We start from the raw sequence: 57,671 nt of genomic DNA on the forward strand, positions 1-57,671 counted from the left end.
CCAGCGCCGTCAAAATAGGCGCCGTTCATCAGCGTGGCGTTCCTGCCGCCCACCGAGTCCACGGCGGTGGTCTGGCCGCTGGGTTCGTTGAAACTCCAACGGTTCTTCAACGTGGCGCCACAGAGGGCCCACTGCATCCCCAGCACCAACGTGCCGGCCAGGAGGAATTTACAGGTTTTGCGCATAGGTTCAGGTCTTCTGTTGGTGGGTTTGACGGTTGACTGTCTCACAGCCCGACACCACCGGCGGAACAAGACGGCAAACCGGCCGCCCTCATCACCGGCGGTCTCTATCCGAAATCGCTCGGCTCTTTCTTGCAAGGTCCACGCATCCCAAATTGTGGAATCCACAAGGGCCCTCGGGCCGGTTACCACCAGAAGTACGGGCCCGACAATGTGCGCACGCGCATTTCGTTGAAATTCCGCCAGCGACCGCTGCCATCGAGCATCCCCACGTTGCCGCCACTGGGAATGGGACCGTTGAGGTGCGGCGACCGATGGGCCTTGCTCCAGCCCCCACGGATTTGGGTGTAATTATTGATGTTGCGGTTCATCTCGTTGTTCATTTGCGAGATGGTGGCGCACGCCAGCAACACCCGTTCGGACGGCGGCGGCGCCGGCATGGTCAACGCGCCCAGGGTGATGGGCTCCGGCGTGATCTTCTTGTTCACGTTGGTCGGGTTCAAAATGGGTTGTCCACCTGAACCGGTTCCGTCAAAGGTGTACGCGTAGCCGGCGACCCGGAAGCCCGTGCCCTGCGCGTTCACTGCAAAGTTCCACAACTCGTCGTCGTTCTGCTCGGGAAAACCCGGGTCATACCACAGCGGCCGAATCACCCCTTCCGGCCCCAACCGGTCCGTGACCGCCTGGGGGATGTCCCACAGCCAGTTGCCGATGTTCCGCCAGCTGGGCAGCCGGTCATTGTTGTCGCCCGCGTACATGAACAGGGCCGTGCTCTGCTGCTTGATGTTGTTCAAGCAGTGAATGCGCTTGGCCCGCTCCTTGGCGCGGGAAAGCGCGGGCAACAACATCCCGGCCAGGATGGCAATGATGGCAATCACCACCAGCAACTCGATGAGGGTGAACGCACGAAATCCGGTACGACGCACCTTGCGCGAAACCGGCTTGTTCGAATCCAGTCTGCTCATAGGAATCTCAGGTTCGGGTGCGGCCCGTCCGTTTGGGACACCGCCTGCCGTACCAAACCCTAATCGTGAGCGGTCCCGGAAACAACGCCATTTTGCGCAAAGATTTCGCCATTTTGCGAACCACCCGTCACAAATGTCGCTTGCCCGCCGCGCGACCATCCGCGGGTCGCTTGCCGTCAATGGATGCAACATGCTGATCAACAACTGATTGTGGCGCCGGGCGGAGGGCCGACTGACATGCGGCCGGACAGCTGCGGACCCGCACCCTCTGACGCCGTGGAAAGCCAACAGACGTCTCACCCGGAGCGACCCCCGATTTGCTCGGCGGCGAGGTAACGCTCACCGGGTTCCACACGCGGGGTTCGCTCCAGTCGCAAATCCCCGGCGCCAGGCCGATCTGCTTGGGAGCCTCGTGACCTTGGAGCGATTCTTCTTCCGCCCTGTCCCTGTTCCCGCACCACCACCTGCAGGCCCGACGGTGACTCGGGCAGGTGCGAAGCGGGCACGATCCCGGGCCTGCCAGCGGGTCTGCTCACGGGATTTGCGGCTCCACCGGGGAGCCCGGCGTCCTTGGTGAGAGGGGCACGGTCCGACTTGTGCGCCGTGCCGGACCACGCGGCTGCCGATTGGCCCCTGCGAGCGTGCGGGCTGGTTCCGGCCGATCCCTGATACGCTGGGAGGGATGGCGGGACGTTCACGACGGTCTGCGCCCGTAGAGCTTCCGCCAGGCCAGCGGACTCATTTGCTTGGCCGCGCGGAAGTAGCGGGCCACGTGTTGCACGTCGCTGAAACCGAGTCGCTGCGCAATCTCGGCCACCGGCAGGTCGGTTTCCACCAGCATCCGGGCGATCTGATCGGCGCGGACGCGGCGGATCTCGTGCAGGATGGAACGCCCCAGAAACCTGCGAAACCTTTTCTCGAGGGCGCGCCTGGAAATGCCCGCCGCCCGGGCCACGTCGTCCACGAGGAACGGTTCCCGTGCATGATCCCGGATGAATTGCAGTCCCCGGGCCAGGACCGGATCGTCCACGGCCAGAATATCCGTGGAACGCCGGGGCACGACGTGGCTGGCGCGGACCAGGATTCTGCCCGTCTCGCCCCGGCCCCGCCGCATGAGCCGGTCGAGGATCTCCGCCGCTTCGTAACCGGCCTGTTCGAAGTTGATGTGTACACTGGAAAGCGGCGGGTCGCTCAACCCGCAAACCACCTCATCATTGTCGGCCCCGATGACCGCCACGTCGTCGGGCACCGAGAGCCCCGCCAATTTGCAGGCGGCCACGACTTCGTGGCCCAGGTCGTCGTTGCAGGCCATCAACCCGATCGGCCGCGGGAGGGTCCGGAGCCACCGCGCGATGGCGGGGCGCTGGTCCTGCCAGGGCGCACCCGTCACCTCCGCCCGGACACGGAACACCGTTGCCTCGAATCCCGCCTCGGCAATCCGGCGTTGAAAAGAAACCCAGCGGCTTTCCGACCACGTGCAGTCTTTATAACCACAAAAGGCAAAGTGCCGGACACCGCAGGCCAACAGATGCTCGGCTGCCAGCCGGCCGATCACCTCGCCGTCGGTTACCACGCTGATGACCCCGTCCATTTCACCGTGCCGGTGGCAAACCACGACGGTGGGCAGGCCGCGGGCCAGCACCTGTTCAACCTCGCCGGTGTCCCGCATGATGACACCGTCGGCGTCCAACGCCACGCCCGAGGGCGAGGGGTTTTCCAAACCGCGCGCCTCCCAGTAAAAGGACCAGGGCCCGTGATGGTGCGCGTAGCGGGCAATGCCACACAGCAGGGCCCGGCCGGCTGCCCGGGACGACTCAATCAACAACGCCACCCGCGGAATCGCCACCTTGGGTGAAGCGCGTTTGCGCGGGCGCACCCCCGACGAGGTCTCCAAATGGGGAAGCGCCTCGGCAGCGGTGTGCAGCACGTCCGGTTCGACGGACCGAGTCGAGGCACGCCGGCGTGAGCCGGTCGGAGTCGGTTGAGTCCCGGTCGGCATCATCAGTCTCCGCCTCTTACATCCTCCCCGGCCGGGCAACCGTCAAGTCCGGCTTCGACCCGATGACCCCCGGGGCGGCTGCTTGACCCGGCGCTCCATCTGACCGGCCGCAAACCTTCTACGGCACGCTCCGCGGCTGTCGGAAGTTTCGACCACCTCTGCCCCGATCCGGCCGGATGGAGGCGGCCCCGGTGCAGCCGATCCAACTGCTTGCAGGCCGAACAAAAACGTGTCGCCTGTCGCCGGCAGCCGTCCTATCCTGCCGGCCATGCGTGAACCGGTGTCCTCGTGCGCTCGATTGGGCAATCCTTCCGGCCACCGTCCTTTCCTGAGCCGCCGCGAGTTTCTGCGGCGCATGTCCCTTGCGGGAGCAGCCCTGGGTTTCCCGGCGATCGTGCCCGCCCGGGCCCTGGGCCGGGGCGGCGCCGTGGCACCCAGCGAGCGCATCCTCATGGGCGTCATCGGCGTGGGCGCCCGCGGCACGCACGTATTGCGATGGATGTTGCCGGAGAAGGACGTCCAATTCGTGGCGATCTGTGATGCCCGCCGGCAGGCACGGGAAAATGCCAAACGGATCGTGGACCAGCACTACGGCAACCGGGATTGCCGCACCTACCGCGACCTCCGCGAGTTCCTGGCCGAGCGAACCGACCTGGACGCGGTCCTCATCGCCACCGGCGACCGCTGGCACGCCCTCGCAGCCATCTGGGCCATGCAGGCAGGCAAGGACGTGTACGTGGAGAAACCGTCGTGCCTGACCCTGGCCGAGGGGCGGGCCGTTCTCGAGGCGGCGCAACGGTACGGTCGGGTCTACCAAACGGGCACCCAGCGGCTCAGCGAGGCCAATTTCGTCTTCTGCCAGGAGGCCGCCCGCCAGGGTCTGCTGGGTCGCGTCCACACCGTGTACGTCCAGATCGCGCCCTGGGACAATGCCCTCATGCGTCACGACTGGCTGCCGGGTCAACCCGAACCACCGGCCGACGAGGTGGATTGGGACCTCTGGCTCGGACCGTGTCCCTGGCGCCCCTACAACGCCTCCTATGTCGCCGGCGGTTGGCGCGGCTACTACGATTTCCACACGGGTTGCATCGGCGAATGGGGCGCGCACACCATTGCCCAGGCGTTGATGGGACTGGATCGGGCTCACACGACCCCCGTACGCTACCACCACGTCAACAACGACACCGGCGAGGGCATGGTCGCCGAGTTCACCGACGGCACACGACTCATCCTCACCAAGGGCGAAGAACTCTGGCACGGCGCCTGTGGCGTGCGCTTCGTCGGAACGGAAGGCTGGGCCTCCTGCGCGGACGGTTACTCCCGGCCGGAGGTCTCCTCCCCGCGGCTGCTGGGCGAATATCGTCGGGTGGTGGAGGAATACCTGGTGCGTACCGGCCGGCCCATGAGCCATGTTCGCGATTTCTTCGATTGCGTGAAATCCCGACGGCCGGCCGTGGCAAACGCCTCGGTCATGCACCACTCGATGAGCACGGTCCACGCCTGCAACATCTGCATGTGGGTGGGTCGCGACCTCGTCTATGATCCGGCACGGGAAGAGTTCCCCGATGACGAAGAAGCCAATCGGCTGCGCTCGCGCGCCATGCGGGCCCCATACACCATCTGAAGGATTCCCCGGAATATGCATCTGCGATTCGCCACTCTCCTGGGCACACTCCTCGGCGCCCTCCTCACGGCAGGTTGCCTCAGTCGGCCCGTCCCCGCGCCCCGGACGCACAACGAACCCAACCCGAGGGAGGCCGAACTTTGCGCACGCATCCTGTCCGCAGACACAGACGTCACAACCAAGGCCGATGCCTGCCGGGAACTGGCCCGTATCGGCACGCCCCGGTGCCTGCCCGCTCTGGCCCCACTGCTCACCAACGCCGGGCTTTCGCACATGGCCCTCTACGCGCTCGAACCGATGCCCGGCCCGGAAGTGGACGAGCTGCTGCGCGCCTCGCTGGCCCACGCACAGGGACGAGTCCTGGCCGGCCTGCTCACCACCCTCGGTGTGCGACGCGACCCCGCTGCCGTGCCGCAGATCGCCACCCGGCTTACCCATGCCGACGCGGCGGTCCGTCGGGCCGCCGCCCTGGCCCTTGGCGAAATCGCCACCGCAGATGCTGTCCAAGCCCTTTGGAATGCATGGGATGGCGCGTCGTCCGACCAACGCCAGGTGCTCGGTGAAGCGCTCCTGCGTGCCGCGGACCGACTCCGGGCAGCCGGCCGGGATCGTGACGCGCTGCGAATCTACGACGGGCTGCGCGCCTCCGGCCTTGCCCCGGACCCCATCCGGACCGCAGCCCTGCAGGGCGCGATCCTGGGTCGTGGCCCACGTGACCTCCGACTCCTGCGGGAAACCCTGCAGGCGGGTGATCTCACCGGCTTTCATGCAGCACTGCAGGCCGCGTACCGCGAGTCCCACCCGGCCGTCACCAGAGTCCTCGCCGGTGAGGTCGCCTTGCTGCCGCCCGAACGCCAGACCTTGTTGCTGTCGGCACTGGCCGAGCGACACGACCCATCGGCACTGCCAGCCATCCTGCAGGCCACCAACCATCCCGACCCGGCCGTGCAGATGGCCGCCGTCCGTGCACTGGGCCGGTTGGGCGATTCACGTGCTGCAGACGCCCTGGCGGCCTGGGTCCTCCATCCGGATCCGGACCTTCGCGAAGCGGCACGTGCCTCCCTGGCTTTTCTTCCCGGCAAGCGCGTCGAGCATGCGATCTTCGGTCTGTTGGACGACGAGGATCCAAACCTGAAACTGGCCGGCATGGACGTGGTTCGGCGCCGGCACCTGGCCGCTGCCCTGCCGCGATTGCAACGGCTCGTGCGCACGCAGCCATCCGAAGTGCGCGTGGCCGCCCTGCGCCTCATCGGCGGGCTGGGTAACCGGATGCAGTGGAACTGGCTCTTGAGCGAGCTGCGCCGACTGGAACAACCACAGGAACTGGAGGCCGCCCGGCAGGCCTTGCTCGACCTCACCGGCAAAATCGGCGCAGGCCCGACTGAAACGGAAGCCGTCCTCAGCGCCCTGGTGAACACCGGCCCCGTTCAGGCACCGGTCTTGTACAGCCTGCTGGCCCGGCTCGGAGGCGACAAGGCGCTCCGACAAACCCTCAACACCGCCCGCAGCGGCCCGCCCGAGCTGCGCACCACCGCCCTGAAAGCTCTGCTGGAATGGCGCCGGCCCGAGGTCGTGGAGGCCCTGCTCGCGCTGGTGGACACGTCGCCCGACGCCGCAACTCGTGAGAGCGCCCTGCGCCGCTTCCTCGAATGGGCAGCCGATCCCGAGCTGACCGCCGAGCAACGCCTCGTGATGTGCCGGCAGGCGGCCCGTTACGTCCAGGATCCGGCCACGGCCCGCCTCTATCTGGCAGCCGTCGGCGGCCTTTCCACTCCGGAGGTCGTCACCATGATCAAGCCGTTCCTCGAACCGGAACCCACGCGCGAAGAGGCCTGCGCGGCCCTGATAACCGTGGCCGAACGTCTTCACAAGCAGCGGCCCGACCAAGCCCTGCCGGAACCGATGCAGCTGGCCCTGCAACGGGCCGTATCCCTCACCAGGAACGAGGAGCTCAAGCGCCGCGCGCAGTCCGTGCTCCCGTCAGGGAATTGAAGCCTGCTGCAGATCTCCCGAGGCGAGCAGCCCCAGCGGCCCGCCGGTACCCCTCTGCATCCGAGCCGCTCACCGCTTCGGCACCGGCGGCAAGCCCACCCCGTGCAGGAACGCATCTCAGCTGCCCAGACCGAACACGGTGGCGATGGCCGCCCATGAAACATGAGTCAACCCGGCCAAAAGACGCCGCACGATGGGAATTTGCAGCACCACGATCAGAATGATGAACCCATACTGTGCCAGCCGGTGGTAGGTCTCATGCGACATGCCGGTCAACTGGCGCATGACGTACGACCCGTCCAGCGGAGGAATGGGGATCAGATTGAAGAAACACAGCAACAGGCTCAGGTAAGCCATCTGGGCCAGGAGACCGACCGCACCGGGGACATTGACCAGTTCAAACACCCGCGCCAGACCCAACAACACGATGGCCAGCAACACGTTCATGGCCGGTCCGGCCATGGCCACCAGGATCTGATCCCGATTCGGGTTCCGAAGGTTGTACGGGTTCACGGGCACCGGCTTGGCCCACCCCACCAAAAACCGGCCCGCACCCGGCAAAAAAATCATCAATAGCGGCAGCAGTACCGTGCCAATCGGGTCAATGTGCACGAGCGGATTCAGCGAACAGCGCCCCTGCAGCTTCGCAGTGTCGTCCCCGCACCGCAGCGCCATCCACGCATGGCCGTATTCATGGAAGGTCAGCAGGACCAACAGACCAATGTAAAAAATCAGCCCGTCAATGAGTTGATTCGCATCCATGCCGCCGGCAAGGCTAGGCCAGCGCGCACGGCCCGTCGAGCCCCGGACGTGCCGCCCGTTCCGGACCTCAACGCACCGTCCGTACCGATCCCCATCAGGCAATCTCAGCGGACGCCCCGGCCCGCGTGCTCGGCGCCCAAGAGCCGGAGGTCTCGCTCGGTGCCACTCGAGAGCTCAGGGGGCGGTCCCGGCCTGTACGCCCTCATGCGCCCCGCCGGGCAGCAACCCCTACCCGGCCCGAGGAGTCGTCCCGCAAACCGGGTCCCGGTTCCCCCACACCGGCTTCCCTTTTCACGAACCATCGGAATGCACCGGCACGCCGGCGTCGGAAGCCCCGGACGATTGAAGAATCCAGATCTCCGCGTCACCCATGCTCTCCCACATCCGATACCTCCGGTGCAGCCACTCTGCAAAGTTCGGGTCGGCCGGTTCACGCCGCCGGTGAAGCAGCAACAGCTCCGTACCGGTGGATTCCAGGATGTGCGCCAACCGCGACAGGTTGAGTTGACCACTCCACAAACGCTTGGGAGACATCACCAGCAGCTCGGGCGGTGGATAAACCCCGGCCTGAACCAACTCGGCAAGATACTCCACCGAACCATAACACCAGCGGATCCGCGGAGCCTGTTCGCGAAGCATCTGCACCACGAACGGCTGGGCCGGCGTGAACCCGGGTCCCATGAACATGAGTGTCCGCAACGTGCCCGTGAGTCCGAACCCCAGCCACAAAGCTCCCACCGTGGCCGGGACCAGAATGCACGACCAGACCGGGGGTGAGAAGCGTCCACCGTGACTGCCCGCGAATCGGGCCTCCGTCCGGGCACCGGGGCCGCATGCCCCAAGGCAGGCAAGCGTGCGCTCCAAAAACCCGCCACCCAGAAGGGACGCAGGCACCAGAAAGTGGTACTGGTAGTAGTACCACCAGGGCCGGGCCACACAGACAAACGCAAACGCGCCGGCCAGCCAACCCAGGGCGAACGTCTCAACCGGTGACGCCCCCGTGCGCAGGGCCCATGCCAGCCCCGCAAGCCCTGCCAACAGCCACGGCAGGTTTTCCACCTGCAACAGGATCTCCAACGGTGTGGGTGGCTCGAAGTCCGATTCGATCCTGTGACGCGCCTCCCAGTGAGAAGTAAGGAGCCAGTCCCAGCGAAACGACGGGGAGGCCCAAACCAAGCCCGCAAACCCCGCACCGAAACCCGTCATCCATGCCGGCAACAACCTCAGAGCCCCCCGCCACCCGTACCGTCGAAGCACCAGAAACACCATGCCCGGCACCGTGATCGCAGCGGTAAACTTGATATGCAACGCGGCGGCCATCACCAGTCCGCTCAGCGCGGCTCGGAGAGGTCCCGGCCCCGCCACGCCACCGCACAGGAGGGCGGCCGCCACCACCGCCCAGGCCATGCTCGCCGGCTCCAGCATCGTGCTCAGCATCAGCCGCAGGCCCGTGTCGGTGCCGGCCACCAGCAAAAACCCCGTCGTGAGCCCCAACGCACCCGGAACGCCGCGTCCCATCCAGCCCACCGCCGCCCACATCGCCGCCACGGACGCAATGGTAAACAGCCGCGGCATCCAGGCTCCCGGGGCAACGGAGCGGCACAACCAGGCATTGAGCAGCGTGTGCAACCAGGGCTGATCGTTCCAGACACGCGCCCCCAGCTCCGGATGACGAACGAAAAAGCCGATCTTCAGCAGTTCCCACGGATCATCGTACCCGACGTAAATCGCCTTCCCCAGGTCGCGCCACCAGAAGCAGGCCAACAACACCGTCAGGACCAGCGCACCCGCCGCCAAGGCCCTTGAGTCACGGCTCGGATTCATGCAGTCGGTTCAAGGCCAGATGACTCAGGAAACCGATCAGAAAAAGCCAGCTCCCCAGGACAAGTCGCCACTCCCACGAATGCTCCCGGACATGACCGCTCCCATGCATCAGACCGGCCAGGCAGGGGCACGGGAGCCCGGTCGGTGGATCCCAGACCGTCCAGAGGACGAACGCCCCACCCAGCGCAACGAGCGCGGCACTCCCGATGCGAGGGGACAGAAACCACACCGCCGCGCCTGCGGCCAGTTCCACCGCGCCCTGCAGGGCCGCCCAGATCCGCCACACCACCAGAGGTGCTCCCGACCCCGGCCCGAACCCATCTGAAAGCCCTGCAGCCACGCTCCACTTCGCCAGACCCAGCACCACCAGCACCAGACCACCCAGGCGCACAACGGCGCGCACCGTCCTGCATGAGAGATGCCCGCTGCCCACCGCGTTACCGCTCACGGGTCGCTCCTCTCGCATCGCCATTCCTCACACCAGACCGGCCGGCACCTTCAGTTTCCCATCCCGATCCCTCTACGCGCCTCCTCCTCCTACCCTGTGTGTGGGAGACACCGGACTTTGGTCGTGCCTCGCCAGAGACGTTGGGACCTTGCCCATCGCCGGCCCCTTGCGCTCAACTTGCCCCACGCCGTCGCCGCAGCCCCAACCACAGTGCCGCTCCCCCTGCAAGCACCACGCCCGACATGAACAGCTTGAACCAAACGTTCGTCTGCGGCTGCCGCAACGGTTCGTAGGGCACGACGGGCAGCCGATGAAGCCGCCCCTGCCGGCTGACCATGTAACGAACGTCATTTGAATAAAGGGTCACCATCTCGTAGGGCGTGTTCGCGCGGCGGAACATCTCAGGGTAGTAACCCCGCGGGGCTGCCGGATCCAGGCCCGTCTCGAATTCATCCACACAGTTCGTATGCCACAACCGACCCCGGCCCTCGCTGTTTTCCTCCACCACATAGAGCCACGGCGGAAACGGGCGATCGTCCCTGTACGTGTAACGCACCTTCCAAGTCTCGTATCTGCCCTTCGCGTTCCGGGCCGCATAAACGAGCTCCGTGGGGCGTTGCCGCGAGTCCCAAGCCACGATTCGCCCGTGACCTCCCCCGAACAACAGGTAATCCACCTCCTCCACCAGAAACTCCTCCGGACTGATCCATTGCAGCCGACCGGGGCCGAGGGCGTCCAAACCGAACCGCAGATCGTAAATCGCTTGCGTGTCCTGAACCCTGGCCATATGCCAGTCGTTCGGTGCCTCCTCCCGCGACAGCCGAGCCACGATGGACAGGCGCGTGTGTCCATTGTTCAACGACCACGAATATTCCGGATTTGTCCCTACCACCGGCTCAGCCCCGGGCACCGGCCGCTCAAATTCTACGTGTTTCCATCCCTTGGTTCGGTACAGCGCGTGCGACCCCTCTCCAAAGCGGCGGTACCACCCCATCGGTTGCCATGCCAATTCGAGATGTTCCAGAACCGGCCTCGGCTCCACCGCACGCTCCCGGCCCTGATCGTCCACAACGAGAATCCGATGCCGGCTGAACGACCGGCGATAAACCATCCGTCGTACCGGCTCGGGATTCTCCAGGAACCGCCGAAAGATCTCGGCCGGGTCGTCCCCGATCCGCGCCTCGGAGCCCCCGGCGGCCGGAACGAGCGCCGCGGACCCCCAACCCGCCACTCCCAACCCCGCCAGCAGCAACACCGCGCAAGCGACGCCGGCTCTTTCGACAACGACTCCCTTCCCACCGCGGCCCCGCCCTCTCGAACGCCGGCGCTCATGGATGGCAACAGCTTTCGCCGGCACCCGGTGCATCACGCCTTCGATCCCTCAGGGGTAGTGAGCCGATCCCCGGCACAGCGGGCTCTCCAGGATGACCCCTGTGAACGCACTACGTTCTTGCCCGTCATCACACTCATAGCGGCACCACTGATAGTTGTCATTGATGAGACGCGTAAATCCCCAACTGCCGGCCGGAGCCGCGATGTACCACATGTAATAGTCACTGCCGTACAAGAGATACACACATCGCACACCGTTGATCCACACAGGTGCCGGACATGGCCTGGGGGCCGACAGATAACACGCAATCGCCAGGTTGAGACCCAGCGCCCAGCACAGCAGGGTAAACCACCCTCGCTTCGCAAAACCGCGGAGCACTCCGCGTGAATTCACAGGCATACTCAGGGTCTTCATGGCGCCAATAAAACAGAAAAAAAAAAAGTCAAGTGTTGGATCGGCGCCGGCAAAACTGGCTGAGAGTTGCTGCCTCCGGGGAAAACGCGACCTGTGCCCGTGATCCGCGCCCCGGACTCGCTCCAGCAGCGCGGTTTCAGCCCCATCCATGGATTGCCCGTCCACCCTGCACCACCCGGGCCTGTTCCGCGCCCCGCCCTCCGGGGCCGCAACTCCCTGCGCCACCCACAGGCCACGGCCCATTGCTGCGACCGCCGTCCCGACCCAGCTGCCCGTGGGTCGATAGCCGCTGCAGTACTCCCACTCGGCCCCGACATTGCGCTCACGGGCTCTTCGATGGAGCCAGCCGACCGACGGGCCCCGATTGTGCCCGGGTCGGTCGTGGCGACCCGCAATCTGCGCCGCGGCCGGGCAGGATCCCCGGACAGGCCGCGCCCGGGGCACCGGGCCCTTGGCCGGAATGCAGACCGGGCGTATGGTTGCGGTGGGAAGCCATGAAACTGATGCACGGCCTGCACCTGGCCCACTGCAGCAACCTCTACCGCGGGGATACGTGGGCCGAAACACTGGGCCGGCTGGAACAGTACTGGCTGCCCGTCCGGGCCCGGCTCTGTCCCGACCGCCCCATGGGAATCAGCCTCCGCCTCAGCGGACGCGCCGCGCGTGAACTGAGCGACCCGGCCGAGGTCCGCGCCTTCCGCCGTTGGCTGGATCAGCACGGCGCCTACGTCTTCAGTATCCACAGTTTCCCCTGCGGACATTTCCGTGACCGACTGGCCCCGCCCCGGGTCTTCCTGCCCGACTGGACCTCCCCGGAAAGGACCGCCTACACAAACCTGCTCTGTGATCTGCTGGTCCAATTGCTGCCCCCGGGCGTGGAGGGAACCATCAGCACCCTGCCCGGCGGCGTCAAAGGCACGTTCTATTCCCCCGAGGAGCTCGCCCTCATCCGGGCCCACCTCTGGCAGTGCATCGAACATCTGGATCGCACCCTGGAACGCACCGGCCGTTTGATCCGGCTCTGCCTCGAGCCCACTCCCTACTGCCTGCTCGAAACCAGTGGCGAGGTTTTGGAGTTCTTTTCCCGGTTCCGGCGTGAACACATGAACGATTCCCGGATCATCGAATTCCTCACCGTCGCCTACGACGCCGCTCATTTCGCCGTCGAATTCGAAGACCCGGCCGTCGCCCTGGCCTGCTTCAAGGAAGCCCACATCAAGATCGGCAAGGTTCAGTTTGGCGTGGTCCCCCGCATCTGCCCCTGCCCGGAAATCTGCGAGTTCCTCGACCCGATCCGGGAAACCGACTATCAACATCACGTCGTGGCCTTCCTGTCGGACGGTCAACGGGTGATCTTTCGCACCCTGGCCGAGGCCAGACAGGCGGTTCACGCTGGTCTGCCCGCGGTGGAATGCCGCATCCACTTGCACGCCCCGCTGCACGGCCGCGACGGGGAATGGTTCCTTCTCACCCACGACCACGTGGAGACACTCCTGGACGAGCTGGCGGGAGACCCTGACCTTTGCCACCACCTGGAAATCGAGGTCCAGACCTGGGACATCCTTCCGTTGGACCAGCGCATGGTCTCTCTGGCCGACCAGATGGCCGCCGATTACGCATGGCTCCTGACCCGCATGAATCAGCGCGGGATCCGCGTGGCGGCGTAGCGGGGCACGCGTTTCCTCCGACCACCGGGCGGGATCGCCTCGGTCCGCCACCTGCATCCGCCCACGGGCGGGGCCGCCCGTGATCGTCTCGGGCCCGGTGGTTCGTGGAAACGCCCCGGTCAGTTGGAGCGGACCTCGTCTCCCGTGCGGACCTCCCCGGCGGTCACGTCCGCCACAATGTGATCTTCACGTTGCGGGCCGCTCACCTTCAGCTCGCCCACCTTCAACCCCTCCCTGTAAACCGCCAGTGACTGGCCCGGCACCGGCAGGCGACCACCCGGAAACTGCAACACCACAAAGTTGCCGACCTCGTTGACGGAGACGATCCGCCCCGTCAACCGCGTGTCCGGCGTCAGCACCGGCCGGGCGGTTGCCGCGGAGCGGGGCCCGTCCCGATGGGCACACGAGACCGTTACCCCGATCAACAGGGCCCATAACCCGGCGCTCCACAAGCGTCGCATGAGGCCAGTCAACGCCGGTCCCCGCCGGCTCGTCAATCCTGTTGCAACCGGGAGCCGCGACCGGCGTCGGGCAAAATGGTCCCCAAAAGCGGGCACCCCTCACCCCGAGGAAAGCGCCTGCTGCTCGGGATCGCGACCGACCTTGACGACCCGGTCGGCCACGCAGGTCGTGACCAGATCAGCCGCGACGTTGAGCGTTGTCCGCGCCATGTCGAGCAGCCGGTCCACACCCAGAACCAGCATCACCCCCTCGGGCGGGAGGCGGAACTGCGCCAGCAATCCCATGATCACCGGCAGCGAGGCCCCGGGCACGCTCGCCACCGCCACCGCACCCAGCACCGCCAGCACCAACAGCGTGAGTTGGTCCGCCCAGGTCAACGAAACGCCGTGCACCTGCGCCACCAGCAGAACCACGCAGCCCTCGTAGAGCGCCGTCCCGCTCATGTTCATCGTCGCCCCCAGCGGCAGGACGAAACCCGCCGTGCCCGGGTGCACGCCCAGCCTGTCACGCGCCACCGCCAGACTCGTGGGCAGCGTGGCGGCACTCGAACTGGTGCAAAACGCCGTGACCAGCGCCAGCCGCACGGCACGGAAAAAAGCCAGCGGACTCCGCCCGCCGGCCAACCGCACCAGCAGGCCCAGGACCCCCACCAGATGCACCGTCATCGCGCCCAACACCGCAATCACAAACCCCGCCAGCATCTTCAGCAGTTCGGGACCCACGCGAAGCACCGCCGCCCCGATCAACGCCGCCACCGCCACCGGCGCCAGCCGCATCGCCATCTCCACCATCCGGAACAACACCTGGCCGGTCACCGCCATCCAGGAGCGCACCCGCTCCGCCGCCCGGTCGGGCAGGGAACGTGCGGCAAAGCCGAACAACACGCCAAAGGTGATCAACGGCAGAATCTGAAAGTCCACCACCGCACCCACCCAGTTCCGCGGCATCAGCAGATCCACCAGCATGCCCGGGGTCAGCTCCGGCCGGCGCGGCGCGGCGCTCCATGCCGCCGTTCCGGTCTGACCCGCATACAGCCGCTCCACCGCATCCGCCGGCAGGCCGCGACCCGGTGCCCACAGGTTCATGATCAACAGCCCCAGCGCCACCGCCATCGCCATGTTCAACAAGAACAGTCCAAACGTCGTGGCGGTGAGCCGTCCCCAGCTCCGACCCCGCCCCAACTCCAACACGCCGCTCACCACCGACACCCCCACCAGCGGAACCACCACCAGCAACAACAACCGCAAAAATACCTGCCCGACCGGTTCCAGCACATGCCGGCTGATACCTTCCAACCAGGGCCACCACCCGGGTTGCCAGCCGCCCAGCCCCCGCATCGCCAGCCCCATGACCACGCCAGTGGCCAGGCCCCACATAATCTGCCGGGCCCGATCCCCCCGGAGATCGGCCGTCCTCTGCTCGCCGGACGCATGCGCCAGGCTCATCGCTGCCCCGCTCCTTTGCCTCAGGCCGGCTCAGCCGCCGGGACGGTCCCCCGTGCGGGTCTCCTGCTCCGGGCGGGCGCCGCGCCACAGCACCCGCCGGCCCTGCAACACCAGCTCCCCCCGCACCAGCGCCGCCAGACAACGCGGATACAACTCGTGCTCCGCCTGGTGAATCCGCTCCAGCAACGTCTCAGGCGTGTCGTCGTCCAAGACCGGCACCACCTGCTGGCCGATGATCGGGCCCGAGTCCACCCCCGCGTCCACGAAATGCACGGTGCACCCGGTCACCTTCACGCCGTATTCCCAGGCCTGACGCCACGCCGCCAGCCCGGGAAACGACGGCAGCAGCGACGGATGAATGTTCACAATGCGCCCCTCAAACGCCCGGAGAAAAACCGACTTCAGCACGCGCATGAACCCGGCCAGCACCACATACTCCACGCCCGCCTCCTGAAGCGCCCGCACATAGGCTCGCTCGGCTTCTTCGTCCAGTTTGGTTCGAAACGGCCCCGGAGGGATGTACCGCGCGGGGATGCCTCGTTCCCGGGCCCGCACGAGAATCCCCGCATGCTCCACGTCGCTCAGGACCAGCACCACCCGGGCCGGTATCCGCCCGGCGGCACACGCCTCCGCAATCGCCACGAAATTGCTTCCGGCCCCGGACCCCAGGACACCCAGCCGCGCTACAGACGTCGGTTGCACGGACCGGTTGTAACCACGGGCCGCATCCGGAGCAAGAGCCGGCCCGGACACCGGCCGCGCGCGACCCCGCGGAGTGCACGCCGCCGGCCCCTTCGATTCTCGTTGCCTTGCCGGCTCGACCTCGTGTGAAGTGTGGAGCCATGAAGCGGTTCGCCACGATCACGGTCATCGGTCGCGACAAAACCGGGGTCATCGCGCGCATCACCAACTTTCTCTTCCACCAGGGCGCCAACATCGAAGCCCTGGAGGAACAGGTCACACGCGGTCAGTTCAGCATGACGCTGCAGGCCTCCTGGCACGCGCGGAAGCTGGACGAGCAGGCCGTGCGCACCGGCCTGGACCAACTCGCGCGCGAACTGGAGATGGAGATCACCCTCCGGTTCACCGAGCCCCACCGCACCCAGCGCATGGCCGTCATGGTCACACGAGAACCCCACTGCCTGGAAGCCGTTCTCCGCGCCTGGAAAAGCGGCAAACTGCGGCGGGCCGACCCCGTGGTCGTCGTGGGAAACCGGCCCGATCTCCAACCTCTCGTCCGCCCCTACGGCCTGCCCTTCGTCCACGTCCCCTGGGACGACCGCAACCGCGCCGAAGAGGAGACGCTCCGGATCCTGGACGAGCACCAGACCGATTTCGTCGTCCTGGCCCGCTTCATGAAGATCCTCTCCCCGAACTTCGTCTGGCGTTACAAGAACAAGATCATCAACATCCATCCCTCCCTGTTGCCCAGTTTCCCCGGTCCCCAGGCGTACCGGCAGGCCTACGAGCGCGGCGTGAAAATCGTGGGGGTCTCGGCCCACTTCGTCACCATGCACCTCGACGAAGGTCCCATCATCGCCCAGAGCGCATTCCCCGTGAAACCCGGGATGACCCTCGCACAAATCATCGAACAGGGCCGCAAACACGAGGCGCGCACCCTGCTGCGCGCCATCCAACTCTTCCTCTCCAAGCGACTGGACGTTTACTGGGGCATCGTGAAGGAGGTGTGAACGCCGGACCGGTCCCCCTTCGGGCACCGGCCGGGAGAAACACCGCATGGCGCCGGGCCCGGTCAGCGTTCCCCGCTCCACTCGAACGCGCCCAGGTCGAGTCGCCCGTGACACGGGCGCGGTCGCCATCCCCACGGCGGCACGAATTCGGGCAAACGCAGGCCACCCAGCCGGCTCTCCAACTCGCCGCACATCGCCCCGGCGTCGGTGATCCCCGGCACGGGCGCGCGCAACCGGTAGTCCGCTTCCACCGGGCCGCGCCACGGCAGGCTGCGGCCGGGCTCGCCGACACGCGTGGCCCGCAACCCCGCGGGAAGGACGGCGCCGTAACCGGCGTCCACCCAGTTGTCGCAACCTCTCACCCTCCCTTCCGCAGGGCCGCCCGGCACCTCCACCAGGAGCCGGCGGCCGGACGCAGCACCGCCACCCGCAAAGAGGTTGCCTTCCATCCACACCGAAGCCCTCGGACAGGAGACCGCCACCACCGGTGCGGCGTGCGGCGTGATCACCGTGTTGTACAGCATCCACAACCGACCCATGCGGTCTGCCCGACCGTCCCGGCCGAAATGCACCACCCCGCGGTTCCCGCGTGTGACCTGCGCCTTGACGATGACACAACCGGCCACCCACACATCACTTCCGGGGCGATCGGTCCATCCCGCCGCATCCACCAGGTCCAGCTCCCGCTCCGCCGCCCCGATCAACAGGCTGCCCCACACCCGGGTCCGATGCGCGCGGCTCTTGAGGTTGTGACCGGTTCGCGCACGCGCGATTCGGCAGCCCAGCACGAGAGCCTCTTCGCCAGCGAGGTAAAGGTTGTGCGCGTATCCCGCGTGGGCGTCGCTGCCGTTGTCTCGAATCTCGCAGCTCTCCAGGCGCAATCCGCGCGCGCCATCAGGCAAATCTCCCCCGTCGGACATCACCCCCATGTCATTGTCCCGGATCACACAATCCCGGATCACCACCCCGCGCGCACCGCTCACCCGCACACCTGCGGCGTTGCCATCGGCATTGCGGGCACCCCACAACTCGAACCCTTCCAGCACACAGCCGTCGGCCCCCGGATCGAACTGCACCACCGCACGCGGGTGCCCACCCCGCCCGGACAGATCGGCCCCCTCACCGCTGAGCGGGACGTGCAGGCCCGCTCCGGCCGCCCCGCGCAAGACCACGCCCGGCTGCCGGACCCTCAGCGCAACCATCCGATACGGCTCGTTGCGCGGGCGCGGATGCACCACCACCACGTCGCCGGCCCGTGCCGCTGCCAGGGCCCGGGCCGGATCCTCCCAGGGTCTCCCGGGACCCACATGAAGCTCGGCCCCCGCCACCGCGGAAACGGCCCCCAGAAGCCCTGCCGCCAACCATCGCCGGGACAAGAACGGGCCTTTCGAGACCTGATGAGCGGCCGCAGCGGCATGGTGCATCCGATGGCCACCCTCCTGCTGCCCTTCAACCTGCGGGGATGCCTTTCTTCCGGACATGTCTGGCCATGCTGGGATGGCGCACCCTTGACGTGCAAGCTCCGCGAGCCCGCCCGGGGGGAACCCACGCGCCGCCCCGGCCGGGAAAGAGACACACCCCGACGCGTCGGGAGGCCGTGCAGTCACGCGGTCAAAACCGAAATTTTTCTGTTGCGCAGCGAGGGGAGGCAACCCAAAGTAATGGCGTCGTAGGTCTCGAGGGCCGCAGCGATGGTTGAGTTCCATCGCTCTTCGGCAAGGTAGATTCCCAGAGGCGCTTTTCCAAGGCGCGGCACCCCGGGGAGGCGGTGCCCAGTTTTCCCGGACCTGTGACACCATCAGACTCGGTATGAGCAACCATAACAACGGGAACACACCCAGTTACGGCTCCGGCTACCTGGAGATCTCGGAGAAGGGCTTCGGGTTCCTGCGTTCGCCGCAGCATCATTTCCAGCCCAAGCCCACCGACATCTTTGTGACGCCGGACACCATCAAACGTCATTTCCTGCGCGAGGGATGTTTGGTGGCCGGGCCGCTGCAGCCGCCGCATCGCGGCAGCAGTCCGCAGCTGAAGGCGGTCGAAAAGGTCAACGACATGCCCTTTTCCGATTACCTCAAGCTGGTCCGGTTCGAGAACCTCACCACCATTGACCCCATCGAGAAGTTCAAGCTCGAGACCACGCCGGACATGATCGAGACGCGCGTCATTGATCTGGTGACGCCCATCGGCAAGGGCACGCGCGGCCTCATCGTGGCCCCGCCGCGCAGCGGCAAAACCACCATCCTGAAACAGATCGCCAACGCCATCACCACCAATCATCCGGAGGTCTATGTCATCGTGCTGTTGATTGACGAACGGCCCGAGGAGGTCACGGATTTCCAGCGGTCGGTGAAGGCCGAGGTGGTCGCTTCCTCCAACGATCAAGATCTCGAAACCCACGTGCGGCTTTCCCGGTTCATGATCGAGCGCTGCCGGCGCATGGTGGAATGCGGCAAGGACGTCTTTGTGCTGCTGGACTCCCTGACCCGCGTGGCTCGGGCCTACAACAGCGTGCACGGGGGCAGCGGCCGAACCATGACCGGTGGCGTGGACGCCCGCGCGCTGGAGGTGCCCCGCAAAATGTTCGCCTCCGCGCGCAAAATCGAAGGCGGCGGATCCCTCACCATCATCGCCACCGCACTGGTGGAGACCGGGTCCCGGATGGACGAGTTGATCTTCCAGGAATTCAAAGGCACCGGAAACATGGAACTCGTCCTGGACCGCAAGCTGGCCGATCGCCGGATCTTCCCGGCCATCGACATCCCGCGCAGCGGCACGCGCAAGGAGGAAAAACTCTTCCCCAAACATCAAATCGAGGCCGTGCGCAAGCTGCGGCGCATGATGGTGGATCTGAACCCGGTCGAGGCCATGGAGACGCTCATCGCGGCGTTGCGCAAACACAAGACCAACGACGAACTGCTGGCCAAACTGTTGTAAAGCGGTGCCCCCACCGGATCCGCTCCGGCCAAGGACCGCCTCCTGTGCCCTGTCCGCCTCCCCAGCCGGCCAGGGGGAACCATTCAATGGGCGGCCCGCGCCCGGGCAAAATCCGGTCGGGTCCGGAGCCCGAAACCGCGCCCCGCCCGCCTCGCGCAACCTGCATCGAACGCCTGACCGGCAGAGACAGGCTTGGTCCGTGACAAAAACGCGTCGCCGTCCCACAGCCTCTGTTCCCGGCACAGGACGACGGTTCTCTACGCCCGCCGACCACCGTCTTCTGCCACCCTACCCTCGGGTGTCCTCGGCCTGGACCCCGCTCGGTCGCTTCGACCCGGGGACACAAAGGCACCCGACCCGGCATACCACGTCACCTCGAAAAGTAACGCGCAGCTTGACAGGAGCTGCAGGACGCCGAGCGGCCCCGCCGCTGCCCGTTCGGAAGATCCGCAAACCAGCCACCACCGCGGAAGGCTTGCGGCCAAAATGCCGGCGCCCCGGACCTCCGCCGCCGTCCAAGCCGCAGGGTCAGCACACCCTTTGCGCCGACAAAGCGCAACGGACGCGATCCACGATCCGCCCGCGCGACGCATCCGGTCGCCGGTCAAATCCCCGGCCGCTTGGGAATCTCTGTGAATGGCGAGGGCATGTTGGGCCCCCGGAGCCGCGGGGACGAAGGCGGCGGGGTCGGGGTGAGAGACGATCGCAGAGGGCTCGACGGCGCTGTGGCCAGGCCGGGTATGGACGGCGAAGGCAGGGTGCTGTTCAACGAAGATCCGCGAGCCGGCCCTTCTCCGCCAACCCCGGGGCCCGACCATGCCGGTCGTTGCGCGGCACCCGCCAAGCCACTCACCCCCAGGGGATCCGGCGGAGGTTTCAACCACACCGGTGCCGTCCCCGTGGAGCGCGAGGTGCCCGTGCCACTTTCCGCGCGCGAGCGGAGTGCGGCATCCAAGCCGCCCGGCGGCGTTGCGACCACCGCTTCCAAGCCGGACCGGAACTGCTGGAGGCGCTGTTCGCGCGCGTCTTTCTGGCGTTCCTGCCAGGCGCGCTGGGCAAGCTCTTCCGGACTCTCCCACACGGAATCGGTCAGGCCGGGCAGTTGCCGGATCAGACTCCGTTCCTCGCCGTCCCGTTTCAGCGCCGTTTCCAGCTGGTCCAATCGCTCCCGGGCCGCCCGGGACTCGGGCGTCTCCCACTCAGGGCGTGTGTGCATGTCCGGACGGCCTCCCGCATCCTCGGCAGGTGTCGGTTCCTCCCCGGCCCCGGGCTCACCCCGCAACCTCTCCGCATAACGCGCCCATAATTCCCATTCGTCCGTGGTGGGCGGTGCCGGTTCGGCTTGGTCCGTCTCCAGCGGGTTTTCCCGGAGCCGTCGCTCCCCTTCGAGCGAGGGGATGTCTCCGAGCGGATCCGAGCCGGGTTGGGTCCAGTCCCGTTGTCTCTGCAGGAGTTCCCGAATCCGGGCACTCTGCACGCGCGGTCCGGGAGGAGGCGGCAAGACCGTTGCCCGGCGCAGTGGATCCCTCATGAGATCCAGCGTAGACGGCCGGTACTGGAGTTGTTCCCTGAGCTGGCTGTGGGGCTGATCGCCTTGGGACAATTGGTTGGCGTTGGTCCGCAAAAGATCGCTGCGGGGGTCGGAAAACTCGATGGGCGGTCCCCGGCGGACGGGCTGCGCGCTCAGGCGCTCGGTGGCCGAACCGCAAACACACAGGCCCACCATCATCCAAAAACCGAGTCTTCCCGACCCTCTGGCACCCGGAACGCGCATCGGCTACAGATTACGCCCGGCACCGGATTCCGTCAAAGCCCCAGGACCGGGCACCCGGCGCCCCGCCCCATCACCGCGCAGAGCTGAAGGCTCGCGCCTCGGTCGGGTGACGGGCGGCCGTTCCTGCACGGTCGGCCCGGCCCCTGGATTCGGGCTCGTTCTGCATCGCCTCTGTTCACTCGGACCCGCATACTTGCGGGCATGCCGGTCATCGAGGTTCGGTCCCTGAGCAAGACCTTCCGGATTCACAAGAAGGAACCCGGATTCTGGGGGGCGGTTCGCGGCCTGTTTTACCGGCGCTACGAGACGGTGGAGGCGGTGCGGCAGGTCTCCTTCGACATCGAGGCCGGCGAATTCGTCGGCTTTCTCGGTCCCAACGGCGCGGGCAAGACCACCACACTCAAGATGCTGGCCGGGCTACTTCATCCCAGCGGCGGGAGTGCGCGCGTGCTGGGTTACGTACCTTGGGAACGGCCGGACGGTTACCGCCGGCAGTTCGCCCTGCTGCTGGGCCAGAAAAACCAGCTCTGGTGGGATCTGCCTGCCCGTGAGACCTACGAATTGAACGCCGCCATCTACGGCCTGGAACGACGACTGTGGCAACGTCGGATGGAGGAACTGACCGAGCGGCTGGGCGTGCGGGACAAGCTGGACGTGGTGGTTCGGGAACTCTCCCTGGGCGAACGGATGAAACTGGAACTGATCGCCGTGCTGCTGCACCAGCCGCGCGTGCTGTTCCTGGACGAGCCGACGCTCGGCCTGGACGTCGTTTCGCAGAAAGCCGTGCGCGACTTCCTCCGCGAGTACAATCGCACCGCCGGCACCACCATACTCCTGACCAGCCACGACATGGCGGACATCGAGGAACTCTGCCCGCGTGTCATCATCATTGACCACGGTCAGATCATCTTCGACGGGCCCCTGGCCGAGGTGATCGAACGCTACGCGGATTTCAAACTCCTGACCATCCGGTGCGATCCGGACGCGCCCCCGCCCGATCCGCGGGACCTGACGCCGTGGGGCGAACCTGTGGAGATCGGGCCCGCATTCGTGCGGCTCCGGGTGCGGCGCGATCGCGTCATCCCGGCCTGCAAGGCCCTGCTGGACCGCCTGCCCATCCGGGACCTGGACATCCGCGAGGTCCCCATCGAGGAGGTCATCCGCAATCTTTTCACCCGGCGTGTCCCGCCGGCGCCGGCCCCGCCCGGCTGAGGCCCCGCGGCACCGGCCGTCAACCGCGCGGGATTCGCGCCGTCATGTACCGCGCCACGGCCTCGGCCCGCGAGCGGACATGCAGCTTCTCGTAGATGTGCTTGAGATGGCTGCGGACCGTCTCGATGCTCACGCCCAGTTGATCGGCGATTTCCTTGTTGGTGAATCCGCGCGACAGCAGCAGGAGAATCTCCTCTTCACGGGCGCTCAACCGGACCGTGTCAGCCGGACTGCGCGGCTTCTGACGAAACGACTCCACCACCAGGCGCGCAATCACACTCGACATGGGTGCGCCCCCGTGCACCACGTCCCACAACGCCGACCGCAGCGCTTCCGGTTCGGTCCGTTTCAGGAGGTACCCGTCCGCGCCGGCCTCCAGGGCCAGAAAAACCATTTCATCGTCGTCCGACGCCGTCAGAATGACGATCTTCGCCTCGGGCAGCAGCGCCCGCAGGCGCGCCGTGCATTCGATCCCGGACATCCGCGGCAAAAAGATGTCCATCAGGATCACGTCCGGGCGCAGCTCCGGCAGCACCCGCAGGGCTTCCTCGCCCGTCGCACACGTGACGACACAGTCGAAGTCCGGAAACGACGAGACCAGGCGCGCCCAACTTTCGCGCACCTCCCGCTGGTCCTCCACCAGGGCCACCCGCAACGGCGCGGAATGCCGATTCGTGCTTGCCGTCATTTCAACCAGACCTTGACACGACGTCCCCTGTCCCTCTCAGCCGCTCCGCTGCCGGGACGGACGGACAGGATTCCGCCCCGGGCGAGTGGGCCGGGCGCGTCGCGGCCCGGCGGACACCGAGCCGACCGCCCCTGCGCGGCGGATGCAGCGGCACCCGCAACACCACGGTGCAACCCCGGCCCGGGGCTGAAACAACCTCGCAACCACCCCCCACCTCGCCCATCCGTTGCCTCAGGTTCGACAGCCCGTTCCGGTCGGCCGGCACGGCCGCCGGATCGAACCCGCGGCCGTCGTCGGCAATCCGCACCTCGACCTGGTCGCCCACCCAGCGGATGCCGAGCCGCACCTCGGCCGCACCACTGTATTTCACCGCGTTGTTCAGGGCCTCTTTCACCGCCAGAAAGAGATTGCGCCGGGTGGGCAGCGCGAACGTGGCCGCAGGCAATTCCGGCGCCACCTCCAGACGACAACGCATGCCGGCCTGGCCCAGAAAGGTCTCCGCGTATTTGCAGGTGTGACTGACGAAGTCGCGCACCGTGTCGCGCCGGGAATTGATCGCCCACACCACCTCGTCCAACGCCGCCGCCAGGGCCCGCGCGCGCCCGCACAACCGCTGCAGCGATTCGGCCACGCCCGGGACCGCCGCATGTTCCTTGCGCGCCACCTCCGCCAGCAGGACCAATTGCGTCAGCCCGGCCCCCAGCTCATCGTGGATGTCCCGCGCAATCCGCATCCGCTCCCGATGCAACAGATCCTCCGCGTGCCGGTGCCACGCCAGCCGCGCCATCAGACGCAGGCTCATGCCCACCGCCGCCAGGCACAAACCCAGCAGACCCAGCTGAAACCAACCCTGCTTCCAAAACGGCAGGCTGACCGGCTGCAACGGCGGCACCTCCACCACCGCCAACGGGCGGGTCGTCCAGGGAGCCGCTCCGAACGCACCCACCACCACCGCCCGCCGCCAGTCCGGCGACGGCCGGCGCCGCTTTTCCCAACCCCGCGGCTCGCCGGGAACCACCCACCAGTTGGTGTCCGTACCCAGCTCCATCACCCGGCCGTCCAAAAAGGTCACGCGCAGCCCGCCCAATACACCCGCTTCCAATCGGTCGTTGAACGCCTCCACGGCCAGCACGTGCCGGCCGGGTCGCAACAACCAGGTCAGGTCGTATTCGGTCAGGCTCCGCCAGTCGCTGCCACGACCCACTTCTCGCCCGTCCACGAAAAGCCGAAAACCGTTGTCCGCCGTGATGCGCAGTCGCGCCCGGGCCACCACGGATCCCTCGGGAAGATCCAACGCCCGCCAGAACCGGCAGGTCTGTTTGTCGGTGCAGTTCGTGTCCCAGATCCATGCCCCCACCCCCCATTCCGGATCCAGGACACCGCCCTCCGCTGCAGCCAGGACGCGGGCTGGCCGGCCCCACGTCAGGGTGACCACGCCGGTCCAGAGGATCAGATGACACACCGCATGCCTCACGGCTTGCCGGGCCCGACGTCCCAAGCGAAACGGCCCATTCCCAAAGGCACCGTCCTGCCCGGACCCGCACGACCTTCGCTCGGCCCCACTTCGACGCCACCCTTTGCTCAGACGCCATCCGGTCCGACTCATCCGCACCTCGGACTCGAAGGGTACACGAGTCCGTTTCCGGGCCAATCCAGATTCCGAACCGAAGGCCGGTCGGGACCGCCCTTTCCCAGCTCCGAACCCGCGGATCCCGCGGCGGCGTCCCGCATCCACGGCCGGACAAACCCTCGCCGGCAGCGGATTGCCTCCCGACCCGAGCCTGTTGCGCCTGATTTGCAACCAGGGATACGGCCCTCCATTCTGAAGTTGGATCGCTCATGATTCGCGACGCCACAGAACGGTTCTGCCAGAAGGTACGGCAGAGTCTGGAAGACGGCACGTTCGTGCGGCTGGTCGTGCGCCCGGCGGCGGCCGAGGGCGCGGACGACCCGCCCCGGCGGATTCTGATCCGCTGCATCGAGCTTCACGGGCAACCGCATCTTTCGTTCACGGCCCACCACACGCGCCGGGCACGCACTTGGAACCTGCCCCTGACGCCCGCCCTCGACTGGCTCCGCACCGAATTGAACCGGAAACCGGCCGGCGCATTCCTGGCCACCACGCGACGCGACTGGCAGTGGCAACCCACCGCCCAGGGGGCGCGTCTGATCGGGCACCCGCCCGCAGAAACCCAGCCGCCTCCGCGCACACACGACCGGCCCCGCCCCTCGCGGCTGGATGCCTCGGCCCATGACTGGCTCCGTGCCCTGGGTCTGGTGGACCAAACGGGCCGCCCCAGACCGTCGGCCGCGGACAAATACCACCAAATTGAGCGGTTCCTCGAAATCGTGGAACACCAACTTCGCGGCTGTCACTGGGTTGCCCAACCGTCCCGGGTGAATCCACCTGCTCCGCACGCCGTTGCCGATCCCACTCAGCCGACGCTGACCGTGGTGGACGCCGGTTCGGGCAAGGGCTACCTGACCTTTGCCCTGTGGCACCTGCTCAGCCGTTGCATGGGACTGCCCGTCCGGTTGCTGGGCATCGAGGCCCGGCCGGATCTGGTTCAAGCCGCCCGCGCCGTGGCCGGACAAACCGGCGCGACCGGCCTCGAATTCGTCCATGGTGACATTGCGAGGGTGGAGCTGCCCCGCTTCGACATCCTCCTGGCCCTGCACGCCTGCAACACCGCAACCGACGCGGCCCTGCTGCGCGGGATCCAAAACGGAGCCCGGCTGCTGTTGGTTGCACCCTGCTGCCATCAACAACTCCGGCCTCAACTCCGGCCGCCACCGCTCTGGCAGCCGGTCCTCCGACACGGCCTGCTGGCCGACCGGTTTGCCACCTGGTTGACGGACGCCCTCCGCGTGCTGTTCCTCGAGTGGGCCGGTTACCGGGTGCGCGTGGTGGAGTTCGTCGAATCCGGGCACACACCGATGAACCTCCTCCTCGCAGCCACGCGGGTCCGCCCCCCGTTTGCCGATCCCGCGCGCCGCTCAAGGATCGTCCAGTTGAAGGAATCCTTCGGGATCCGAGGGCATGCCCTCGATCCGCTGTTGACGGAGTCCGGATCCGAACCATGCCTCCACCCCAGCCCATGATCCCCGAGCCCCACGTGGACTGGCAGGCCCTCCAACGGTTGCGATCGGTTTTCCTGGAAGCGCGGCCGCCCGTGAGCGACTACTGGCGATCGGAAACGGACCTGGCCAGTTACGACGCCACCTTTGCCCAGCGAATCGGGTGGAAATGGGACTTTGTGTTGGATGAACTGCGCCGGCGAGGCTGGGAACCTCCGGCGGGCGAAATCCTCGACTGGGGCTGCGGCACAGGGGTGGCCGCGCGGGCCTTCCTCGACCATCACGGCCTGCAGCGCGTCACAAGGCTCTGGTATTGGGACCGGTCCGCGCTCGCCCGCGGTTTCGCCGTCCGGCGTGCCCGCGAGAAATACCCCGCGCTGGAGGTGCAGGCAGGTCTGCCGGAGGCGCCCGCGGTCCTGCTGCTCAGTCACGTGTTGGGCGAGTTGACTCCCGGGCAGACGGAGTCCCTGCTGGACCTGGTCCAGCGCGCCACCGCCACCATCTGGGTCGAACCCGGCACCTACGAAGCCAGTCTGACCCTCATTGCCATTCGCGAACGATTGCGCACCCGTCTTCACGTCGTGGCCCCCTGCCTGCATCGCGAACGCTGCGGCATCCTCAGCCCGGGCAACGAACCCCATTGGTGCCATCACTTCGCCCCTTCGCCACCGGAGGTTTACAGCGACCCGTTCTGGGGAAAATTCGCTCATGAAATGAACATTGACCTGCGCAGCCTGGCACTCAGTTTCCTGGTCCTGGACCGGCGCCCGGTGCCGGCCCCACCGCCGGGAAGCGTCCGGGTCCTGGGCCGACCCCGCGTGTACAAACCCGAGGCGCTCCTGCTGGCCTGCGATCCCACGGGCGTGCGGGATTACCGGCTGAGCCGCCGCACCCTGCCGGAAACCTTCCAAAGGCTCAAGAAAGGCCAGTGGGACATCCTCCAAGTCTGGCAGCGAACCGGCGACGAGGTTACCCGGGTCGAACCGTTCCCCGCTCCCGGCCAGCCGCCCGGCAAACCGTCCCGAACCTCCGAGACCACACACGGCCACCAAACCTGACCACCCCCACGCTCGACGGACCGCGCCGGGCGCACACCGGACCATCGGCCGCACCGGTCACGGAGCCAGCCGGACCCGGTAGTAGGCACGTGCCGGCGGCGGATTCGTGTCCGTCCAGACAAACGGCGGCACCGGGGCAAGGTTGGTGACCACGGGCTGCCAGACCGCCTCCAACAAATCTTCCGCACGCTCGATCACGTAATCGGGGCCCTCGTCACCCGTGACTTCAAAGCGCAGCCCTTCCACGCTCCAGCCCCGCACATGCAGCTCGGGCAGCCTCGGAAGCGTGACCGTGATATGGAAGCTCTGCGTGGCACCCCGCGCGGGCGTGCCGTCGTCCATCACCGACCAGCGAACCTCGTAAGTCTGTCCGGCATCGGCCATTCCGGGACGCCACCGGAAGGTGGCCCTGCTCGCATCCCAGGTCGCTCCCCGTGGTGCGCTCAAAAGGGTAAAGACCAGATTCTGCAGCGGCAGGTCCGGATCGGTGGCCTGCGCCGTGATTGCCACCGTCTGGCCGGCCCGCACGGTGCGATCCGCCTGCGCCACCAACACGGGCGGCTCGTTCACCTCCGACACGGTGAGGGTCACCGATTGCGTTGCGCTCGCCGGCGGCTCTCCATCGTCCGTCACCCGTACCGTCACGAAGTAAGTGCCCGGTCCCTGCACCTCAGACGGCGTCCAACTCAGCCGCCCGGAAACCGGATCCACTGTCAGACCGGCCGGCGCACCGGCATCCAGCGAGAAAACCAACCCCTGCGGCGGTTGATCAGGATCGGTGGCACGAATTTGGTAACTCCATGGCTGATTCTCGGGCAGGGTCATGGCCGGGAGAGGATCCAGCACCGGTGGATCGTTCACCTCCCGGACGATGATCCGGAAGGATCGGGCGTCGCTGAGGGATGGCGAGCCGTTGTCGGTCACGCGTACGGTCACCACGTACACGCCCGGGCCCTGCGTCTCGGACGGGATCCAGTTGAACACACCGTTCGTGGAGACGGTGGCGCCTTCGGGCGCACCGGAATCCAGGCTGAACGACAGGGTTTGACCGGGGAGGTCCGGATCCGTCGCGGTGACCGTAAAGGTGAGCAGGCGACCTTCGTCAGCGGTCCGGTCGGGCAGCGGATCCAATACCGGCGGGCGATTCGTCTCGTTTGCCCGATTCGGCGCGCGCGGGGTGGGAACCGCCAGTCGCATGATCGAACCCCCGCCATCCGGGATGCGCCCCTCCGACACGTCGGTCTCCTGCGGGCCGAATGTCACCGCGTCCACCAGCGTGCCGTCCGGTCCATGAAGGCCGATGGCCTCGCCCGACCGACTGAGCGCAAAGTTCACGTGCAGGTCCGGCCGGTCGTTCCGGTTCTGACCCGATTCGTTGTCCGCCCACACCAACAGATGGCCCCGCGGCGGGATGACGTACTGTCCATTGTCCGGAATCCGGTATTTGAAACGGTTGGTCAGGTCATCCGTCAGGTAATAACCGCCCAGATCCACCGGCACGTCCCCGGCATTGTAGAGCTCGAACCAGTCCTCGTACTGTCCGTCGGCCGGATCGGCCAGGGTGACGGCATTGTCAGCCATCCACTCGTTGATGAAAACAGGCACCGGCAGACTCGCCGGATTGTTGGAAGCACCGGGCGTGGGAATGGTGAAAACGCGGCGGCCGCTGATCCGCCCGTCCGGATAACTTCCGTAACTGCGGCCCAGACTGGCAAGATCATAACGAAGGTAGTCCAGCACCTGGGTGCGCGTCCCGCTCACCTGCACCACCGCCACCAGACCGCTTCCCGGGCCGATGCGGAAACTGGTGTGCCACTCGTTCGGCGTTGACTCGCCGGGTTCCCCATCCAGCCACACCCGCACAAACGCTCCGGGCGAAAGAACCGCGCTCCCGGGAAAGGCCCAGAAGGTGGGCTGCGCCAGGTTGGTCGTCAGGTAAAACCCGGCCAGACTCACCGGGTTGCTCCCGCCGTTGAAGAGCTCCAACCAGGGATCGTAATCACCCGCAGTATCCGCCACGGCATTCGTCACGGCCGGATCGTTCCACGGCAAAATCTCGTTGAGCCATACCGTCGGGAACGGCGGGAGAGTCGCCTCCACGGAATTCGGACCGCCGGGCGTGGCCAATGCCCGGCCCCCGCCCGTGCCCGAGGGCACCACCTCCAATCGCATGGCCCAGACGACGTCGCTGCTGGAGGGGCTCGTCTGATGCACCTCGACGGCCAGAACGTTGGTTCCACGAACCAGCGCGGTGGCCGGCACGACGAAAGGCCCTTCGATGACCGCCTCCCCCACGACGCGGGCGGCGAGAGTCGAGTACGTCGGCACGCCCTCCGGCATGCCGAGCCGGAAGATCTCCTGGCCGTTGAGGTACACCACCGCGCCATCGTCGAGCAGTGTGTCCAGCCTGAGTTCGACACCGGTGAGAGGTCCGTCGTAGGTGAAGGATGTCCGGAAATAGAAAGCCGTGCGGCCGCTGTCGTTGGCCAGAGGCGTGCGGATCGGTTCCGGCAGGCAGTTGCACTCCTCGTCGGCCAGCACCGCGGCCCCCACCGGCCACGCACGGTCGTCATAGGCCGGCTGCCTCCAGTTCACACCGTCCAGGTTGTCGGTCTGGTTGTAGCGCCACGAGGCATTCCAATCCACGACCCTCACCGGGGCGGGCAGGTTCGTATCCGGCCCCACGGCCGCCCAGTTGGCCACGCGGTCGTTGTCCTGCCAGCAATCCACCAGTTGCAGCGAGGGACCCTGCCCGTCGGCCGCCACCGGCCACGGCGGATCGTCGTCGTACGTGACCTCGTCAATGACCTCGTCCTGTTCGGGGGTGGCGCCGGGTCGGATCAGCGCGATGCGTTCGCCCCCACGGTCGAAGCTCCCTGCAAAGACACCCCCGATCGGGATGTGCAGTCCGTAGGTGCGGGCGAACATCTCCGGATCGCGCACCAGAACAAGGTAGGCGCCCGGTTCAAGGATCGTCCCCGGCGGCAACGTCGCGTCCAGCCCGCTGACGCGCCAGCCGGACAGATCGTACGCCGTGTTGGTGGAGAGATTGCGCAGCTCCAGAAACTCCGCTCCGGGGATCGCCGGGTTGTACATGATCTCGTGAACGATCACCCGCCCTTGCGGGGGCTCGACCGTGCCGGTGAATGTGATGTTCAGCAGGTTCGACGTACCCGCCACAGCTTGACCTTTGTTGTTCCAGCCCTGCAAGACCAGTCGGTTCACACCCGGCTGAAGCGCCAGCCGGATCGTCCAGTTGGTCAGCGTGCTCCAGATGGGCTGGACGGGCAGGCCATTGATCGTGAGGGTGGCCACCGTGATGGGTGCCTTTCCGCTGATCGTCACCAGATTCCGGTTGGTCACAAATGAGGTCGGACTCGTGAGGCTGAACGGCGAAGCCACGTTGACCAACTGACTCAGGATGTAATTGCGGCGTGCAGCCGCATAGTCCTTGAGTCCCTGGGGCGACTCCGGTCCCACCCCCGCGGCCAGCAGTCCGTTGTAGACACGATCCACGCGCGCGGCAAAAGTGCCCGAAGCCAGCGGCCCGCTGATGGCGTCCTCGAACGCCCGCCAATACGCCCGCTGAAACTCGGGAAAGTCTCGGAAACGATCGAGCACCGGTTCGTTGCTGCCGAACAGCGCCTGGTTCGGCCCCGTGCCCCCCACGTGAAACACAAAGTCAATGTCCCACGGCAGCAGGACCCACGGCCCCCGCTCGGGCTTGTAAGCATACATGTTCTTGCCCCGGGCAAAGCCGTAACTGTCCCAGTTCCCCACAATCCGTTCCATGGCCAGAATGCGCATCCATTCCTCGACGTCCACCAGGGTCGTCACGCTCGAGCGATACGGCTCCGGCTGGGTGGCGTTCATGGCATCCACCAGGGTGAACAGGTTGGTGAAGTTGTTGGCCGACTCCCGCACCGCACGCGGCCGCCAGTTCCAGCGGTACCGCGCCACCTTTTTCTTCCCGCCGCTGGTGGTGAAAACCTCCAGGGTGGCATCCACGTTGTTGAGTTTGTTGTCGCCGGAATCGTCGAATTCGAACCAGTCCTCGATCTTGTGCAGACTGCCGGCGTCATCGTCCGGGAAAAACTGCGCGATCACATCCCGATTCGGTTGCTGGGCGTCCTCGTAGACGTTTCCGCGCTGCACGCCGTTGAGGAAAACCCGGATGTGCCGCCGGTGTAGATAGGGTGCCCCGAGCTTGCGTCCGATCCAGAAGGCCGTCTGCTCTCCCTGATAGGTGGGGTCGCTCTGCAGATTCCCCACCGTGGCCAGCACGAAATCGTCCGTCCCCAGCACCAGATCGTCCTTGGGCAGGTTCAACTCGTAATCGCACAGGTTGCCCAGTGGTCCGCTGTAGCCCGGTGTGTGCCACGGACTGCCGCTGTAGAGTGTGCCTGCGTTGTAAACCACGCGGCTGTCGGCATACACAAACGTGCAGTCAAGGGGATGATTGCTTTGTTTCTCGCGGCTCGCCCATCGGTCCAGCGTCTGCCGGGTCACCCAGATGCGGTAACTGGCCAGCTTCGGCGAGGAGGCGGGCTCGCCGAACCGCACCAGGCACTCCCGCCCGGGCGCATCCTCCGGAAACCGGCGTGCCCGGGGAGGGTTCCCCGCGTCCTGGGCTTCGATGTGGAAAGCCACCAGCCGAGCCGCGGCCTGTCCCGGGATGTCGGCCGAAAAGAACCCCGCGCCGCGGTAGCTCATGGGTACCGAGATGAAATTGGTGTCCGGATCCACACGGTAGCGCAGCGTGGCACCCGCGATGCCGTCCGGATCCTCCAACCGCGCCACCACGGTCACCGTTTGTCCGGGCGCGGGCAGCACGGGCCAGTGTCGAACCCCGGTGATGGAAGGGCCCACATTGTCTCGAGATTGCGTGTTGGCACGACCGGGTGTGCCCATGGCAGCCGTCGTGAGCGTGGTGCCCGTGGCTTCCAACCAGTTGCCCCACAACCGCAGCAGGATCTCCGGATGCCCCTTCAACCATCGCACCCGCGCGCGGAGGGTTACCACGCTGCCCTCACTCAGCGTTTGAGTCAGAGGGGCCCGGACGCGATTGGCCCCCGTGTCGCCGCGGTCCGATGCCACCAGGTGGAGGCAACCACCCTGAAACCCTCCCTGGGGCTCCCATCGGGTGTCCTGATGCGTGCCCTGCCAAAACCAGCCGTCCGCACCACCGTCGAAAGTGCCATTGGGGACGACATTCCCTCCGCCCTGCGGAATCACTTCGACATTGTCCACCAGACATTCGCCGGCGCCCAACAAAAGAATCTGGACCTGACTGGGCGGCGCCATGGCCCCCCGATCAAGCACGCCCGTGTGTTCGATGACGGTCCAGCCGGATTTGCCCGTTTCGTCGCTGTCGGCCCAGGCCGCCGGCAGATGCCCGTCCACTCGCGGGTCGGTTCGTTCGAGGCTGCTGCCGCCGCCGTCGGCCCACCGTCCCCATCGGCCGCCGTCGCGATAGGCGACCTCGTCCACGGTGATGTGGATGAGGTTGGTGACCACCACCCCGAACTCGTTTGTCGAGACGAGATCGTCCGGCATCTGCAGGCGCACCACGTCGCCGCCATTGCCCAGGCGCCCGGAATAATCGCCCAGGATCCGCGCAGGATCGAGGTTGGTGTGGACCGACCGCAAACGGGCCGCGTCCCGGGCCACCACCAGATACCCACCCGCAGAAAGGGTCACGCCCGGCGGGAAGTCGAAGGTAATGCCGCCCCGCAATCGCCACCCGCCCAGGTCCACGGCCTGACTCCCGCGGTTGTGCAGCTCGATGAACTCCTCGTCGTCGTCTTCCGTCACGGGGTGGTAATACAGCTCGTTGATCACGATCGAACCGGAGCGCGGTCGGGCATTGGCCTGTCCGGGCGTGGGTTGTTCGAGCCGCCGGAACCCCGGTGCGCCGTCGGGAAACCGGCCGAGCGGCACCCCGTTTTGTTGAGCGTCAAAGCGCAAGGCATCCAGCACCCGGGAACCATCCGGCGCGATCAGGTACACCGTCTCACCCGCGGCACTCAGAGCGAAACCCAGTTGAAGTTCATCGGCCGCCCACCAGCCCAACGGCGGGATGACGGTCCCGACCGGAATGCGATACTTGTTGGTGGCGGGATCGTCCGTCAGGACGCACCCGCTCAAATCCACGGCATTCGTGCCGTAATTGAACAGTTCGATGAAATCCAGCCACGGCGCGTCGGTGTGGGCCAGAATCTCGTTGATCCGCACGGTGCGCCACCGATGAGGCACCGAGGCGTCCCGTGCCCCTGGGGAACCTCCCATGCGGTCGCTGGCGGCCCATGCCTGTGGATCGGCCTCGCCGTATGAAGGCCGCACCAGCACCAGGGAATGACCCGCCCCGTCGGCAGCCACGGGCCACGGATTTTCATCGTCGTAGTTCACCTCCAGCAGCACCGCACCCAGTTCGTCTCGCAGCCGGATCCGCCCGCCACCGTTCGGCAGGACATTGCCGGGCTCGGCCCCCGGCCGGGTCATGGGCCCCAACACGCCGGCCAGACCATACACCGCCTGTACATCGGCGGGATTCGCCGCCACCACCAAGTACCCGCCGGCCGGGATCGTCGTGCCGGGAGGGAATACAAATTCCACATCGCCGCTGAGCCGGTACCCGCCCAACTCCTCCGCCCACAGCCCGGAATTATACAACTCGATGAACTCCAGGTTCCTCCCGTCAGGCCGGTTTGTCGGATGGTACAGGATTTCCGTGATGGCCAGCGCCGTCCTGCGACTCGACGGCCCCGGCGGCTCGGCAGGCCCCTGCACGAGGTCCATGTCCAAGGGCGTATAGGTTACGGTGAATGCCATCTGGCTGTTGGGCGCAATCGTGTTGGGAACTTCGGCACGGTCCCGCACATTGTTGACGGTGAGAGTGTGGGAGGATCCCGCAGCCAGCGGGGTCGTGCGCAAAGCCACGGTCGCCGAATCCGCCAGCAGGATCACACCCTGCACCGTCACACCGGCATCGAGACGGTAGTTCGACGGATTCGCAGCGGTCACCGGATCCACCGGCTCCGAAAACACGACCGTCAGGAGCGAGGGATCCCCGAGGTTTCGCACCGCAGCCAGTGTGGGCGGGTTGGTATCGGCAAGCACCGTCAACCGCGCCGGGGCGCTGTTGCTCCACCCCATGGCGTTGGTCACGAAACAAACAAACACGCTCCCGTTGTCGGCCCGGCGGACGGGACCCCACACCAGCACATTTCCCGTGGCCCCCGGCAGGTTGGTGCCATCGCGTTTCCACTGGTACAGCGCCCCGAGCGATCGGGCCAGTTCCACGCTGAAGATTGCCGTCTGACCCTCCACCACGGTCACGTTGGTGGGTTGACGCGTGAAAACCGGCGGGTTCAGCCCGTATGGCACGCAACGGGAGGCTGGAATGGGTTCCTCGATCGTACCGTCCGGCAACCGCCACCGCACGGCCAGGTTGTCCCCGCCCCATCCCTCCTTCATCAACGCCTCGATGTAGTACCGCCTCCCCGCTGTCAGCGGGATCAGGGCGGATCTCTGGCCCGGCTCGCGCGACCAGTCCCGGGGCGGCGTCCATCCCACCACCTCCGCGATCAGGCGCTTGTTGGCCGGGCTTTCGTCGGTGCTGAGGTACAGTTGCGAGGCGTCGTCACTGGCAATCCAGAACCTGTAGTTCCCGCTTGCGGGCGGGATGATCAGGGCCTGAAGCCGCTGGCCGTACTGTTCGTAGACGTCCGTGGGCGTCTCGAACGCGTTGGTCAGGATTTCTTCAAAGGTCGGGCTGTCGGGAAACCCCGGGGCATTGGTCAAGTCGGCCACGGTCAGCCCGGGACCGATGTCGAGCCAGACCTGCCGCAGGATCCCGTTGATGCTTTGAGCGCCGAGCGACCCCGCCACGCCCGCAATCACCGCTACCAGTCCCAGCCATGCCCTTCCGTTCCGCCGGGATTGCCGATGCTCATTCATGGTTGACATGAAACCCACGGGCCGTCGTTGGAAAACCTCCACCCTGCCGGCCGCCCATGGCGGGCAAGGCCGCAATCCTCCGAGTCCGTCCCCAGCCGAAAAGCTCCGAACCGGGAAAGCGCGCAGACCTGCGGGATCCAGCGGGACGTCCCGACATCCACACTCTGTATCGGCTCCAAGGCCGCCTGGCTTGAGCCTCTTTGATGAACGGCATGAGGACCACGGCCAAATCTGGATCAACCCGGGCCTTTGATGCAAACACCATTGCCGGCTCCCGCCCCCTTCTTCTGGGATTCGCATGACGGAGTCGCATCCGACCCGAGCCCCGGGCCGAACCAGACCCTTTCCGCTCCCAGACGATCGCCCGGCAGCCGATCTTCAATGCGGCTGGAAGCCTTTTTGCCGGCAGCGGGAGGAACCGCCGACGGCCGGTGACCACCAAACGAAAGCCGGCCATCTCCGGAAAAAGCAGAACGCACCGTGGCCTTCGTCTGGCCAACGGCGACGGTGCTTGCCAACCCGGGTCGGGTTCCGTTATTGGAGTTCGGGACGAACACGCACTATGACCACCACACAACGCCCAGAACGCCGATCCGTCCGTCGCCGCAACCCCTCCGGCCATTCGAAGGCGGGCCGGCCTTTTCCGCGCACGCCTGCCCAGTCGCGCCCTTCGGTCATGAACCGGTGGCGCGTGGCCATCGTCCTCGGGGCGGGCAGCCTCTCGTTGCCGGCGCAGGACGCGTTGCAGACCGCCATCCAGCTCGATCGCAGTTACGAGGATCGCAGCACCGGCCGGTTCCTCCCTCCGGAGGAGGGACTGCGCACCGGTCCGGTCACCTACGCTTTCACCGTCGGTTACGGCTTGGAATGGAACGACAACGTCTTTTACCGGAAGGACAACCGGGAATCGGACTGGATCCACACCCCCCAGGCCACGGCGCGCGCCACATGGCAGGCCACACGGGATTCGGTGGTGAGTGTGGGCGTGGGGATCGGGTATCGGAAGTACCTGGACCACAGCGAACTGGATCGGTTTTACGTCAGCCCGGACACCGCCCTGTTCTATGACGTTCCCATCCGTGACTGGGTCATCACCTTGTACGAACAGGCCAGCTATTCCACCGATGTCCTGAGCCAGGGTGCGCTGAGCGGCAGGGCCGAATTCCCCCGATTCGAAAACACCGTCGGTTTCCGCGCACTCTGGTTGCCCGACCGCTACGTCATCGGCTTCGGCTATGCCCATTACAACTTCGTCTCCGACGGCGACCAGTTCAGCTACCTCGACCGCGCCTCCGAACAGGGATTCGTCCGGCTGGGTTACCGCTGGGCCGAACTCTCCCAGGCCGGAGTGGAGATCAGCGGGGCATGGACCCGGTTTTCCTCCGACCTCCGCGGAGACAATCGCAACCTCAGCATCGGACCATACGTCATTTGGCAGTTGACCGAGGCGACCGACCTGAGCCTGCACGGCGGCTACACCTACTACGAGTTCGACGCCGACGCCTTCGACCCGCGCGATCGCGATCTGAGTTCCTGGTATCTCAGCCTCGACGCGCGCAACCGCCTCACCGATTACATCACCCAGTCCCTCACCCTGGCACGGCTGGTGCAGCAGGGGGTCAACCGGGGCACCAGTTACTTCAGCGACTTCATCGAGACGCTCTCGGCCCAATACCGCCTCCAGTGGGCCTTCCATGCCCAGGGTACCGCCGGCTGCGACCTTTTCTACGAACACAGCTCCGAACCCCGCGGCGGCGTGGACGAGACCTACGACCGTTACGGTGTCGGACTCGCCCTGCGCTGGCAGTTCACACGCCATTTCTTTGCCAGTGCAGGATACCGGTTTGTCTGGAAAGACTCCGATACGGACCTTTTCGATTACCGCCTCCAGGTCGTCCGGCTGGAAGCGAACTATCGGTTTTGACCTCTCCACTTGCGCAACCCACAACCACCCACTCAAGTCTCTCCCATGAAAACGTTCAATCCCACCCAGCAATTCGAGCTTGTCCGGCACATGCGGGCGGCCACGGCAGGCGCCGCGCTCCTTTGGCTCCTCCTGACAGCCGGAGCCTGGCTGTTCACAGGGTGTGAAACCACGCCCCCCGCGCCGCCCCTGACCGGTCCGGCAGGAGTGGCCGAACCGTACACCAGCACCATCCTCGGCGAGGGCGACACCATCCGTGTGGCCTTCGAGGCGGACACCAATCTCAACACGATCGCCAAGATCCAGCTCGACGGTACGGTTACTCTCCCGCTGATCGGCGCGGTGCCCGCCGCGGGCATGACCCCCGAGCAGTTGCGAGCCGATCTGATGAAGCGATATGAAAAACTCCTCAGCATCAACGAGCTCACCGTCAGCGTGCTGAGTTCCACCGCCAGTGTCTACGTCTCCGGCGCCGTCCTCAAGCCGGGCCGGATCCCCATGGACCGGCCCATGACCGCGCTGGAGGCCATCATGGAAGCCGGCGGGTTCGACCTTCGCCGCGCCAAACTCAAGGAAGTGGTGGTGATCCGGAAAGAGAACGGCCGGCAACGACACTACACGCTCAACCTTCAGGAGGCGCTGCGCGGGAACGATCCGAATCCTTTCTACCTCAAACCGTTCGACATCATCCACGTCCCCGAAAAGCGCTTCAACTTCTGACACCCCCCCGCCGGACACCGCATCACATCGGGTCCCACAAACGGCGCCTTCCCGGGCGCAGCAGTGGCGTCGGAATGCCTGCATGCCCGGCCCGCAGGGCTCCCGCCTCCCGGCCGGAGCCTCACCAACCCCAGGTGTCTCCGGCAGTGCACGGGACGGCGCCCGCTCATGGGTCCTTACCAGGATCGCCAGAGCACAGCTCCGAAAGCGGAACAGCCCCCCAAAACAACAAGACGCCACGGCATCATACCGCGGCGTCCTACCGGGAAAGAAACGCAGTGACGCAGCCCTTACTTCTCCTGGGCTTTCTGCTGTTTGGCCCGCGCCGCGCGCCACTCGGCCCAGCGCTTCCGCTGGGCCTCGATGATGCGCCGCTTGCCCTCAGGGCTGATGGTCCGGCGCTTCCGCCGTGCCACAGCCGCCGGAGCTGTCGGAGCCGTGGAAACCGCCTTCGCCACCGCACCCGCGGCACGTGGCGGACGACCGCGGCGCACCCCGGTGGCCGCTGCTCCAGCCGCGGGGGCTGCCGGAGCCGACGCACCACTCAGGATCGCGTTCAGCTCTTTCTCAAGTGCTTCGATTTGTTCTTTAATCGCAACCGCACGACGCAGTTGCTCACTGGACAAACTGGCGAGTGCCGCATTCATGAAGCCAGTGAAGACCTTTCTGTGTCATTTTGGCAAGCAGGAAATGATGCTTTTTCCTCAACCGCACGGAAGGTCCGGTCTCACCGAGAAACCCTTCCTATTGCCGGGATGCCTGGCGGCTCGAAGAAGACTCCCATCACACCGGAGTCAAAGGGCACAGGCTAACAAACCTGTCTCTGTGCAAAACTGCAACGAAGGTCCCGGTCCGCGCCTTCACTTCGTGCCCCGGACGCGGCAGCCGCGCGTGTCAAACGATGCAACGGTCCGGCCCCCACCGCTTCGGTTTGCCGGCGCCGGACCGGCTCCCTCGCGGGGCCCCTTTTTCCTCCGTGGCACCCTTTCCCGCCGGTTCAACGATCCTCGGCCACGAAGGTGGCCACAATCGGCCGATGATCGGAAGCCAGACCCCAGTTGGGATATGCCAGGACGTATGTCTCCTCCGGCAACCACTCGGGCGTCATCCCGGGACTGAGCATGATGTAATCCACGCGGGAGTAGGAATCCTCCGGCTCATAGAAGTGCGTCCAGACAATGCGAGGTGCATCGCTCCGGGGACGCACGGGTCCCACGGTATCGCCGTTCGGCTCGGCCGGACGGGTGTCGGTGAGCCGGAACCGGCCCGAACCTTGAATGGCTCGCACCGGCCGGGAGTTCTTGACGTCATTGAAGTCTCCGGCAATCAGCAGGTTGATCCCCGGTTGCCGGGTCAGTCGCTCCTCGATCTTGGCACGCACGATGCGCGCTTCTTCGAGTCGCATGTCCGCCTGATCCGCCACACCCACGGGCCGCCGCGATTTCAAATGCACGACAAACATCGTGAAGCGGTAGGACTCGACCACCTGGAGATCCACTTCCAGGATCCCCCGGCTCACGTGCAGTCGCCTTCCGTTCAGCAGGTAGGACTCGTTGGTGTGGGAGCGTCGCGCCACGATGGGAAACCGGCTCAGGAGCGCCACCTGAATGTTGGTGTCCCAGCCGGAGGCGATCTCCCACCATGGATAATCCAGCCCCCGCACGGCCAGGCGGCGGCGCAACTCTTCCACGGCCTCCGCACCGCCCATCTCCTGCAGGGCCAGCACGTCGGGCCGCAGCAATTCCACCGCCCGGCACACCTGTTGCCTCGACTCTTCCGTTTTTACCGGGCGCCCCGTTCCTTCCTGCAGGATGTAGTTGGCCACGTTGTAGGTGGCCACGCGAAACTTCAGTGGTTCGGCACCGAGGGTGGCCACGCCCAGCATCCACGCGCAGGCAACCCAGGTCCACCAACCTCCACGCCGGCGCAACCGAATTCCCATTGGTTTCATGACCTCCTCACATGCAACCCACTCTGCAGGTTTCTCTCAAATCACCAAGCTGCCCTCGAAAACGAATTCCGCCGGGCCGGTCAGGTGCACCTCTTCGAACCGATCCCCCTGGCGGTGGAAAGAAACCCGCAGGCTGTCGCCGCCCTGCACACGCACTTCCACCGGGGAGGAAAACTGATGCAACAACGCCGCGATCAACGCCGACGCGGTGACCCCCGTGCCACAGGCCAGGGTCTCACCCTCCACACCCCGTTCATACGTGCGCACGCGGATCCGGCCCGGTTCGATAACCTGGACGAAATTCACATTGGTGCCCCGGGGGGCGAACGCGGAGTGCCACCGGATCTCGGGACCCAACCGTCCGACCGCCGCCCGATCGGCATCGGAAACAAACAACACCGCGTGCGGCACGCCGGTATTGATGGCGTGCAGTTCCACCGGACCGGTGCTGAGCGCCAGGGAGAGATGCAGCCGCAGATCCGTGGGCGGAGTGAGCCGAACGGTCACCTGCTCGCCCTCGTAACGTGCCTCCACCACACCCGCCAGGGTCTCGAAACGTAACACGGGCCGGTCCCAACCCGTCACCCGCTGCACGTACCGTGCAAAACAACGCGCACCGTTGCCGCACATCTCCCCGCTGCTGCCGTCGCTGTTGTAGAATTCCCAAGCCCAGTCGGCCCGCCCACCCTCGCTCTCCCGAAGGGCAATCACGCCATCGGCACCCACGCCGCGGTGCCGATCGCACAACCGCCGGACAAGGGCCGGTTCCAGTTTCACCGACCCTTTGCGGTTGTCGAACAGGATGAAATCATTGCCCGCACCGTTCATTTTCCAGAATCGGAGCTCCATGGGACCCAACTTAGCGGCCCGGACCTGAAAAGGAAACGGCGAAAGACCCTCCTTCGAACGACCCGCCCGCGCCTTGCAGCCAGAGGGCCGCCCGCAAAAACCCGTTCACCCGTGACACACGCACGGTGCGCCGGAGACCCGGAGCCCGACCACCTCCGAGGCGCGCCCGGTCACGAGCCGCATCGGGAAAGTTTCACGGTTGCTTTTCCCGGACCGCACCGCATGCTGGACCGGGAATCTGGCAAACCCAGGCTGCAACCATGAAACCAAACAGGACTTGCGTAGCGACGACGCTGGCGTCGGTGGCCGTCATGGGCGTGCTGCTCGGTTGCGCCACGGTACCCGAAACGGGCCGGACCCAACTGAGGCTCATCCCTCCCGCTGAAGAGGTCCAGCTCGGCCTCCGCAGCTTCGAAAAACTGAAACAGGAGCTGCCCATCAGCAAGGACGCCGCCGCCCGGGCGATGGTTGAAAAGGTGGGACGAGCCATTGCCGCGGTGGCCCCGCTGCCGGATGCCCAGTGGGAATTCGTTCTGTTCGAAAGTCCCGAGGCCAACGCCTTCTGTCTGCCCGGAGGCAAGGTCGGCGTGTACACCGGCATCCTCCCCATCACGCAAAACGAGGCCGGCCTGGCAGCCGTCCTGGGCCACGAGGTCGCCCATGCGGTGGCCCGGCACGGCGCCGAGCGCCTCAGCCATGAATGGCTCCGCCAACTCGGCGGCAGAATCCTGGTGGCCAGTATTTCGGACTCCGACCCCCGCGCCCAGCAACTGGCCGTGCTGGCCTACGGCATCGGCACGGAGGTCGGGGCCATCCTCCCCTACAGCCGCCTCCAGGAATCGGAAGCCGACCACATGGGCCTGCTTTACATGGCCCGGGCGGGCTACGATCCACGCGAGGCCGTGCGGTTCTGGCAGCGATTCGCCGCCTACAACCGGGAACAAGGTGGGATGCGCATCCCCGTCTGGCTGCGAACGCATCCGCTGGACGAGACCCGCATCCGCCAGTTGGAAGAATGGATGCCGGAAGCGCTGGCCGAATACGAGAAAGCCCGCGCCACAAGTGCGGGCCGGTAGGTCTGTTGCCGACGGCAGGTCTGCCTTCAGCCGGAGCGAACAGCATCCCCCGCCTGACCAGGTCCGGGTCCAGTATCCCTCAACCGTGGGGCGGACCCGGCCACCTCGCCGCTCCTCAGGCCCGGACGGGCGTCCCCGGCACATCCGGGGCACTCGAGCCTGCACGGCCGCCCAACCGGCCCGGATGGTTCCCGTTGCCGTGCGGGAAGGAGGCCCGTGACCCGCCATCATGAGCGGACCCGGCATGCTGCGTCTGCACCACTCCGTTCCCGGCGGACCCTGCGGGATGAGGTTCGGAAGCTTCGGTCGCCGTCTTCATCCCAATCATGGCTTCAAGATCCGCCACGGCCCGGCGGAGCAGTTCGGCCTGGGCACTCAGTTCCTGCGCGGTGGCTGCGTTTTCTTCCGCCGCCGCCGCGTTGGACTGGGTGATCTTGTCCATCTGCCCCACGGCACTGGAGATCTGGCCGATCCCACGGCTCTGTTCCTGCGAAGCAGCCGCGATTTCAGCCACCAACTCATCCACCTGCCGCGCGCAGGAAACGACTTCCTCAAGACTTTGCGCCACTTTTCGACTCACCGCCACGCCCCGGCGGCTCCGTTCCATGGAGGTCTCGATGCGCTCGGAGGTCTCGCGGGCCGCGGCAGCCGCCCGTTGGGCAAGGGCGCGGACTTCGTCGGCCACGACGGCGAACCCCATCCCTGCCTCACCGGCGCGCGCGGCCTCCACCGCCGCGTTGAGCGCCAGCAGGTTGGTCTGGAAGGCGATCTCGTCAATGGTCTTCAAGATCCGGGCGACCTGTTGACTCGATTCGTCTATTTCAGCCATCGCAACCTGCATCTGGCGCATCTCTTCCATGCAGCCCTCGGCCGTGGTGCGCGTCCGCCCCGCCAGTTCGCGGGCCTGCTGGGCATGAGCAGCGTTTCGCTGGGTCATCGCCGTCATTTCCTCCAGGGAAGCGGAGGTCTCCTCCAGCGACGCCGCCTGAGTGGTCGTTCCCTGTGCCAGGGCCTGACTCGTCTGGGCCAGGTGCCGCGCACTGCTGTTGAGCGTGCGCCCGGTCTCGGCCAGCTCGGCGGCCACCCGGCCCACCGGACGGGCCAAACCTCTGGCCAACCAGAGACTGACCCCCATGCCCAGCCCGATGAGCACCACCGTCCCGGCCAGCACGCGGCCCAGCATCGTGCCCAAAGCACCCGTGGCCGCCTGCGAAGCCGCCTCCAGCTCGGCACGGGGCACCTGCAAACCTATCACCCACTCGTATGGGGCAAAATACGTCGCCGCCACGAAGATCGCCTCTCCGGCATCCGAAGAGTCGCCCGTTGCTTGGAACTCGGCAAACACCCTCTCACCCGCCGCGCCATCGGTGGCGCGCTCAATCAGCTCCCGGAAAGGATGGTGTCCCTCGGCATCCCGCACGTCCCAGACGCTTGCCCCGTCCCGGGTACCGTCTGGCGACAACACGTATTTCCCTTTCTGATCGCCCGAGGCGCCCAGGATGAAAACACGGCCCGATTTCCCGTAGCGAATCCGACGCAGGCTCTGCTGGATCTGCTCTTTGACGGTCTCGATCGTGGTCCCCACGAACAGCACGCCCACGATCCGGCGGTGCGATTCGTCCCAAAGAGGCCGGTACAGGGTGTCGTACCACTGGTTGACCACAAACGCGCGGCCGCGGTAGTCCTCACCCTTGAGGATGGCCGAAACGACCGCGTTGGGCGACCCATCCGGATTCCGATGCGGGATGTAGGTCCCGATGGCACGGCGCCCGTCGGTGTGCAACACGCTGGTCGTGACCCGCAGCAGGTCCCCTTCCTCGTTCATCCGCTGGAAGACGGTGGCTGCGTCGCGCGTGTAGTATTTCACGTCGTCCACCACAGGCGCGTGCTGATCGATACCCAGGGTCGGAGACAGCCACGTCGCCCCCACGTATGCCTTGGGCAGCACCACACTCCGGGTCTCCTTGGTGAATTGATTGACAGCCTGCCAGGCAACCGTCTCCCCGTCCAACCGGAACCCACCCGCCTTTTGAAGCGCGTCCTCGGCAACCTTGAGACTGTGCATCAGGCGGTCCTGCACCTGTCGCTGTGCGTTCTCGCACTGTTCCTGCACGCTCTGCAGAAACGCGGCGGCGGCGGCCTCGGCCTGCTGTCGCAGGAGCGGTTTCAACTCGCGCGCCAGCGAGGCACGCTGCACGACCACCAAAACCGCCAGCGCCAGTCCGGTTCCCGCCACCAGGGCGCTTCCCAATCCGGCAATCTTGGTCCGCATGTTCATGGCATTCGTCCGCATGGGCTTTCAGGAACCACGCACCCACCACATCCACCGCATGCCACAAATCCTTCAGCCACCGCGGTTGCGCCGGGCAGCGGAACCCGTTCCCCGGTCCGCCGCCGAACGGGGCCCAAGGCCCGGCCTTCGACCCGGACCACGCACCGGCAAACCGCGCGGCTCATCCTTCCCCGATCGGCGACCACCCTCGCCGCGGCCGCCTGCCGCGCGGTGCGCATCTCAACCGAAGCCTGCCCGCCCCGGGAGAACCTCCCCCGAAGGAAAAGCCCCTTCCCCGTCCTGGCAGGACACAGCCCCATTTCAATCCCCACGCGGAGCAGTGCCGGCCCAACGCCGTCACAGATCGTGCGGATCCAACCTCAAGGGGCACGGTCGGGACCTGACCTGCATTCGCACCGGGCATCGGCAGAAACGACCGGGGACTTGAGAAAAAAATGCGCGCGGTCTGGAAGGCCGCCCCGTCGGGGCTGCCCGTCCGGGATCGAATGGGGACCGGTCTCGGTAGAGAAAGTCGGCCGGGAACTCAGCCCGGGGCTCGCCCATGCAGGAAGATCGGACGCCCCGGGCCGGCGGCCGGCGTGTGCAAGCACCAGGCCGCTCTCAACATTTGTCTTCCGCCGCGGCACTCGATCCGCTGCCGTCGGCCGGGCTGCCCGGTTGAGCCGCAGACGGAGGCGTCAGGATCAACAGCATGGAGAATCGCTCGACCGCTCTCACCGCATGTGGGACGCCGGGCGGCATGTAGACGACCTGGCCGGCCCCCAGCCGGTGTGTACGGCCTGCCAAATCGAACTCGCAACTCCCGTCCAGCACCTGCACCCAGGCGTGCCGGGTGGTCGTGTGTTCGGTCAGTTCCTGACCGGCATCGAAGGCGAACAACACCACCCGCAGTTGGGGCAGAGCAAGAAGCGTCCGGCTGACAATGCCGTTAGGAGCGTACCGGGTTTCTTCGGCCAGGTCCAGGGTCCCGGCCTGCCGAGGCGCAAGAACGGGCTGCTCTTTCATACAAGAGGAACGTAGCATTCTTCCCCGTCGGCGCTTTGACCGGGGTCAAGGAGGGTTGCGCCGGGGTCGAATCTCTTTATGCTGATGAGGCCGCGCTGCCCCGGTGGTGGCGCGAGACGGTCAACACACTTCGAAGGTTTGGAATATGGCCAAGAAACTGACCTGGACAGCAGTGGTTCTGCTGATCGCCGGGCTTCTGGTGGTGAGCGGGGTGGTGCCCGTGGGACGTGTCGTGGGACTGTACGTGACCCTGCCGGTCGGCGTCGTGTTGCTGGGCATGAGCCTCATCTGGCGGATGTTGGAACGGCAGGAGGAGGCACCGGCCGGTGCCGCCGCGTCCGAGGCACGAGCCGGTCACGAACCCCCGGGCACTCACAAGGAAGGGGGATGCGGTTGCGGCTGCCACCATTGATCGATCGGCCAGATTCTCGGCGCAGCGAATCGGGGCATCGCTTCTTCCGGCGGGCCGGGAGGTCCTCCTGCGCAACCGGCGGGGCTGGGAAGGGTTGCTTCGCGAATGGTCGGACCGTCCAACCGGCGGACTGACCCACTCCTACCCATGGCAGAGACCAAACGTCCTGCGCACCAGTACGACGAGAGCAAGATCAAAACGTTGTCGTCGCTGGAGCACATCCGGCTGCGCACCGGCATGTACATCGGCCGTCTGGGCAACGGATCCCATTACGACGACGGATGTTACATCCTGCTCAAGGAGGTCATCGACAACGCGGTGGACGAGTTCATCATGGGGTACGGTCGCCAGATTGACCTGGAGATCGAAGGTCCCCGCGTGCGCGTCCGGGACTACGGGCGCGGCATCCCGCTGGGCAAGGTGGTCGATTGTGTCTCCACCATCAACACCGGGGCCAAGTACAACGATGACGTCTTCCAGTTCAGCGTGGGGCTGAACGGGGTCGGCGCCAAGGCCGTCAACGCCCTCTCCCGCCATTTCCTCGTCCGCAGCCATCGAAACGGCCAGTTCGTCGAGGCCGTGTTCCGCCAGGGGCGTCTTCTCGAGGAACGCAAGGGAAAGGATCCACAGGCGGCCGACGGCACCTTCGTCGAGTTCGAGCCGGACCCCGAGATCTTTCGCGACTGGTCTTTCCGGTTGGAACATGTGGAACGGCGGTTGCGGCACTACAGCTATCTGAACAGCGGCCTGAAACTGGTCCTCCGCTGGAACGGTGAACCGCCGCGGGATTTTCATTCCCGCCACGGGTTGATGGACCTGGTCATGGAAGAGCTGGCCACCGACGGAAGCGAACCGCTCTACCCGCCCCTGCATTACAGTTCCCGCACGCTGGAGTTCTGTTTCACCCACACCAACGGCCGCTACGGCGAGACGGTCTACTCGTTCGTCAACGGGCAGTACACCAGCGACGGAGGCACGCACCTCAGCGCCTTCCGTGAGGGCCTCCTAAAAGCCGTGAATGAATACGCCCACACACGCTTCGAGGGCGATGACGTCCGGGAATCCCTCGTCGGCGCCGTGGCCGTGCGACTGAAGGACCCCGTTTTCGAATCCCAGACCAAGAACAAGCTCGGCAACACCGAGATCCGGGCCGAACTGGTCAACAAGGTCCGCGAAGAACTCCTGCACTTCTTCCAGCGCAACCGCACCATCGCCGAGGCCATTCTGGCCAAGGTTCGGGACACCCAGCAGTTGCGCAGGGAACTGCAGGCGGTCAAAAAACTGGCGCGTGAACGGGCGCGCGCCATCAGCCTGCGCATCCCCCAGTTGAAAGATTGCCGGCGGCACTACGACAAACGCACCGGCAGGGGCGCCGGCACCATGATCTTCCTTTGCGAGGGCCAGTCCGCCGCAGGCTCCATCACCTCCTGCCGCGACGTCGAAACCCAGGCCGTCTTCGTCCTCAAGGGCAAGCCCCTCAACGTCTGGGAGCTCAAACGCGAGGTGATGTACAAGAACGACGAGCTCTACAATCTCATGCAAGCCCTCAACATCGAGGACGGCGTGGACGGCCTGCGTTACGAAAAGGTCATCCTGGCCACCGACGCCGATGTGGACGGCCTCCACATCCGGAACCTGATGATCGCGTACTTCTTCCGCTTCTTTGATGCCCTGATCCATGACGGCCACCTCTACGTGCTGGAAACGCCGCTGTTCCGCGTGCGCAACAAGGAACGCACCCTCTACTGTTACAGCGAGGCCGAGCGCGACACCGCCGTCCGCGAACTGGGCGGCAAACCGGAAATCACCCGGTTCAAGGGACTGGGCGAGATCAGCCCGCGAGAGTTTGCCCGGTTCATCGGACCGGAGATGCGGTTGAGCCGCGTGGAATACGCACCCCGTCCCGAGGCGGCGGCCATCCTGGACTTTTACCTGGGCCGCAACACCCCCCAACGCCGCGAGTACATCATGGAACACCTGGTGGTCCCGGACACCGAATGACGGCCGACTTGACTCCTCCTCACACTCCACCCGCCCGCAGGGCCCGGGCCCGAACGGCAGTCGCCGTGCTTGCCGGATCCGGTCCCGCCTTCTACGATGCGGGGCCATGGTTGCCAAAACGTGGGCCCCTTGGGCACTGGCTCTCATCATGACCGGCTGCACCGCTGCTTCACACAAGGAAACGTTTCAAAAGCCCATCCGCTCCCTCAAAGAGGCGCAGGCCCGGGCGGAACGCTTCGGCTCGGTCATCGCCGTGCCGGAGTTCGAAACCTCGCCGGAGGCCATCCGCCAACTGGTGGATCGGACCATCCGGACGGGAAACGCCGCCCTCGACGAAATCGCCGCTCTGGATCGGACCCGGTTGACCTTCGACGACACCGTTCGCGCGCTGGACGACCTCGGCCACATGGTGGGCACGGCAGCCAACCGGCTGGCCTTCATCAAGGAAACCAGCCCCGACGCCTCGCTTCGTGAGGCGGCCACCGAGGGCCTCAAGACCCTGCAGGAATGGAGCGTCGGCATCGAGTATCGGGAGGACGTCTACCAGGTTATCCGGGCCTACGCCGACACCCAACCCCGGCTTTTCGGCGAGGACGCCAAGCTCCTCGAAGAAACCCTGCGCGACTATCGCCGGGCCGGACTCCACCTGCCCCGCCAACAGCGTGATCAGGTCGAGCAATGGCGCAAGGAACTGGCCCGTCTCAGCACCGACTTCGACACCCATATCACCCGCGCCCAAAAGGCCCTCCGCTTCACCCGCAGTGAACTCGAGGGAGTCCCCGAAAACTTCCTCAACCTCCCCGACATCCACACCGGCCCCGACGAGTACACCATCCACGTCAACGTGACCTGGCAATACCTGATGATCATGGAAAATGCCCGGCGGGAAGAGGTCCGGCGCCGGGTGGAAACCGAACGCTACCGGCTGGCCCGCGAGGAAAACGCCGAACTGGTGGGACGCATCCTGGCGCTGCGCGACCGGATCGCCAAGGCCCTCGGTTACGCCCACTGGGCCGATTACCAGATCGAACCCAAGATGGCCAAAACCGCCGCTCGCGCCCTGAGTTTCCTCCGGGAAACCGCCGCCGCCCTGCAACCCAAGTTCGACGAGGAAAAGGCCATCTTCCAGGCCATGAAGGCGCGCGACACGGGCGACCCCAACGCCCGCCTCCACATCTGGGACTGGCGTTACTACGCCAACCAGCTCAAGAAAGAACGTTACCAGGTGGACGCCGAACAGTTGCGGGTCTATTTCCCCTACCAGCAGGTGCTCGATGGAATGTTCCGGATTTACCAGCGCATCTTCGAACTGCGGTTCGACCCCATCGAACCGCCCTGGCGCTGGGTGCCGGAGATCCAGCTCTACGCCGTCAGCGACGCGGTCACAGGCGAACCTCTGGGGCTCTTCTACCTGGACATGTTCCCGCGTGAGGGCAAGTTCAATCACTTCGCCCAGTTCGGTCTCATCGAGGGCAAACTCCTGCCGGACGGCCGCTATCAACGGCCCACCGTCGCCCTGGTCTGCAACTTTCCCCCGCCCCAACCCGACCGGCCCTCCCTCCTCTCCCATTCAGAAGTGGAAACCCTCTTCCACGAATTCGGCCACGCCATGCATTCGATCCTCACCCGGGCCAAATACAGCCGCTTCGCCGGCACCAGCGTGCCGCGCGACTTCGTGGAAGCCCCCTCCCAAATGCTGGAAAACTGGGTGTGGGACAAGACCGTGCTGGACAGTTTCGCCGCCGACTACCGCGATGCCTCGCGCAAGATCCCCCCGGAAATCCTGCAAAAACTCAAGGACGCCAAAAAAGCCAGCATCGCACATTTCTACAGGCGCCAGTTCTCTTTCGGGATCATGGATCTGATCCTGCACACACAGATCACCGGGGAAAACCCCTCGGAGGCCGTTCCGCTGGCAAACCGGATCCTGGGCGAGGTCTTCTATCCCATGCCCGAAGACACCACGTTCATCACCTACTTCGGGCACTTCACCGGCTATGACGCCGGCTACTACGGCTATGCATGGGCGGACGTCATCGCCGCCGACATGGCCACCGTGTTCGAACAGGCTCCGGAAGGTTACCTCGATGTCTCGGCCGGGCGCCGGCTGCGCCGCGAGATTTACGAGCCCGGTGATTCAAGAGACGTGAACGAATCCGTGGAAAAATTCCTCGGCCGCCCGGTGCGGCGCGAACCGTTCCTGCGCGAGTTGGGCATCCTGCCGGAAAACGCGGCGACGACGCGCTGAGGCCGGGGTACGACCCGTCCGAGAAACCGCAATCGGTCCCGCGGTCCGGGGCCGGGTGCAACCTGTCCGTCATCAGGGAGGTCCCATGCCGCACCCGATGAGGTTCAGGGCACCGGCGAACCCGCCTCTTCCTCCGCCGCGGGGCGCGTTTCGAGCCAGTGTTTCCAGAGCTCCAATTCCACGTACAGCTCCAGAAACACCTTGGGCCGGATCTCGTACATGCCGGCCATGAGCCAGCGCCTGTCGGAGCGTTCGTCCCAGCGCACATTCCATTCCGCCGCCGCCACGATGACCGGCGCGACCGGCTCATCCGGGAAACGGTCGTACCAACCCACCCGTTCGAAGGCGCGCCAGTACCACGGCAGCGGCCAGTACTCGTGCCGGGGCACCGCCACTTGGATGAGCATGCGCGGTCCGTCCGGGTGCACCGCCGCCAGCTCCTTCACCCGGTTCACCAGGCCCAACAGGTCCGGCACGGTTTGCGCGTAGACATAGGGGTTGCGCCAGTCCGAGTGGCGGATGAAGTTCGCCTGCACACACTGCCAGGCCAGATGCAGCGCGCCGATCGCGCCCCACGCAACAAACAGCACCCGCGCGCCCGGATGCGAGAGCCAACGCCAGGTCACCACCACACCCGCGCCCGCCAAAAGGACGAAACCGTGCCAGAAACCGACGGCGCACCAGGGCGTCTTGTAGGGGATGACGGAATAAAAAACCGTCAACAACCCCGTATAAAGCACGAGGCACCGCAACCATCCACGGTGGATCTCGCCCGGGCCGTGTCCCCGCCAGGCCGCCAGCACCGCGGGAAACGCCAGGATGAAAATGATCCCCTCGCTCCACACCCAACCGCGGGGCCGGTGGAACCACAGGAGCCGTTCCAGGTAGAAATACCACGGATGAATGTGCGGGGAGTCACCCGCGGCCCGGCGCAGCCACGGCAGATAGGACAGCACCGAGTCCAAAGGACCCCTGGGATGCGTGAAAAAACTGGTATAGAACGTCACCGAAACCGCCAGCGCCGCCAGGAGCGCCACCACGAGGTGTGCGGTTGGGACAGCCCTCCTCAATCGCGTCTGCCAACCGCTTCCCCACTCCCAGCGCGCCACCCCCAAAATCGCCAAACCCATGGCCGCAGCGGGCAACAGAAAGGTTTCCTTGGTGGCGTGCATGAACCCGAGGGCCGCCCCGCCCATCACTGCCCAACCCATCTGTCGCGAACGGATGTACGCCCAGGCCGACCAACCCAGCACCAAGGTGGAAAGGGCCAGCAACATCTCATGAATGAAGTTGCGACTGTAAAAGACCAGCGCCGGTGACAGGGCGGTGAAGAGCGCCGCCACCAGAATGGCCGGCAGACCCATGGCCTGGCGCAGGGGCCACAGGAGCAGCACCAGCGCCGCACCGGCCAGGGCCGGGGTGAGCCGCAACGTGGCCTCATCCAGCTCGGCGAAGCTGGCGACACCGCGCAGGCGGATGGGAATCAGCGAGAGGTAATAAAGCGTGGGACCGTGGTGTTCGGCCGGATCGTATCGGTAAGGTTCGCTTTGCCAGGCGGCGGCCTGACGGATGGCGTTGACCGCCTCGTCATTGTGCATGGGGCGGAGGTCCAGCCGCACGCAGCGGACCCCCAGCCCCAGGAGGACAATCAACAGGAAGGCCCATGCCCCCGCCCGAGTCATGAGGCCGGAAGGGCATAAACCTCGATCTCCTGCCAGCAGTTCAGAGCGCTCTGACTGCTCCCGCGGGTGTAACAACGCACATAGCGGGCGGTGACACCCTTGCCATCCACGATCTTGCCGTAGTGTGTTTCAAAATACTCACGATCCGTACCTACGCCCAGGCCGGAACTGTTGTCGGTGTCGTTGTTGAACAGGGTGATGACGCCCTCTTTGAACTCCGGATCATTCGAGACCTGCACGATCACGTCGCGGAAAATCTGCAGGTAGCGGTGATCGTGCCACATCGCGATGGCGTAGATCTTGTAAGGTTGACCCAGGTCCACCTGCACCCACTGGGTGCCCCGGCGGAACTCCACCGCGTCGTAATCGAAAGCCTCCTTCTTGCCGTCGGTGATCTGGCTCAGCTCGCCCGTGAACGGTTGCACGCTGGCGGTGACGGGTTTCCCGAGGGCCACATTGGTCACGCCCCTGGGCACGTAAAAGGGCGGCCGCGGTTTGTCGGACAACGGCTCGATGTTGGGGCCGCTGGGCAGGTCTTCCGGCGTCCCCTTGAGCGTGGGGGCCGGCAGTTTCAGTTCCAGCGGCACCTTTTCCTGGGCACAAACCGTCCCGGCAACCGCACCCCAGACAAGGGCCGCACCCAACAGTCCGCTCCATCCCTTTGCCATTCGTTCAACGTTCACCATAACGCGATTCTTCCTCTTTCAGATTTGCTTCACAGTAGCCCAAGCCCCCACCAGACGAAAGGCCAAACCGACCGGCCACTTCAGAAGTTTCTGACGCCGGACGCTCCCGGGCTATTCAGGACGCGTCAGAACCCTGACCACCAGCCGACCGCCCGGCGGCGGCACCCGGGTCAACCCGGCGGCTGCCTCAGAAGTTCCTTCTCGAGGCCATCTTCAAGTAGCGCACCGGCCGGCCGCAACCACGCATCCCCATCCGGCGGGAAACAGCGAAAGCGGACAGCCTCGGAAACGTTGCGCCCGATTCGACCAGGCGGGGGTGCCATGCCGCAACCCTGCCAGTGTCCCCACCCGGATGAACCACAGATCCCGGAGGGCGCCGGCGTTCGGGGCTCGGTGGTGTCGCGGTTGAAGAGGAAGCCGTGGTGCCGGAAGATGCGTGCAGAGGAGGCAACATTGCCCGGGCACGAGACGGGTGCGGCAGACGAGAGGTAACCCCGCTGCATCGCAGGAGGGCAAGGTCGCCCGAGTGTTGTGTCCGGCCGGGCGGTGTCGGCTTGCGCGCCGAACAGGCGGGTCCTATCGTCCGGCGCATGAAGGCGTGGACATGGGCGGTGATACTGGCGGGGTTGTGCGGAGCCGTTTCCCTGCGAGCCCAGGACCCTGCGGTGGAGGACCGACTGACCCGCATCGAGGGCCAGATCCGGGATCTCCTGGCCGCACAGGCGGAGATCCAGAAACGGATGGCCGGGCTGGTGCGCGAATTGAGCGAGCTGCGAGACGAGGTCCGGTCGGGCACGGGCGAGTGGGCCACCCGGGCCGAGGTGCGCCGGCTGGGCGAGGCGATCCAGGAAGTAGACAGGAAACGGCGCGAGGACTACGAGAAAATCGCGCAGGAACTGCAGCAGTTGGCGAAACTGCTGGCCTCCGGTGGCGGCGGTCGGAGCTCACGCCCGTCCGCAGAAGAGCGCACGGAACGCCGTCGGTCCGATTCCGACACGACGGCCGAGCTGGGATACGAATACGCGGTGAAACCCGGGGATACTTTGTACGCCATCATCCAAGCCTACCGCGAGGCGGGGATCAATGTCACATTGTCGGATGTCCTGAAGGCCAACCCGGGCCTGAACCCCAACCGACTCCAGGTGGGCCAGAAGATTTTCATCCCGCAACCGAAGTAAGCCCGCCCCTGCCGGTGGCGCGGATCTCGTCTTGCTTCTGCCGGCCTGTCTGATCGGGTGGGGAACCGTTCCGGTGCTGCAGGTCTCACCCGCAGGCCGTAAAGGAGTGGTCGCCGCACCGTCAACGGCGCTCGATCATCTCTCGGAAACGGGCGAACAACGGTGCTGCGTCGTGCGGGCCCGGAGCCGCCTCGGGATGGTACTGAACGGAAAAGATGGGCTTGCTACGGTGTCGCATCCCCTCGACGGTCTTGTCGTTGAGGTTGATCCGGTCCACGACCACATCCGAAGGGAGTGTGTCCGGGTCCACCGCGAATCCGTGGTTCTGCGAGGTGATTTCGACCCGGCCGCTTTCGAGGTCCTTGACCGGCTGGTTGGCGCCGTGGTGACCGAACTTCAGTTTGAAGGTTTTGCCTCCGAACGCCTGGCCCAGGATCTGGTGTCCCAGGCAGATGCCGAAGATGGGGATCCCGGTGCGGATCAGGTCGGCCACCGCACGAACGGCATAGTCCAGGGCTGCCGGATCGCCCGGCCCGTTGGAAAGAAACACCCCTGCGGGCTTGTAATGCAGGACCTCCTCGGCCGGTGTATGCGCGGGCACGACCTGGACGGCGAAGCCGTGCTGCCGGAGCTGCCGCAGGATGTTGTACTTCACCCCGAAGTCGTAGGCCACGATGGGAATGTCCGCCGGCGGCAACCGGGGCGGTGCCACCCGCGGGTTACAATTCTCCAAGTGGAACGGCACGCTCAGACGGCCGTCCTCGTCCCACCGGAACGGCTCCGGATGCGTGACCTCCCGCACGTAATCCACACCGATCAGCCCGTGCCAGGACCGCGCCCGTTCCACCGCTTCCTCGTCGGAAACATCTTCCGTGGAGAGGAAACCGTTCAAGGCGCCACGGACGCGCAGCTTTTTCGTGAGGGCGCGCGTGTCCACGCCCTGGATCCCGGGGATGCCGTAGGACTCCAGGTATTCGGAAACCGACCGCCGTGCGCGCCAGTTCGAGACCACGGGCGAAAGTTCCCGCACCACAAAACCCGCCACGTGCGGCCGCCATGATTCCACGTCCTCATCGTTGACGCCGTAGTTTCCGATGTGCGGGTAGGTCATGGTGACGATCTGCCCCTTGTAGGAGGGATCCGTGAGGATCTCCTGGTAACCGGTGAGGGCGGTGTTGAAGCAGACCTCCCCGCACGCGGATGCGCGGGCACCGAACCCGGTGCCGTGGTAGACGGTTCCGTCTTCGAGGGCCAGGACGGCTTTCATCGGGCGGCTCACGGCAACGCGGTTTGGCCCATGAGGAAGCGGTCCACCTCCCGGGCACAGGCGCGACCCTCGTTGATGGCCCAGACCACCAGACTCTGTCCGCGCCGCATGTCGCCCGCGGCGAACACGCGGGGCACGCTGGTTTGGAAGCGACCGTACTCGGCCTTGACGTTGCCGCGCGGGTCGCGTTCGAGCTCGAGTTGGTCGAGGATGGTGTCCTCCGGACCGAGGAAGCCCGTGGCCAGCAGGACCAGTTGTGCCGGCAGGGTCTGTTCGGTCCCCGGCACCGGCACCGGGGTGAACCGGCCCTGGGCATCCTTTTGCCAGTCCACCATCACCGTCCGCACGCCTTTGACATGGCCCGATTCATCGCCCAGGAAACGAACCACGGTGGTGCGGTACCGGCGGGGGTCTTCGCCCTGGAGGGCAGCGGCCTCTTCCTGGCCGTAGTCCACCCGGAAGATCTTGGGCCATTCCGGCCAGGGGTTGTTCGGCGCGCGGGTCTCGGGTGGCTTGGGCAGGATTTCGAGCTGGAGCACGCTGCGGCAGCCCTGCCGGATGGCGGTTGCCACGCAGTCGGTGCCGGTGTCGCCGCCGCCCACGACGATCACGTCACGGTCCTTGGCGTCAATGAAATCGTGGTTGGTGCCCCCGCCCAACAGACGTTTGGTGTTGGCGGTGAGAAACTCCATGGCGAAGTGGACGCCCTTGAGGTTTCGACCCTCCACGGGCAGGTCGCGCGGTTTGGTGGCGCCGCAGCAGAGGACCACGGCGTCATACTCCTCCAGGAGTTTGCCGGCGGGCAGGTCGCGCCCCACCTCACAGTTGGTCACGAATTGGACGCCTTCCCGGGCCATGAGGTCCACCCGGCGCTGGACCACCCGCTTGTCCAGTTTCATGTTGGGGATGCCGTACATGAGCAGGCCGCCGACCCGATCGGCCCGTTCGTAAACCGTGACGGAGTGACCGGCCCGGTTGAGCTGGTCGGCACAGGCCAGTCCGGCCGGACCGCTGCCCACCACGGCCACCTTTTTGCCGGTCCGCCTTTTCGGCGGGTGAGGCGTGATCCAGCCCGATTCCCAGCCGCGATCGGCAATGGCGCATTCGATGGCCTTGATGGCCACCGGCGGGCGGATGAGACCCAGGTTGCAGGCCCCTTCACACGGGGCGGGACAGACCCGGCCGGTGAACTCGGGGAAGTTGTTGGTCTTGTGCAGGCGTTCCAAGGCTTCGCGCCAGAGCCCGCGGTAGACCAGGTCGTTCCACTCGGGAATGAGGTTGTTGATGGGACAGCCCGAGGCGGCCCCGCCGAGAATCATGCCGGTGTGACAGTAGGGCGTGCCGCAGTCCATGCAGCGGGCGCCCTGGGTCCGCAACGCGGCCTCGTCCATCGGCAGATGGAACTCGTCCCAGTTCCGGATCCGCTGCAGCGGCGGCAGTTCCGGCGGCAGTTCACGGGCGTACTCGAGGAATCCTGTCGGTTTTCCCATGGATGTCGTCTCAGAAGAAATGCACCGGGCGCATCAACCTCCGCCGATGCGGGCGGCGTCCTTGGTGTTTTCGATGAAGGCCGCCATGATGGCTTCCTCGCCGCTGAGGCCGGCCTCGCGCACCTTGCGCATGGCCGCCAGGACGCGGGCATAGTCCTTGGGCAGAACCTTCACAAACCGGGGCACGTAATCCTTCCACGACACGAGGATCGTGGCGGCCCGGCGGCTGCCGGTGTATTCCTCGTGCCGCTCGATCATGCGGCGGACCTCGGCGATCTCCTCCTCGTCCTCCAACCGGCAGAGCATGACCATGTCCTGGTTGCACCGGCGCGGGAAGTCACCGTCCAGGTCCAGCACGTAGGCAATCCCGCCGGACATGCCGGCGGCGAAGTTCTTGCCGGTCCGCCCCAGCACGACCACCCGTCCGCCGGTCATGTATTCGCAACCGTGGTCGCCCACACCCTCCACGACGGCGTAGGCACCGGAATTGCGGACGCAGAACCGTTCCCCGGCCACGCCGCACACGTAAGCCTCGCCGCTGGTGGCGCCGTAGAGCGCGACGTTCCCGATGATGATGTTCTCCTCGGGCGCAAAGGTGGAGCCACGGGGCGGCCGGGCGATGAGTTTGGCCCCGGAAAGGCCCTTGCCGAAGTAGTCGTTGGCGTCGCCTTCGAGATCGAACGTGATGCCGCGCGGCATGAAGGCGCCAAAGCTTTGTCCGGCCGAACCCTTGAAGTGAATGCGGATGGTGTCCTCGGGCAGGCCGGCCTCACCGTAGCGGCGCGTGACCTCGCTTCCCAGCATGGTGCCCACCACGCGGTGACAGTTGCGGATGGGCAGCACCGCCCGCACGGGTTCGCCCCGTTCGAGCGCCGGTGCGCACAGCCGCAGCAGCAGCTGCCGATCCATGGTCTGGTCCAGGCCGTGATCCTGCAGTTCCTGGCAGAACCGTTTCACGAAGGGCGAGACCTCCGGCTGGTGGAAGATGCTGGAGAAATCCAGCCCGCGGGCCTTCCAGTGTTCGATGGCGCGGTTGACGTCCAGCTTGTCGGTCCGCCCGATCATGTTGTTGAGGGTGCGGAATCCGAGCTTGGCCATGAGCTCGCGGACCTCCATGGCGATGAAGCGCATGAAGTTCACCACGTGCTCCGGCTTGCCCATGAAATGCTCGCGCAGACGCGGGTCCTGCGTAGCCACTCCGACCGGACAGGTGTTTTTGTGACAGACCCGCATCATGATGCAGCCCATGGACACGAGGGCCGTGGTGGCGAAGCCGAACTCCTCGGCCCCGAGCAACGCGGCAATCACGACGTCGCGCCCGGTCTTGAGCTGGCCGTCCACCTCCACTGCGATCCGGCCGCGCAGGTTGTTGAGC

Annotated in this window: 40 protein-coding genes and 1 pseudogene (2 of these 41 cut by a window edge); 15 read left to right on the plus strand and 26 right to left on the minus strand. The window is 66.0% G+C overall.

Features of this window, described 5'->3' with window-relative positions; translation table 11 throughout:
- From ACPDIX_RS07190 to ACPDIX_RS07200, 3 genes and pseudogenes are all read right to left on the minus strand, one after another.
- A pseudogene (locus ACPDIX_RS07190) lies at positions 1-185 on the minus strand (LamG domain-containing protein); its annotated part reaches 523 nt to the left of the window's first position; the annotation flags it as partial.
- Positions 186-367: 182 nt separating this feature from the next.
- Positions 368-1,147 carry a type II secretion system protein gene (locus ACPDIX_RS07195; protein WP_423431101.1) on the minus strand — a complete coding sequence of 260 codons (780 nt, stop codon included), beginning with the start codon at positions 1,145-1,147 and terminating at the stop codon, positions 368-370.
- A 694-nt stretch (positions 1,148-1,841) separates the two neighbouring features.
- Positions 1,842-3,074, minus strand: a complete 1,233-nt coding sequence (locus ACPDIX_RS07200; protein ID WP_423431102.1) for a XylR family transcriptional regulator — start codon at positions 3,072-3,074, stop codon at positions 1,842-1,844.
- Positions 3,075-3,414: 340 nt separating this feature from the next.
- Here ACPDIX_RS07200 and ACPDIX_RS07205 point away from each other — a divergent pair, with 340 nt between their 5' ends.
- Both ACPDIX_RS07205 and ACPDIX_RS07210 read left to right on the plus strand, forming a co-directional pair.
- A complete protein-coding gene (locus ACPDIX_RS07205; RefSeq protein WP_423431103.1) occupies positions 3,415-4,770 on the plus strand; it encodes a Gfo/Idh/MocA family protein in 1,356 nt (451 codons plus the stop codon).
- A 15-nt stretch (positions 4,771-4,785) separates the two neighbouring features.
- A complete protein-coding gene (locus ACPDIX_RS07210; RefSeq protein WP_423431104.1) occupies positions 4,786-6,762 on the plus strand; it encodes a HEAT repeat domain-containing protein in 1,977 nt (658 codons plus the stop codon).
- A 117-nt stretch (positions 6,763-6,879) separates the two neighbouring features.
- Here the strand turns inward: ACPDIX_RS07210 and ACPDIX_RS07215 are convergent, their stop codons facing one another.
- The 5 genes from ACPDIX_RS07215 to ACPDIX_RS07235 all read right to left on the minus strand — a co-directional run bounded on the left by ACPDIX_RS07215 (position 6,880) and on the right by ACPDIX_RS07235 (position 11,543).
- Positions 6,880-7,524: a site-2 protease family protein gene (locus ACPDIX_RS07215; protein WP_423431105.1), complete on the minus strand. Its 645-nt coding sequence runs from the start codon at positions 7,522-7,524 to the stop codon at positions 6,880-6,882.
- A 291-nt stretch (positions 7,525-7,815) separates the two neighbouring features.
- Complete coding sequence (locus ACPDIX_RS07220) at positions 7,816-9,348, minus strand: hypothetical protein (protein WP_423431106.1); 1,533 nt, start codon at positions 9,346-9,348, stop codon at positions 7,816-7,818.
- Positions 9,332-9,796: a hypothetical protein gene (locus tag ACPDIX_RS07225; RefSeq protein WP_423431107.1), complete on the minus strand. Its 465-nt coding sequence runs from the start codon at positions 9,794-9,796 to the stop codon at positions 9,332-9,334. The genes ACPDIX_RS07220 and ACPDIX_RS07225 overlap by 17 nt, the downstream gene beginning before the upstream one ends.
- 172 nt (positions 9,797-9,968) lie before the next feature.
- Complete coding sequence (locus ACPDIX_RS07230) at positions 9,969-11,051, minus strand: hypothetical protein (protein WP_423431108.1); 1,083 nt, start codon at positions 11,049-11,051, stop codon at positions 9,969-9,971.
- Between the two features lie 126 nt (positions 11,052-11,177).
- On the minus strand, positions 11,178-11,543 hold the full coding sequence (locus ACPDIX_RS07235; RefSeq protein ID WP_423431109.1) for a hypothetical protein: 366 nt from the start codon (positions 11,541-11,543) through the stop codon (positions 11,178-11,180).
- A 494-nt stretch (positions 11,544-12,037) separates the two neighbouring features.
- On the opposite strand from ACPDIX_RS07235, the gene eboE reads away from it, so the two are divergent.
- Positions 12,038-13,210 carry a metabolite traffic protein EboE gene (gene eboE / locus ACPDIX_RS07240; protein WP_423431110.1) on the plus strand — a complete coding sequence of 391 codons (1,173 nt, stop codon included), beginning with the start codon at positions 12,038-12,040 and terminating at the stop codon, positions 13,208-13,210.
- Between the two features lie 119 nt (positions 13,211-13,329).
- Here eboE and ACPDIX_RS07245 read toward each other — a convergent pair whose 3' ends face one another.
- From ACPDIX_RS07245 to purN, 3 genes are all read right to left on the minus strand, one after another.
- Positions 13,330-13,671 carry a hypothetical protein gene (locus ACPDIX_RS07245; RefSeq protein ID WP_423431111.1) on the minus strand — a complete coding sequence of 114 codons (342 nt, stop codon included), beginning with the start codon at positions 13,669-13,671 and terminating at the stop codon, positions 13,330-13,332.
- 99 nt (positions 13,672-13,770) lie between these two features.
- A complete protein-coding gene (locus ACPDIX_RS07250; RefSeq protein WP_423431112.1) occupies positions 13,771-15,117 on the minus strand; it encodes a dicarboxylate/amino acid:cation symporter in 1,347 nt (448 codons plus the stop codon).
- A gap of 30 nt (positions 15,118-15,147) precedes the next feature.
- The gene (gene purN, locus ACPDIX_RS07255) at positions 15,148-15,819 is read right to left on the minus strand and encodes a phosphoribosylglycinamide formyltransferase (protein ID WP_423431113.1); all 672 of its coding nucleotides are present in this window, start codon (positions 15,817-15,819) and stop codon (positions 15,148-15,150) included.
- A gap of 140 nt (positions 15,820-15,959) precedes the next feature.
- Here purN and ACPDIX_RS07260 point away from each other — a divergent pair, with 140 nt between their 5' ends.
- Complete coding sequence (locus ACPDIX_RS07260; RefSeq protein ID WP_423431114.1) at positions 15,960-16,808, plus strand: formyltetrahydrofolate deformylase; 849 nt, start codon at positions 15,960-15,962, stop codon at positions 16,806-16,808.
- Between the two features lie 62 nt (positions 16,809-16,870).
- Here the strand turns inward: ACPDIX_RS07260 and ACPDIX_RS07265 are convergent, their stop codons facing one another.
- Positions 16,871-18,115, minus strand: coding sequence for a hypothetical protein (locus ACPDIX_RS07265; protein ID WP_423431115.1), 1,245 nt, complete (start codon positions 18,113-18,115; stop codon positions 16,871-16,873).
- Positions 18,116-18,617: 502 nt separating this feature from the next.
- On the opposite strand from ACPDIX_RS07265, the gene rho reads away from it, so the two are divergent.
- The gene (gene rho / locus ACPDIX_RS07270) at positions 18,618-19,745 is read left to right on the plus strand and encodes a transcription termination factor Rho (protein WP_423431116.1); all 1,128 of its coding nucleotides are present in this window, start codon (positions 18,618-18,620) and stop codon (positions 19,743-19,745) included.
- A 604-nt stretch (positions 19,746-20,349) separates the two neighbouring features.
- Here rho and ACPDIX_RS07275 read toward each other — a convergent pair.
- Positions 20,350-21,474: a hypothetical protein gene (locus ACPDIX_RS07275; RefSeq protein ID WP_423431117.1), complete on the minus strand. Its 1,125-nt coding sequence runs from the start codon at positions 21,472-21,474 to the stop codon at positions 20,350-20,352.
- A gap of 246 nt (positions 21,475-21,720) precedes the next feature.
- Between ACPDIX_RS07275 and ACPDIX_RS07280 the strand changes: the two genes are divergently transcribed.
- Complete coding sequence (locus tag ACPDIX_RS07280; protein ID WP_423431118.1) at positions 21,721-22,731, plus strand: ABC transporter ATP-binding protein; 1,011 nt, start codon at positions 21,721-21,723, stop codon at positions 22,729-22,731.
- 19 nt (positions 22,732-22,750) lie between these two features.
- Here the strand turns inward: ACPDIX_RS07280 and ACPDIX_RS07285 are convergent, their stop codons facing one another.
- Together ACPDIX_RS07285 and ACPDIX_RS07290 are read right to left on the minus strand one after the other, a co-directional pair.
- Entirely contained in the window at positions 22,751-23,419 is a 669-nt protein-coding gene (locus tag ACPDIX_RS07285; RefSeq protein ID WP_423431119.1) for a response regulator, read from the minus strand.
- A gap of 1 nt (position 23,420) precedes the next feature.
- Entirely contained in the window at positions 23,421-24,881 is a 1,461-nt protein-coding gene (locus ACPDIX_RS07290; protein ID WP_423431120.1) for an ATP-binding protein, read from the minus strand.
- A gap of 377 nt (positions 24,882-25,258) precedes the next feature.
- On the opposite strand from ACPDIX_RS07290, the gene ACPDIX_RS07295 reads away from it, so the two are divergent.
- Complete coding sequence (locus ACPDIX_RS07295) at positions 25,259-26,521, plus strand: class I SAM-dependent methyltransferase (RefSeq protein ID WP_423431121.1); 1,263 nt, start codon at positions 25,259-25,261, stop codon at positions 26,519-26,521.
- Positions 26,518-27,555, plus strand: a complete 1,038-nt coding sequence (locus tag ACPDIX_RS07300; RefSeq protein WP_423431122.1) for a small ribosomal subunit Rsm22 family protein — start codon at positions 26,518-26,520, stop codon at positions 27,553-27,555. Before ACPDIX_RS07295 ends, ACPDIX_RS07300 begins: the two co-directional genes overlap by 4 nt.
- A gap of 57 nt (positions 27,556-27,612) precedes the next feature.
- Here ACPDIX_RS07300 and ACPDIX_RS07305 read toward each other — a convergent pair whose 3' ends face one another.
- On the minus strand, positions 27,613-35,514 hold the full coding sequence (locus ACPDIX_RS07305; protein WP_423431123.1) for a lamin tail domain-containing protein: 7,902 nt from the start codon (positions 35,512-35,514) through the stop codon (positions 27,613-27,615).
- Between the two features lie 676 nt (positions 35,515-36,190).
- Here ACPDIX_RS07305 and ACPDIX_RS07310 point away from each other — a divergent pair.
- Together ACPDIX_RS07310 and ACPDIX_RS07315 are read left to right on the plus strand one after the other, a co-directional pair.
- Positions 36,191-37,438 carry a hypothetical protein gene (locus tag ACPDIX_RS07310; protein WP_423431124.1) on the plus strand — a complete coding sequence of 416 codons (1,248 nt, stop codon included), beginning with the start codon at positions 36,191-36,193 and terminating at the stop codon, positions 37,436-37,438.
- A 45-nt stretch (positions 37,439-37,483) separates the two neighbouring features.
- Positions 37,484-38,158, plus strand: coding sequence for a polysaccharide biosynthesis/export family protein (locus ACPDIX_RS07315; protein WP_423431125.1), 675 nt, complete (start codon positions 37,484-37,486; stop codon positions 38,156-38,158).
- Positions 38,159-38,448: 290 nt separating this feature from the next.
- On the opposite strand, the gene ACPDIX_RS07320 is transcribed toward ACPDIX_RS07315, so the two are convergent.
- The 3 genes from ACPDIX_RS07320 to dapF form a co-directional block, all read right to left on the minus strand.
- Positions 38,449-38,805 (minus strand): hypothetical protein, encoded by a 357-nt coding sequence (locus tag ACPDIX_RS07320; protein ID WP_423431126.1) that lies wholly within the window; start codon positions 38,803-38,805, stop codon positions 38,449-38,451.
- A 350-nt stretch (positions 38,806-39,155) separates the two neighbouring features.
- Positions 39,156-40,109 (minus strand): endonuclease/exonuclease/phosphatase family protein, encoded by a 954-nt coding sequence (locus ACPDIX_RS07325; protein ID WP_423431127.1) that lies wholly within the window; start codon positions 40,107-40,109, stop codon positions 39,156-39,158.
- Positions 40,110-40,145: 36 nt separating this feature from the next.
- Entirely contained in the window at positions 40,146-40,958 is an 813-nt protein-coding gene (gene dapF / locus ACPDIX_RS07330) for a diaminopimelate epimerase (protein ID WP_423431128.1), read from the minus strand.
- Between the two features lie 260 nt (positions 40,959-41,218).
- Here dapF and ACPDIX_RS07335 point away from each other — a divergent pair, with 260 nt between their 5' ends.
- A complete protein-coding gene (locus ACPDIX_RS07335) occupies positions 41,219-42,034 on the plus strand; it encodes a M48 family metallopeptidase (RefSeq protein ID WP_423431129.1) in 816 nt (271 codons plus the stop codon).
- A gap of 115 nt (positions 42,035-42,149) precedes the next feature.
- On the opposite strand, the gene ACPDIX_RS07340 is transcribed toward ACPDIX_RS07335, so the two are convergent.
- Both ACPDIX_RS07340 and ACPDIX_RS07345 read right to left on the minus strand, forming a co-directional pair.
- On the minus strand, positions 42,150-44,312 hold the full coding sequence (locus tag ACPDIX_RS07340) for a methyl-accepting chemotaxis protein (protein WP_423431130.1): 2,163 nt from the start codon (positions 44,310-44,312) through the stop codon (positions 42,150-42,152).
- 615 nt (positions 44,313-44,927) lie between these two features.
- The gene (locus ACPDIX_RS07345) at positions 44,928-45,332 is read right to left on the minus strand and encodes a cupin domain-containing protein (RefSeq protein ID WP_423431131.1); all 405 of its coding nucleotides are present in this window, start codon (positions 45,330-45,332) and stop codon (positions 44,928-44,930) included.
- 145 nt (positions 45,333-45,477) lie between these two features.
- On the opposite strand from ACPDIX_RS07345, the gene ACPDIX_RS07350 reads away from it, so the two are divergent.
- The 3 genes from ACPDIX_RS07350 to ACPDIX_RS07360 all read left to right on the plus strand — a co-directional run bounded on the left by ACPDIX_RS07350 (position 45,478) and on the right by ACPDIX_RS07360 (position 49,993).
- Entirely contained in the window at positions 45,478-45,744 is a 267-nt protein-coding gene (locus ACPDIX_RS07350) for a hypothetical protein (protein WP_423431132.1), read from the plus strand.
- A gap of 147 nt (positions 45,745-45,891) precedes the next feature.
- Positions 45,892-47,745, plus strand: a complete 1,854-nt coding sequence (locus ACPDIX_RS07355) for a DNA topoisomerase IV subunit B (protein WP_423431133.1) — start codon at positions 45,892-45,894, stop codon at positions 47,743-47,745.
- Between the two features lie 106 nt (positions 47,746-47,851).
- Positions 47,852-49,993, plus strand: coding sequence for a M3 family metallopeptidase (locus ACPDIX_RS07360; protein ID WP_423431134.1), 2,142 nt, complete (start codon positions 47,852-47,854; stop codon positions 49,991-49,993).
- Between the two features lie 104 nt (positions 49,994-50,097).
- Here ACPDIX_RS07360 and ACPDIX_RS07365 read toward each other — a convergent pair whose 3' ends face one another.
- Together ACPDIX_RS07365 and ACPDIX_RS07370 are read right to left on the minus strand one after the other, a co-directional pair.
- Positions 50,098-51,675, minus strand: coding sequence for a flippase activity-associated protein Agl23 (locus ACPDIX_RS07365; RefSeq protein ID WP_423431135.1), 1,578 nt, complete (start codon positions 51,673-51,675; stop codon positions 50,098-50,100).
- On the minus strand, positions 51,672-52,343 hold the full coding sequence (locus ACPDIX_RS07370) for a discoidin domain-containing protein (RefSeq protein WP_423431136.1): 672 nt from the start codon (positions 52,341-52,343) through the stop codon (positions 51,672-51,674). Before ACPDIX_RS07370 ends, ACPDIX_RS07365 begins: the two co-directional genes overlap by 4 nt.
- Positions 52,344-52,951: 608 nt before the next feature.
- Here ACPDIX_RS07370 and ACPDIX_RS07375 point away from each other — a divergent pair.
- A complete protein-coding gene (locus ACPDIX_RS07375; RefSeq protein ID WP_423431137.1) occupies positions 52,952-53,539 on the plus strand; it encodes a LysM peptidoglycan-binding domain-containing protein in 588 nt (195 codons plus the stop codon).
- Positions 53,540-53,660: 121 nt separating this feature from the next.
- On the opposite strand, the gene carA is transcribed toward ACPDIX_RS07375, so the two are convergent.
- The 3 genes in view from carA to gltB are tightly spaced (at most 33 nt apart) and all read right to left on the minus strand, a layout consistent with a single transcriptional unit that may run on beyond the window.
- Positions 53,661-54,806, minus strand: coding sequence for a glutamine-hydrolyzing carbamoyl-phosphate synthase small subunit (gene carA, locus ACPDIX_RS07380; RefSeq protein ID WP_423431138.1), 1,146 nt, complete (start codon positions 54,804-54,806; stop codon positions 53,661-53,663).
- Between the two features lie 8 nt (positions 54,807-54,814).
- Entirely contained in the window at positions 54,815-56,296 is a 1,482-nt protein-coding gene (locus ACPDIX_RS07385) for a glutamate synthase subunit beta (protein WP_423431139.1), read from the minus strand.
- A 33-nt stretch (positions 56,297-56,329) separates the two neighbouring features.
- Positions 56,330-57,671: the final stretch of a glutamate synthase large subunit gene (gene gltB / locus ACPDIX_RS07390; protein ID WP_423431179.1), read on the minus strand. The gene runs 3,284 nt beyond the window's last position; 1,342 of the gene's 4,626 nt are visible here — the last part of the coding sequence; the start codon falls outside the window, past its right edge; it ends in the stop codon at positions 56,330-56,332.

The organism is Limisphaera sp. 4302-co, from assembly GCF_049537155.1.
Taxonomy (GTDB): Bacteria; Verrucomicrobiota; Verrucomicrobiia; order Limisphaerales; family Limisphaeraceae; genus Limisphaera.

Coding starts and splice junctions, on each gene's coding strand:
- ACPDIX_RS07195 (WP_423431101.1), bottom strand. CDS start 1,147: ATGAGCAGACTGGATTCGAACAAGCCGGTTTCGCGCAAGGTGCGTCGT.
- ACPDIX_RS07205 (WP_423431103.1), top strand. CDS start 3,415: ATGCGTGAACCGGTGTCCTCGTGCGCTCGATTGGGCAATCCTTCCGGC.
- ACPDIX_RS07210 (WP_423431104.1), top strand. CDS start 4,786: ATGCATCTGCGATTCGCCACTCTCCTGGGCACACTCCTCGGCGCCCTC.
- ACPDIX_RS07215 (WP_423431105.1), bottom strand. CDS start 7,524: ATGGATGCGAATCAACTCATTGACGGGCTGATTTTTTACATTGGTCTG.
- ACPDIX_RS07220 (WP_423431106.1), bottom strand. CDS start 9,348: ATGAATCCGAGCCGTGACTCAAGGGCCTTGGCGGCGGGTGCGCTGGTC.
- ACPDIX_RS07235 (WP_423431109.1), bottom strand. CDS start 11,543: ATGAAGACCCTGAGTATGCCTGTGAATTCACGCGGAGTGCTCCGCGGT.
- eboE (WP_423431110.1), top strand. CDS start 12,038: ATGAAACTGATGCACGGCCTGCACCTGGCCCACTGCAGCAACCTCTAC.
- ACPDIX_RS07245 (WP_423431111.1), bottom strand. CDS start 13,671: ATGCGACGCTTGTGGAGCGCCGGGTTATGGGCCCTGTTGATCGGGGTA.
- ACPDIX_RS07250 (WP_423431112.1), bottom strand. CDS start 15,117: ATGAGCCTGGCGCATGCGTCCGGCGAGCAGAGGACGGCCGATCTCCGG.
- ACPDIX_RS07260 (WP_423431114.1), top strand. CDS start 15,960: ATGAAGCGGTTCGCCACGATCACGGTCATCGGTCGCGACAAAACCGGG.
- rho (WP_423431116.1), top strand. CDS start 18,618: ATGAGCAACCATAACAACGGGAACACACCCAGTTACGGCTCCGGCTAC.
- ACPDIX_RS07275 (WP_423431117.1), bottom strand. CDS start 21,474: ATGATGGTGGGCCTGTGTGTTTGCGGTTCGGCCACCGAGCGCCTGAGC.
- ACPDIX_RS07280 (WP_423431118.1), top strand. CDS start 21,721: ATGCCGGTCATCGAGGTTCGGTCCCTGAGCAAGACCTTCCGGATTCAC.
- ACPDIX_RS07285 (WP_423431119.1), bottom strand. CDS start 23,419: ATGACGGCAAGCACGAATCGGCATTCCGCGCCGTTGCGGGTGGCCCTG.
- ACPDIX_RS07295 (WP_423431121.1), top strand. CDS start 25,259: ATGATTCGCGACGCCACAGAACGGTTCTGCCAGAAGGTACGGCAGAGT.
- ACPDIX_RS07300 (WP_423431122.1), top strand. CDS start 26,518: ATGATCCCCGAGCCCCACGTGGACTGGCAGGCCCTCCAACGGTTGCGA.
- ACPDIX_RS07305 (WP_423431123.1), bottom strand. CDS start 35,514: ATGAATGAGCATCGGCAATCCCGGCGGAACGGAAGGGCATGGCTGGGA.
- ACPDIX_RS07310 (WP_423431124.1), top strand. CDS start 36,191: ATGAACCGGTGGCGCGTGGCCATCGTCCTCGGGGCGGGCAGCCTCTCG.
- ACPDIX_RS07315 (WP_423431125.1), top strand. CDS start 37,484: ATGAAAACGTTCAATCCCACCCAGCAATTCGAGCTTGTCCGGCACATG.
- ACPDIX_RS07320 (WP_423431126.1), bottom strand. CDS start 38,805: ATGAATGCGGCACTCGCCAGTTTGTCCAGTGAGCAACTGCGTCGTGCG.
- ACPDIX_RS07325 (WP_423431127.1), bottom strand. CDS start 40,109: ATGAAACCAATGGGAATTCGGTTGCGCCGGCGTGGAGGTTGGTGGACC.
- dapF (WP_423431128.1), bottom strand. CDS start 40,958: ATGGAGCTCCGATTCTGGAAAATGAACGGTGCGGGCAATGATTTCATC.
- ACPDIX_RS07335 (WP_423431129.1), top strand. CDS start 41,219: ATGAAACCAAACAGGACTTGCGTAGCGACGACGCTGGCGTCGGTGGCC.
- ACPDIX_RS07340 (WP_423431130.1), bottom strand. CDS start 44,312: ATGAACATGCGGACCAAGATTGCCGGATTGGGAAGCGCCCTGGTGGCG.
- ACPDIX_RS07345 (WP_423431131.1), bottom strand. CDS start 45,332: ATGAAAGAGCAGCCCGTTCTTGCGCCTCGGCAGGCCGGGACCCTGGAC.
- ACPDIX_RS07350 (WP_423431132.1), top strand. CDS start 45,478: ATGGCCAAGAAACTGACCTGGACAGCAGTGGTTCTGCTGATCGCCGGG.
- ACPDIX_RS07355 (WP_423431133.1), top strand. CDS start 45,892: ATGGCAGAGACCAAACGTCCTGCGCACCAGTACGACGAGAGCAAGATC.
- ACPDIX_RS07360 (WP_423431134.1), top strand. CDS start 47,852: ATGGTTGCCAAAACGTGGGCCCCTTGGGCACTGGCTCTCATCATGACC.
- ACPDIX_RS07365 (WP_423431135.1), bottom strand. CDS start 51,675: ATGACTCGGGCGGGGGCATGGGCCTTCCTGTTGATTGTCCTCCTGGGG.
- ACPDIX_RS07370 (WP_423431136.1), bottom strand. CDS start 52,343: ATGGCAAAGGGATGGAGCGGACTGTTGGGTGCGGCCCTTGTCTGGGGT.
- ACPDIX_RS07375 (WP_423431137.1), top strand. CDS start 52,952: ATGAAGGCGTGGACATGGGCGGTGATACTGGCGGGGTTGTGCGGAGCC.
- carA (WP_423431138.1), bottom strand. CDS start 54,806: ATGAAAGCCGTCCTGGCCCTCGAAGACGGAACCGTCTACCACGGCACC.
- ACPDIX_RS07385 (WP_423431139.1), bottom strand. CDS start 56,296: ATGGGAAAACCGACAGGATTCCTCGAGTACGCCCGTGAACTGCCGCCG.